This is a genomic window from Puniceibacterium confluentis (genome assembly GCF_007923445.1).
GTDB classification, from domain to species: Bacteria; Pseudomonadota; Alphaproteobacteria; order Rhodobacterales; family Rhodobacteraceae; genus Puniceibacterium; species Puniceibacterium confluentis.
Window position 1 is genome coordinate 1 of record NZ_VOJI01000019.1, and the last position, 52,145, is coordinate 52,145.

The following is a 52,145-nucleotide window of genomic DNA, read 5'->3' on the forward strand; positions in this document are numbered from 1 at the left end:
GCACCCCCTGGACCGGCGGGGGCGTGCCCGAGGCGGTGGCAATCCGGGGGTTCCACTCGACTGACATGGGGCTGCGGTTCGGCCTGCTTCGGCACCGGCGCCTGCAGCACCAGCCACAGTTCCTGCCCCGCAAGGGCAGTGGCGGCAAGCGCGGCCAGGGCGGCGAGAACGGCAAGCAGGCGCATCACGGTCGGATCCTCGGGTTTCAGAGTCGGCACAGCGCATGGTCGTACAGCGCCCGGTTCCTGTCCAGATACACTGTCCCGGCCGGGGCGCACGCTTTTGTAGACGCACACCCGCTTCCATGGTAAAATCGCAGTTACTCGCAAAACAATAAAAACCGAGAACGAGCAGGTCATGCAGAGATGTCACACCCTCCGGGCAGGGGTTCTTGCCCTCGCCGCGCTGATGCTTGTCAGTTGCGAACAGGGCGCGGGACCGGGTGATGCCGGGTTCCGGACCCAGTATTTCTCGGCCCGCGACGCGCTCGAAGAGGGCCGATATGACCGGGCCAGCCGCACCTATGCCCGCCTGCTGACCCGGGCCGGCCCGCTCGAGCCGCGGATCCGTCTCGAATACGCCCATTCCCTGCTGCGCGCCGGGGACTATGCCGCGGCCGCCCGCGAGGCGCGTCAGCTTGCCGGCAGCCAGTCGGGGACCGGCCGCCGCGCCGCGCTGTCGGTACAGGCCACGGCGGACCACGAACTGGGCCTGGTGGCGATCCAGTCCGGCGACACCGGCGCCGGCAGGCGTCTGCTGAGCCAGGCCGAACTGGCGATCTCCGAAGTGCTGGAACACGAGCCCGCGCTCGACCCGCTTGGCGCCCTGGCCGGGCGGCAGGCCAGCATCCGGGTCCGGCTCAGGACGCTGGGGTAGACCCCGCGGCGGCCTCTGCCGCAGATCGTTCACAGGGCACGGCGTCCACAGGGCACCGGAACCAGGCGCGCTGTCTGGCCGGATGTTGTCTGGCGGGGGGCCGTCTCAGTCCTGCGGCATCAGCCGCAGCTCTGCCGCCACCTCTCCGGCCGCGGTTGCGGCGCGCAGCCGGAAGGCGTCGATGTCATAGCCCCAGCCGGGGTCCTGCGCGCTCAGCCAGTGCATCAGATCGGCAAAGGCCACCGTCTCGAAGCGCAGTTCGATGCCGCCCCCGGTGCGGTTGGACAGCTCCGAGACGGCGCCGCGCAGTTCCGCGGAAATCAGGCTCTGCTCCACCGCCGAAAGCCCCACCGGCGCGCGGGGCCCGGTGGAGTCGCCCTGGTCAAGCGCGGCCAGTTCCCCGGCCCGGGCGCTGACCCAGCCCGCCAGCGCGCGCGCCTCGCGCAGCTCCGCCTCGGCCGCGACGCGCCGTGTCGCCAGCGGCTCCAGCACGGCAAACCAGAGCGCGGCGGGCAGCACGCCCAGCACCAGCACCGCCAGCAGCACCCGCTCGCGCGGGGCCAGCCGGGCCAGCAGGTCGATCAGCCGCGCGCTCATGGGTCCGCCCTCAGCCGCAGTTCGGCCCGCACGCCCGTGGCGCTGTCGCTGACCCGCAGATCGACAACCTCGACCCCCAGCCCGGCATCGCGCAGGGCGGTGACCAGCGCCTCGGCGGCGGCAAAATCCTCCAGCCGCAACACCGCCGTCAGGCTGTCGCGCTCATAGGTATATTCACCGGACACCGCGCCCGCCCCGCTCACCACCCGCGCCACCTGTCCGAACAGCGTCAGCGGCGACACCCGCCCCTGCCAGTCGCGCGCTGCATCCTGGCGTTCGGCCAGCGCGCGCGCGACCTGGGTGCGCACGTCCAGCACCGGCCCCGTTGGCACGAAATGACGGCGCACCAGTGCCAGGGTGGCGTCGCGCTCTGCCCGGGTCTCGGCCTCGAGGGCCTGCGTCGCCACAACCTGCGCCGCCGCCCACAGCCCGGAGGCCAGCAGCCCGATCAGCAGCGGCCAGCGCCAGGGCAGCACCCGGCGGCGCAGCGTCTCGCGGGCGGCGCGCGGATCGGCGCGCAGATCAAACGCCAGCTCGCCATGCGCCAGCGCTTCGGGGCGCGCCAGACCCAATGGGCTCAGTGCGGCGGCGTCCCGCACGACGGGAATGTCACGCGCCGCCATCAGCGCCGTGATCTCCGCGTCCTCGCCCTGCAGCAGCACGGCCCTGGGCGGGGCAATGTCACCGTCCTCAAGCGCTCTCGCCAGCATCAGCCGGGCCAGATCGGGATCGGCTGAAAACCCGTCCTCCAGCCCCAGCCGCGCCTGCACCGAGCCATTTTCGATCTGCACGGACCACAGGCCCGCTGCCACCGGCAGGGCAAGGTAGTCGGGCAGCACCGCCCGGCAGCCCGGGCCCGCCCCGGCGCGCCAGGCCGCCAGCCGTGCGCCGTCCGCCACCAGGGCGCGGTGCCAGTGCTCGCCGCGGCCGGGGGCAAAGAAGGGCCGCATCTCGACATGTTCGCCGGCCACGCCGATCCGGTCGCGCAGCTGGCGGCGGGCCACATCCTCGCGCGCCGGGCCGCGCAGCCGGGCCGGCAGGTCCAGCGCCAGCAGCGGCACCTCGGCGCCGGGCACCAGCGCCACATGCTGCCCCGTGCCCGGGGCCGCTCCCAGCGGGTGCATGGCGATCTGCTTTCTGCTGCTCACGGGGACCTCGTTCCTGTTGCCGCGCACCCGGGGTCAGGGCACCTGATCCAGACGATAGGCCACCCGGACGCCGCCGGGAAGCGGCAGCCGTTCGAAGACGGTCGTCCTGTGGCGCTCGCGGCCCTCCAGCGTCGCTGCGATCTCGGCGCCAAACCAGCGGCTGCCCACCCCGAAGCGCGGCAGATCCTCCTCGCTCAGACCGCTGGTGGCGCCGAACCCGACCATGCGGTCGACAAAATCCTCCATCGACACAAACGGCGCCAGGGTCCGGCTCTGCACCAGCCGGTCGGTCACCGCCGTCGCCAGCCCCGGGATCATCACCTGCAGCACCTCGGCCGGGGCGGTGTTGACGTTCAGCGTCGACTCCCCCGGCAGTGCCGCCAGAAAGGGCTGCAGGCGGTCGAAATCGCGCGGCTGCAGCGCCGGGATCCCGCGCAGCTGGTCAAGCAGCAGCACCGGTCCGCCCACCGGCCTGATTGCCGGGTTCTGGCGTGCATAGGGCGCCGTGTTCACCGGCCCGTCCGGGCTCAGGAAACCGGCGATCTCGTCCCCCAGGCTCGAGGGCAGCGCCAGCCGCTGCAGCAGCAGATGGAAGCTCTCCCAGGTGCGGGGGCTGTTCACATTGGCCAGCCAGTTGATGTTGAAGCGGCCCTGCAGGTCACGGATGCTGCCCGCGACCCGGCCCCGGTCCAGCGGCACGTCATATTCTGCCCGCGCCCAGGGTTCGCGCAGGTGATCCGCCGCCCCCCCGGCCCGGTCCGCGGCCAGCAGCGTCACCGCCAGCGCCTCGAAGGCATCGAGGTACAGCCCGATCTGCGCCGCGCCCTGGGTTTCGGCCAGCCGTGCGCGCGCGCCTTCGGCCCGGCCCAGCAGGAGCACCGCGATGCCCGCCAGCGCCGCCACCAGCACCAGCGCGTTGACCAGCACAAAGCCGCGGTTGCGGGGGCTCATTTCAGGCTCTCCAGCAGCACGATGCGGCCGAACCGTTCGGTGTCCAGCGTCAGCTCGACCGCTTCGGGCAGAACGCTGGAATAGCTCTCGGGCACGCTCGCGAGGCCCGCATCGCTGTCGCCGCCCGACGGCTCCGGCGCGCTGTCGAGCTCACCGCTGGCGACGCCGCCGACCCAGCCGATCTTGGCCCAGTGGCTGCGCAGACCCCAGCCGCGCACCCCCCGCAGCATCACCACGCCGGGCGCCACATCCCCCGCCGCCGCCGGATAGAGCGCGGGCCAGACCCGGCGGCTGAGCTGCCCCGCCTCGAGCCGCCATTCGGCGCGCTGCAACCCGGGTCCGGGCACCGGCGGCAGCGCCGGCTGCCCCGCCAGCGACAGGCCCAGCACCCGGCCTGTGGCGTCCAGGTCCAGCGCCGAGCGCGGCGGCGCGCCGGGGGCATGGAACAGCAGCGGCACCACAGCCCCCAGATCGGCGCGCAGCAGGCTGAGGGCAAGGCCGAGTTCCGCCGTGTCGGTGTCGATCTGTATCAGCCGGTCCCGCATCCGCATCGCCCCGGTCAGCGCCTGCAGGCCCATCACCGCCACCAGTGCAAAGATTGCCATCGCCACCACCAGCTCGATCAGGGTGAGGCCGCCGTCCCGGTCACCGTCCCGTCTCTCGTGCCGGCGGGCACCGCGCATCACTCTGCCCCCGGGCCGGGCAGCACCGCGACCAGCAGGGCGCCTTCGCCGCTCTGGGCGCGGGCGGTGATCCTGGCCTCGCTGAGGCCGGCGGCGGTGGGCGCAAGACGCACCTCCACCGCAAAGACCTGCCCGCCCAGGGTGACGCTGGCGGGCAGCCCGCCCGCGGCCACCGTGCCGTAAAGCCGCAGCTCTTCGGCGCGGTTCTCGGCGGCGACCTGCGCCAGCAGCCGCAGCGGCGCCCCGGCCAGCGCGCGGCGCGACTGGTCGGTGGCGCGCAGCGCCGCCAGGGTGCCGATCGCCAGCACCGCCACCGCGATCACCAGTTCCAGCAGCGTCAGGCCGCGCTCGCCGGTCAGCCTGCGTCGCATGTCAGACCTGTCCAGCCGTCGCTGCGGCACTGCACTGTCCCGGGGTCGCCGAAGCGGATGGAAAAGGCGGTGGTGCGGCCGTTGGGCAGGAACACGATCCCGGGGTCCTGCGTCTGCGGGCCGGTGACGGCAAAGGTCACCCGTCCGCGCCAGCGGTGCTCGCGTCCGGTCTGCTGCCAGCGCCCGTCTCTCCAGCGCGCGCCCTGATTGCCGCGCGGGGTGATCACGAGCCCCCGCCGCTCCTGGCCCTGCACCGCCAGTGCGCGCGCCATGGCATAGCTCCGCTCAAAGCGCTGCGCATCACTGTCCGCGCTGCTGCCCCGGGTTGCGGCAAGGCTGGCGCCGATGGCCAGGATGGCCAGCACGGCCACCACCACCAGCAGCTCGATCAGGGAGAATCCCGCCGTGTCCGAGACTATTCTGTCATCCATGACCCGATATCCGCATCCGGCCCCGCGCCGCCGGGCGTGGCGTCGGCGCCATAGGTGAAGATGTCGAAGTCCCCGTGCACGCCGGGGGCGAGATACTGGTAGGGCTGCCCCCAGGGATCCTGCGGCAGCCGGTCCATGTAGCCCGACCAGTTCGCGGCCTCGGGCGGAGAGGCGGGCGCGCTCACCAGCGCCGCCAGCCCCTGCTCGGTGGTCGGATAGCGGAAATTGTCCAGCCGGTAGAGGTTCACCGCCGACGAGATCGCCGCGATGTCGGACTGCGCCCGCGCCGCGCGGGCCTGATCGGGGCGGTCGATGACCCGGGGCACGATCACCAGCGCCAGGATCGACAGGATCACCACCACAACCATCAGTTCCAGCAGCGAGAACCCGGCGTCGCGGGGGTCTGTCGTCTTCCGGGAGGAGTGGCTGTCGTGCATCGTGCTGAAATCCTGATCGTTGCCCGCCGCATGATAGGCAGCCGACCGCGCCGGGGCAATCGCCAACCGGCAATGGACAGCACCGGCGCCGGCCCCTACAGCTTGCCGCCATGGCGGACGTTTTCCTTCCCGATGCGCGGACCCTTTCGATTCTGCTGGTGCTGGTGGCACCGGTGGTGGGTTCGTTCCTGGGGGTGGTGATCGACCGGCTGCCGCGGGGGCAAAGCGTGGTCTGGCCCGGCTCGGCCTGCCGCGCCTGTGGCACCCGGCTGCGTCCGTGCGATCTGGTGCCGGTGCTGTCCTTTGTGCGGACTCGCGGGCGCTGCCGCCACTGTGGGGCGGCGGTCCCGCCCTGGCTGCTGTATACCGAACTGGCCGCCACCGGCGCGGCGCTGCTTGCGGTGGCCCTGGCGGCGACACCGCTGGCGGCGGGGCTGATCGCGCTGGGGCTCTGGCTGCTCTGGACGCTGGCGCTGTGTGACCTGCTTCATTTCCGCCTGCCCGACCCGCTGACCCTTGCGCTGGCGCTGCTGGCGCTGGTCTGGGCGGTGCTGTTCGGCGATGTCGGATCGGCCCTCACCGGCGGGCTGATCGGGGCGGGCAGCTTTCTGGCGCTGCGGATCGGCTACCGCGCGCTGCGGGGCCGCGAAGGGCTGGGGCTCGGCGATGTAAAGCTGATGTTTGGCCTCGGCGCGCTCAGCGGGCCGCTGGACCTGCCGCTGCTGGTGCTGGTTTCGGCCCTGCTGGCGCTGGCGGTGGCGGCGGTGTCGCAGGGCGGTTGGCGGGCCGGCAGGGCGCTGCCGTTCGGGGCGGCGCTGGCGGCGGGCGGCGCGGCGGTCTGGCTGGTCCCGATGCTGGCGAATTGAGGCTCGCACGCCGCATGGATCCGCGTTACCCTTGGCCTGTTTTCCCGGGCCGCCGCGCGCCGGGGCGCATTTGAACCCACTCGATTTCGCCTGCAGAAAAGGTCCCGAATGCCCCGATTTCCCAAGCCGATTGCCGCCCTGCTGATCCTCGCCGCCTCTGCCCTGCCGGTCCTCGCCCAGGAGGCAACGGTGCAGGCCGGGCAGACCCCCGAAGCCCCGGGTTCACAAACCCAGGGCTCCGAAATCCAGGGCTCGGAAACCGAGACGGTCGAAACCCAGGACAAGGACCTGACGTCGATGGCGGTCATCGAACAGGCCTGGCAGCGCGGTGACTATGTGCTTGTGCGCGAAGGTCTCAGGCAACTGGCCGAAGAGACCGGCGCGCCGCTGGCGCAGTACCGCTATGGCCGGGTGCTGGCCGAGGGCCGCGGCGGGCCGCGTGATCTGCCGGGCGCCATGACCTGGCTGGAGCGCGCGGTGGCGCAGAGCCATGCCGAGGCCGCGACCCTGCTGGCCGAGATCCTGCTGGCCGCCGATCTGCCGGATGTGACCCGGGACGCGCCGCGCGCCGTGTCCCTTCTGACCGGGGCGGCGGCGCGCGGCCATGCCGCCGCCCAGTATGCGCTGGCGCGGCTGGCGCTGGCCGGGGATGGCATGGAACGCGATCCCGGGGCTGCCTTCACCTGGTTCCTGGCGGCGGCCGAGCAGGGCCACGCCGCGGCGCAGTTCGACCTGGCCCGCGCCTATATCGACGGCACCGGCACGGACAGGAATCCGCCCGAAGCGCTGCGCTGGCTCGAAGAGGCCGCCACGGTCGGCCACACCGAGGCGCAGGTGTTTCTGGCGCTGAGCTATGACGAGGGCCGCCTGCGCCCGGCCGATCCGGCACAGGCGCTGCGCTGGTACCGCCGCGCCGCCGAGGCCGGGCTGCCGCTGGCGCAGCGTCTCCTTGGCACCCATTACCTGAATGGCACCGGGGTGCCCGCCGATGCCACCGAAGCGCTGCGCTGGCTGGAAGAGGCCGCCGAGGCGGGCGATCCCGGCGCGATGAACAACCTCGGGCAGGCCTATGCCATGGGCGGGTTGCTGACGCAGGACGATGCCCGCGCCTATCACTGGTACGAGCGCGCCGCCAGGGTCGGGCTGCCCCAGTCGGTGACCGCGCTCGCCGCCCTGACCGAGGCCGGGCGCGGCACCGCCGCTGATCCCGACCGGGCCATCGCGCTCTATCGTCAGGCGGCGGAGGCCGGCCACAGGCCGGCGATGCAGCGGCTGGGCCGGATGGCCGGGGCCGGGGCGCTGGACGGCAGGCTTGCACCGCAGCGCGCCGTGCCCTGGGCGGCGGTGGCGGCGCTGGAGGGGGATGCGGCGGCGCTGGACTGGCTGACCGCCCGCGCCGGAGAGGACATGCCGGATGCGCAGGCCATGCTGGGGCGGGTTCTGCTGCAGGACAGCGCCGGGCAGCCCTCCCGGCAGGCAGAGGCGACCGGCTGGCTGATCCGCGCCGCCGGTGCCGGGGATGTGCCGGCGCAGGCGCTGCTCGGGCAGGCCTATGCCGGCGGCGACCACGGGCTTGCGCAGGATTACGTCGCCGCGCACAGCTGGCTCAACCTGGCTGCCGGGGCGGGGGACGAGCCCTCTGCCGAGACCCGCGAAGTGATCGCCGCGCTGATGACCCCGGAGCAGATTGCCGAGGCGCAGACCCGTGCCCGCAAGCTGCATGCGGATATCGCGGCCCGGGTGCCCGCGACCGTGCAGACCGTGACGGGGTCGCCATGAGGACGCAGGGGCTCGCCGTTCTGGCGCTCTTGCTGGCGCTGCTGCCCGCCGTGTCGGTGGCGCAGGATGCGGATATTTCCAGCCTGACCGGGGCGGCCGAGAGCGGCGACACCGCCGCCCAGATCACCCTGGCGCAGCGCTATCATGACGGCGACGGCGTGGTGCAGAACTTTGCCCGCGCCGCCGACTGGTTCGCCCGCGCGGCCGAGGCCGGTGTGGCCGAGGCGCAGAACCGGCTTGGCCGCTACTATCACAGCGGGCTCGGGGTGCAGGCCGACCGTGCCGCCGCCCTGCGCTGGCTCGGGGCCGCGGCGGATCAGGGCGCGCCGCAGCATCTTTACGACCTGGCCGGCGTGCTGGAAGAGGCGCGCGATGATCCGCAGACCCTGACCCGCGCCGCCGGGCTCTATGAACGGGCCGCCGGGGCGGGCCACACCGGGGCTGCCGTCAGCCTGGGGGTGATGTACCAGAACGGCACCGGGGTGGCGCAGGATCCTGACCGTGCCCGGGCGCTGTATGAACCCGCCGCCGCCGCCGGAGACGCCCGCGCGCTCAACAACCTTGGCCTGCTCTATGTGCGCGGCAGCGGTGTGCCGCAGGACTACACCCGCGCCGCGCAGCTGTTTGCCGCGGCTGCCGAACAGGGGCTGGCGCAGGCGATCACCAACCTCGGGGTGATGTATGACAACGGCTATGGCGTGCCCCAGGACGACGCCGAGGCGGCCCGGCTTTACCGGCTGGGCAGCGCCGGGGCACCGGTGGCCGAGACCGGCTTTGCCTATGATCCCCGCCTTGCCCCGCCCCCGTCCGAGCCCGCGGCGCGGGATGCGCTGCGCGCCGCCGCCCGGGCCGGTGACCCGGTGGCGGAATTCCAGCTTGGCTGGCTGCTGGTGCAGGGCACGGAGCCGACGCCAGAGGACTGGCAGCAGGCCGCCGCGCTGTTCGGGCGCGCCGCCGCCAAGGGCCATGCCGCCTCGATGGCCGGTCTGGGGCTGCTTTACATGCGGGGGCGCGGCGTGCCGCAGGACTATGTGCTGGCGCAGATGTGGCTGGTGCTGGCCGGCTCGGCGGGGCTGGACAGTGCGCCTGCCCTCAGCGCCGCACTGCAGGCCCGCATGACCAGCGGCCAGATCAACGAGGCCCAGGCCCTGGCCGAGGCCAGATGGGCCCAGGCCGTGCCGGGCGCTCCGGCCTCGGCCCCCACCCCTTCCCCCTGAGACCCCGCTCCGCAGCAGCGGACCTGAGAAAGACCCCGGCATGACCCTTGCTCCCGAAACGCCCGCCCTGTCTGACAGGGTCGTCTCCCGGCCCCGCCACCTGTTCCGCCCCGACCCGGTGGTCGGCTGGACGCTGGCGCCCGGCCACGGCCTGCGGGTCGGCTTTCGCCGCCACATCCTGCAGACCATCGGTGCCGACGGCTGGCGCCATGTGCCGGGGGCGGCCACCGCCACCGGGCCGCAGGTTGCGCTGTATGGCTGTTCCTTCACCTATGGCACCGGCCTGTCGGACGCGGAGACCTTTGCCGGCCGCCTGCAAAAGGCCCGGCCGCAGGTGCGGATCCGCAACCGCGGCATCGGCGGCCATGGCACCGTGCAGAACTACCTGCAGTTCCGCCGCGACATCACCGATGGCGCGGTCGACGTGGCGGTCTTTGCCATCATCAGCGACCACCGGTTCCGCAACATCGCCCATCCCCAGCGGATGCGGCAGTATCTCAGCCCCGACTGGTACCGGCTGGGGGTCGAACAGGTGCCGGTGGCGCGGATGGAGGCCTCGGGGCGGGCGCGCATCGTCTATCACCCGCTCTGGCAGCCGGTGATCCGCGATGCCGAGTTCGACATCTTCCTGCCCGACGACTACATGATCAATGCCGCCACCCTGGCGGTGCTTGACCGGGTGCGCGAGGCGGCGGCCGCGGCCGCCATCCCGCTGGCCTTCGTGCTGCTGGATTCGCTGGACCCCGACTTCAACGCCGCGGTGCAGGGCCGGTTTCCCGACACCCGCGACATCTCGACCCCCTATGACGCGGCGCACACCTTCATGCCGATGGACATCCATCCCAACGTGCCGGCCAACCGGATGTTCGCCGAACGGCTGTTGCCGGTCGTCACCGGCCTGTGCGCGGCGCTGCCCGCAGGAGGCGCCGCATGAGGATCCTCGGCATCTCGTCGCATTTTCACGATTCCGCCGCCGCACTGGTGCAGGACGGCCGCATCATCGCCGCCGCACAGGAGGAGCGCTTCAGCCGGGAAAAGGCCGACTGGCGGTTTCCCGAACAGGCCATCCGCTACTGCCTGTCGCAGCTTCCCGGCGGGCAGAGCCCCGACGCGGTGGCCTATTACGAGGATCCCGGCCTCAAGACCCGCCGTATCCTCGACACGGCCCGCAGCCTCGCGCCGCGCGGCGCGCCGCTCTGGCCGCAGATGCTGAGCACCCTGCGCAGCCTGACGCAGGAGCTGCCGCGCCAGCTGCTGGAGGTGGCGGGCGAGCCCGGAAAGCTGTTCTTTGTACCGCACCACCGCAGCCATGCGGCGGCGGCCTTCTACCCGGCGCCGTTCGAGCGGGCGGCGGTGCTGGTGCTGGACGGGGTCGGGGAATATTCGACGACAACCCTGTGGTCGGGCGAGGCCGGCGGGCTGACCGCCGTGGGCGAGATCCGCTTCCCGCATTCGCTCGGGCTGTTCTACAGCGCCTTCACGCAGTACTGCGGCTTCAAGGTGAACTCGGGGGAATACAAGCTGATGGGGCTGGCCTCGTTCGGCGCCCCGCTGATGCGCCGCCAGATCCTGGACAGGCTGATCGACCTGCGCGCCGACGGCTCTTTCGCGCTGAACATGGACTACTTCGGCTTTGACCGGTCCCTGAGCACGATCACCCCGCTGTTCGAGATGCTGTTCGGCCAGCCGGTGCGCCGCCCGGATGCGCCGGTCACACCATTTCACATGAACATGGCGGCCTCGGTGCAGGCGGTGCTGGAAGAGGCGGTGCTGGCGCTGGCCCGTACCGCGTTGCAGCGCACCGGCCAGCGCCATCTGTGCCTGGCCGGCGGGGTGGCGCTGAACTGTCTGGCCAACACCCGGCTGCTGCTCGACCTGCCCGGGCTTGACGGGCTGTGGATCCAGCCGGCCGCGGGGGATGCCGGCGGCGCACTTGGCGCGGCGCTCGAGCTTGGCCACAGCCGCGCCCCGGCGCCGCCCGCCCGCCGCAGGGGCCACGACGCCATGGCGGCCGGCCTGCTGGGACCCGCCTACCCCGCAGACGAGATCCGCGCCGCGCTGGAGGCCGCCGGTCTGGTCCATGACGAACCCGCCGACGCCGGAACCCTGGCGCGGCAGGTGGCCGCCGCGCTGGCCGACAAGCAGATCGTCGGCCATTTCGACGGCCGCATGGAGTTTGGTCCGCGCGCGCTCGGCAACCGCTCGATCCTGGCCGATCCGCGCGGCACGGAGACGCTGAGCCGGGTCAACCGCAGCATCAAGTTCCGCGAGGACTGGCGCCCCTTTGCCCCCATCGTGCTCGCCGACCAGGCGGCGGCGGTGTTCGAGGCGCCCAGCGACAGCCCCTACATGCTGCTGGTGACCAAACTGAAACCTGCCTTCCGCGGCGCGGATGATCTGGAGCAGGCGCGCGCCCGGGGCCTGAATGCGCCGATGGATCTGCAGGGCGCGGTCAGCAGCGACTTTGCCGCCGTGACCCATGTGGATTTCAGCGCCCGGCTGCAGACCGTCGATCCGGCGGGCGGCGCGCGGGCCGGGGCGATCCTGCAGGCGTTTCATGCCATGACGGGGTGTCCGATGCTGCTCAACACCTCGTTCAACGTCCGCGGAGAGCCGATTGTCTGCGCCCCCGGGGATGCCATCGACTGTTTTCTCAACACCCATCTCGACCTGCTGGCGATCGGGCCGTTTCTGGTCCACAAATCGGCCCAGCCGGACTGGGTGCAACAAAAGATCGGGAGGATGCGCTTTGCCGCAGACTGAGCCGCAGACTGATGACGCCGCCCTGTTCGAGCGCCTGCGGGTGCTGCTGACCGCCGCCGGGCCGGAAACCATGCCGGCGCCGCAGGCCCCCGCCGACGGGCAGAGCCTGCTGGCGCCGCCGATGGCGGCCCTGAACGCGCCGCCGCGGAGCTTTGCCGAGGTCTACGGGGCCGACGGGCAGCTGCTGGTGCAGTTGCAGGCCGAAGCCGGGGTGCAGGGCATGCCGGAGCTGGCGGCGCTGCTGGCGGCGCTGGACACGGGGCTGCGCGACGGCACGCTGTCCGCCGCGCCGGGGCCAACCGCGGCGCCGCGGTTGTCGCGCTACGTCTATCCGGTGGTCTGATGTCCGGTGGTCCGGGCCGCCGGGACCCGGGGCGCGCGGACAGAGGCTGCCCGCCCCGGTCCATGCAGGGGCCATCCGCTCCGGCGCGGGCTCAGGGCCGCGACGGGTAGGTCCCGACAGTGGCGATGCAGTAGCGGATGACCTGCGTCGGATCCAGCAAGCTCAGTGGAACTTCGCCGCCGGCGTCGGCGATCATGTCCGCCGACATCGTGACCGTGGGGCCCTGATCGGAATAGATCGTTTCCGTCCCGTTCCCACCCGGGGGCGCCGCCGCCAGAAGCTTGCCGGCCGGGCCGGGCTTGTCGCCATCCTCGTTGTTGGCCCTCACCTGATGGTTGTGGCCGGCCAGGTTGATGATGTTCAGGGTCGCCTCCTCCTGTCCGATCCGCGATCCCAGGGCACGCGGAAACAGCCCCGGGCCGGAGCCGACGCCGACCGGATTGCGGCCGCGCAGGTCGGGCAGACCGAAGGTGGAGCGCCCGTCGCCGCCAAAGGTGGTGCCGAGCAGTGAAAACAGCGCGGTGTTCGAAGCGATCGACAGCAACTGGCCGTCGGTGCTGGCCCAGCCGCGCGGGCAGAAGTTCACGATGCCCATCGGCGCGACCTCTCCCAAAAAGGGATCAGCATCGGCGGCGGCCCGGTCGGGGGTGACAAGGGCGGCCAGGGCGAGGGCCAGAACCGGCAGGGATGTGGGTATCACTTGTTTCAGATATGTCATGGAAATCTCCAGATGCGGGTCGAATGCACGGCGCCAGGGGCGCGGCGGGACTGAGGTGAGGCCGGGCACCGCCGTCAGTCCCGAGACGGATAGATCCCGAACAAGGCGATACAATGCGTGATCGCCAGGTTCGGGTCCTGGGTGCTGAAGGCGATGCTGCCGCCGGTCGCGCCGATCATCTGGTCGGACATCGTCTTGTTGTAGGGCTTCGTCGAATAGATCGTCTCGTTGCCGGTGCCCCCCGTCGGGGCCGCGGCCAGAAGCTTGCCGCCCGGCCCGGGCTTGTCGCCATCCTCGTTGTTGACATTGACCAGGTGATTGTGGGCCGGCATCGTTTCTTGGGTCATGGTCCGGGTCAGGACACCGCCGACCTGCCCCTGGCGGTGCGTGCTCAGCCCGGGACCGGTGCCCTGACCGATAGTGACCCGGCCGCGCAGGTCGGGCAGACCGAAGGTGTTGCGCCCGTCGCCGCCATAGGTGGTGCCGAGCAGGGAAAACAGCGCGTCGTACTGCGCGATCGGCAGCAGCTGGCCGTCGGCCCTGGCCCAGTCGCGCGGGCAGAAGTCAAAGCCGACGATCATGATGTCGCCGACATAGGGGGTGGTCCCGGCCTCGGCCCGGTGCGGGGTTCCGGCCAGACCCGTCGTCAGTGTCAGCACGCTCAGCGCCGTGACGGCGGCCTTTTTCAGATATGTCATCGGTTTCTCCGAAATTCCTGGTGGAAAATCCTGCGCCTCTGCCACGGGGCAGGACGCCGGTTCATGTCTCGCGGCGCCGGGCCGCTCAGTTCCGCGACGGGAAGATGCCTTGCAGCGCAATGCAGTAGCGCAGCGCCAGGTAGGGGTCCTGAATGCCCAGCGGCTGATTCCCTCCGACTGTCGAAATCATCTCTGTCGACATCTGCCGGTCATGGGGCTTGTCCGAATAGATCGTCTCGGACCCGGTGCCGCTCGGGGGCGCCGCCGCCAGAAGCTTGTCCCCAGGCCCCGCTTTGTCGCCATCCAGATTGTTGGCGTTGACCGCGTGGCTGTGGACCGGCATCTGGTTCACGGACAACACCCGCGTCTCGGCGCCGAATTTCTGCCCCTCATAGCGCGGGGACAGCCCCGGCCCGAAACCCTGGCCCATCGCGACGCGGCCGCGCAGGTCGGGCAGACCGAAGGTGGTGCGCCCGTCGCCGCCATAGGTGGTGCCCAGCAGGGAAAACAGCGCCTGGAACGAATTGATCGACAACAGCTGCCCTTCGGCGCTGGTCCAGCCGCGCGGGCAGAAAGTATAGCCCACCGCGATGATATCCCCCAGATACGGGTTTGCCCCGGCGGCGGCCCGGTCCGGAACCGCCGATATCGGTGCGGCCAGTGCCAGCAGAGACGCCGTGGCACAGAGGACCTTTTTCAAATACTTCATGGGGATCTCTCCGGTTAAATACATCTTAACGTAGATGAACCATCGGCCAGAACCGGATTCATTGCAAAAGATTTCGGCAGACAGAAGACCGCGCGGCTCTGCTGCCCGGTTCACGGCGCATCCCGGACAGGCCCGGGCCGGGCCGGGATCCGGCCTTCGGGCTGTTTGCAGATGATTGCCGGGCTGTCCTGCGCTATGCACGGGACAGTCGCCGTTCCGCCCTGGCGTCCGCCGACTCGCCGGGGGGCTGAACTCCGATGCAACTGTAAACCTGTGAAAGAGGTCCCGATGCCGTTCTCATCCTTCCGCCCCGCTGTCCGGCGCTGCTGCCTCGCCGCCGGGCTGAGCCTTGGCCTGGCCGCTGCCGCCGCTGCCGCCACCGACCCGGTCCAGCAGCACAACTCGAGCGCCGTCTGGTTCGAAAACTGGACCGGGCTGAGCAATGCCACCCTGGTGGTCGTCGCCCCCAACGGCAAGATCACCGAGATCTACGCCGCCTCGGGCACCCCGGTGTTCGAACTGGACCGCGCCGAGGCGCAGGACGGCGTCTACCGCTATGAACTGCGCGCCGCGACCGAAGAGCGCGAAGCCATCATCAACCCCAGCGATGACGGCCGCGGCGAGGCGCAGCGCGATTCGACCGCGGTGCCGTTTTATGCCACCGGGCATTTTGTCGTCGAGCGCGGCGCGATCATCACCCCCAAGGACGAACAGGAAGGCAGCAGCGACGGCTGAAGCCGCCCCGGGGAGGGGCGCAGGACGGACCGCCGGCGGCCGCCGGTTTCGTGTCAGCCCGGGTCAGATCCGAGAAAAATATTTCAAAAGAAACAGAAACCTGTCTATACTTTCTGCAATTGAACCGGACCCGTTTCCGCGGCCGCTGTTTTCGGGTGTGCGGAGAAAATGTCTTTGTAGCCATTATTAGGAGATTCCAGCATGTCATGCGCCTTTCCCCCAACCCGTATTTCGCTCCTTCTCGGTGCCACCGCCCTGATTGCCCTGACCGGCGGCGCCCGGGCTGATCAGGTGATCCCCGACGATCTGATCGTCCAGGGTTCGATCTGCGTCGGCTTTGACTGCGTCAACGGCGAGTCGTTCGGCTTCGACACCCTGCGGCTCAAGGAAAACAACCTGCGCATCCGGGCCTTCGACACCTCGAATTCGGCCTCGTTCCCGACCCGGGACTGGGAACTCACCTTCAACGAATCCTCCAATGGCGGCGCCGACAAGTTTTCCGTCACCGACGTCGACGGCGGCCGCATCCCGTTCACCATCGAAGGCAACACTCCCAGCAACACGCTGTATGTCGACAATGCCATGCGGATCGGCGTCGGCACCAGCACGCCGGTGGTGACCCTGCACACCAAGATGGGCAACACCCCGACCCTGCGGCTGGAACAGGACGGATCTTCGGGCTTTACCCCGCAGGTCTGGGACCTGGCCGGCAACGAGGCGAACTTCTTCGTCCGCGATACCACCAACGGCTCGAAACTGCCGTTCCGGATCTTCCCCAACGCGCCCAGCAACGCGCTGAACATCGAAGGGTCGACCGGCGACATCGGCGTTGGCATCACCGCCCCCACCGCCGCGCTGCACGTCAGCCGCACCAATGGCACCGGGCAGATGCTGGTGCAGGACACCGGCGGCACCGGCCCGCTGCAGATGCTGCGTCTGGAAAACGACGGCGCGGTGCAGCTTTACATGAACAACACCACCAATGCCGCAGCGCAGTGGATGTTCAGCGCCGGGGCCAACCTGCTGATCGTGCCGAATGAAACCGCCTCGAACGCGGTGTTCGATCTGGCCGCCAACGGCAACCTGACCATCGACGGCACCCTGACCGAACTGTCGGACAAGAACGCCAAGATGGCGATCGAGCCGGTCGACACCGGCGAGATCCTCGCCAAGGTCACCGCCCTGCCGGTCACCAGCTGGACCTATATCGACGAGGCCGAGACCGGCGTGCGCCACATCGGCCCGATGGCCCAGGATTTCTATGCCGCCTTCGGCACCGGCCACACCGACAAGGGCATCGCAACGCTGGACAGCACCGGCGTGGCCCTGGCCGCGATCCAGGCGCTGAGCGCCGAGAACGCCGATCTGCGCGCCCGGCTCGACCTGCTGGAACGCCGCGTTCTGGCCGACTGAGATCCTGCACCGATTTCCGGCATCAAGGCGGGCGCCCCGGGGCGCCCGTTTTTGCATCCCCTCCGGCCGGCATTTTTTTTCACTCCCCGGCTGACAGGGCCGCGCCGATCAGGCACACCCGCGGCATCCGGCAGCAGGGCGCGCATATGGACACCTTCGATTCCCCCACCGCCATCGGCGGGCTTGGCGGCTCGGGCACCCGGGTGTTTGCGGCGATGCTGCGCCATGCCGGGATCCATATCGGCGACACCCTGAACGAGCCGCTCGACAACCTGTGGTTCGCGGTGCTGTTCAAGCGCCGCGCCTGGACCGGCACCCGTCCGCCCCCCGAGGCGGTGGCCCAGGCCGCGGCCCTGTTTGTCCGCGCCATGACCTGTGGCCTGGCGGACGGGCTGGACCCGGCCGAGCGCGCGCTGATCGCCCGGCTGGGCGCTGACCTGCCGCCTGACGGCGGCTGGAAATGCGGCCCGCATACGTGCCATGCCCAGGCGCTGGCGGATTCGCTCCCGCCGCCGGCCGGACCCCGACCCTGGGGCTGGAAAGAGCCCAACACCCATGTCTTCCTGCCCGCGCTCGACCGCCAGATCCCCGGCCTGCGCTACATCCATGTGCTGCGCGACGGGCTGGACATGGCGTTCAGCGCCAACACCTGGCAGGCGCGGCACTGGGAACACCTCTATCCGCTGCCGCCCGGGGCGGGCACGCCGATGCCGCTGCGCCAGCTGCGCTTCTGGACCGCCGCCAACCGCGCCGCGCTGCTGTACGGCACGCAGCACATGCCCGGGCGGTTCCTTGTCGTGCGCTACGAGGCGTTCTGTGCCGACCCCGCGGCGCAATGGCCGCGCATCCGCCGCTTTCTCGGCGCCCCCGAGGGCCTTGAACTGCCCGCCGACCTGTTGCGGCCCACCAGCATCGGGCGCAGCAGCGACCGGCCCCTGTCCGGCTTTCCCGGCGCCGATCTGACCGCGGCGCGGGCGCTGCAATCGGACATGGATAAAGCCGCTGCCCTGGAGTAGCCTCTGACCATCCCATTGCAGCATATCGATTGATCCCATGTCCGAACCGTTTCTGCACAATCCGTCCCACCGGATGCGCTTTGCCCTCAGTCTGCTGATCCTCGCCGTGCTGGCCGCCCTGTTCTGGTCCGGCTCGCGGTATCCGGCGCTGAACGAAAAGGCGATGATGTCCGGCGCGATCCAGCTCGAAGACGTGCTGAGCTTTGAGGCCAGGTTCCCGATCACCCCGGACATGGCCCTGCCCGAGCATCTGTTCTGGTCGACGCTGAACTGGATCGACACCAACCGCAAGGGCATGACCTTTGGGGTGCTCTTCGCCGCCGCCTTCCTGACCGCCGCGGGCCATCTGCGCAGGCGCAGCTTCCGGGGGCGGTTCTCGAATTCGCTGCTCGGGCTTGTGATCGGCACCCCGCTCGGGGTCTGCGTCAACTGCGCCGCTCCGATCGCGCGCGGGATGTATTCCAGCGGCCTGCGCGCCGAAACCACGCTGTCGGCGATGATCGCCTCGCCGACGCTGAACGTGGTTGTGCTGACCATGCTGTTCTCGCTGTTGCCGCTCTATATGGCGCTGACCAAGATCGCGCTGTCGCTGGTGATCATCCTGCTGGTGATTCCGCTGATGGCACGGCTGCTGCCGCAGACCGAGATCGCCGAGGATCAGCGCATCCAGACCCCCTGGAGCGCGGCGGAACTGGCCCCCGGCGCCCCGGAGCGCGAAGGCCTGCACAGGGCCCTGTGGCAGGTCGCGCGCAGCTACCTGTGGAACCTGTGGTACATCGTCCGGATGACCGTGCCGCTGATGCTGCTGGCCGGGGTCCTGGGCACCCTGGCGGCGGTGCTGCTGCCGGCCGACATGGTGATGGGCCTGGGCTTCAGCCTCGGGGTGCTGGTGCTGGTCGCCGCCGTCGGGGTGTTCCTGCCGGTGCCGATCGGCTTTGACGTGGTGATGGCCGGAGTGCTGCTGGCCAGCGGCATGGCACAGGGATATGTCATGGCGCTGCTGTTCACCCTGGGCAGTTTCAGTATCTATTCCTACTTCATCGTTGCCCAGTCCCTGGGCCGTCGCGCGGCGGTGATGCTGGCGGGGGCGGTGCTGCTGATGGGGGTCGTCTCGGGCTGTGCCGCGCAGCTCTGGCATGACTACAAATCCGACCAGGCGCTGAAACTTCTCACCGGCGAGGCGACCCCGCCGCGGCTTTTGTGGGCCGCGCAGGCCGCCGGTGCCGCCCCCTGGAGCGTGACCGGCGCGGATGCGGCCCGGATCACCGTGACCGCCGCACCCTTTGCGCCGAAATCGCCCGCCGCCGCCACCGGGTTCACCCGCATGGAGGCGGCAGAGGCCGGGATCGACGCACCGCTGGAATTCTCCATGGCCGACATGTGGCCGCCCTTCTGGGAGGGGCGCAGCCTCGCCTCGGGGGACATCGACAATGACGGCGATCTCGACCTTGTGGTCGCCTCGACCGAGGCCGGTCTCTATCTCTATGCCAATGACGGCACCGGCCGATTCAGCCGGATCAGTGTCGATCCGGGCCCGCTGGCCGCCCTGCCGGTGTTCAACGCCGTGCTGGCCGATGTCGACAACGACGGCTGGCGCGATCTGCTGCTCGCCACCTACCGCCAGGGCAATTTCCTGTGGAAAAACGGCCCCCGGGGGTTCACCTCTGCGGCCACGCCGATCGCCAACCGCGATGGCGCCGTGCTCTCGCTGGCCCTCAGCCTCGCCGACGCCGACCGTGACGGCGACCTTGACCTCGCGCTTGGCAACTGGACCTCGGGCTGGTACCGCCGCGTGCCGGGAGAGGAGAGCCGCAACCGCGTGGTCTGGAACAGCGGCGAGAGCGGGGGCGGCCTGGACGGCGCGCGCTATACCGACCTGCCCGGCATCCCCGGCGAGACCCTGTCGATCCTGTTCTCGGACATCGACGGCAACGGCACCGCCGATCTGCTGGTCGGCAACGATTTCGAGATCCCCGACTATATCTACCGCGGCGATGGCGCCGGCGGCTTCACCGCCATCACCCACGCCGACGCCATGCTGCCGCACACCACCACCACCACCATGGCGATCAAGACCGCCGATCTGATGAACGACGGCGTGCCCGAGATCTATTTTGCCCAGATCGCCGGGCGCTCCTCGGGGGTGTCGGAAAAGCTCAAGATGCAGCCCCTGTCGCGCTACTGCGACACCATCATCAACCCCGCGGCAAAAGCCACCTGCGCCCAGAACATGGCGATCAAGACCTGGTACAAGTCGGGCAACAATTTTGACCCGACCTATGCGTCAAACTGCCAGGAGCTGAGCGGACGCCTGCAGGCGGAATGCCGGGCGATGCTGATCAAGGATCTCGCCATCCAGCGCAACGACCCGTCGATCTGCAAGCTGATCCCCGACACCCAGCCGCGCCCGCGCAGTTTCTGCGAACTGCACTTCCTGCCGGTCCGCGCCGTGACCGCGCAGGAGGCCGAAGCCTCGGTGCAGCAGATCCTGCGCTCGAACGTGCTGCTCGAACGGGACGGCGCGGCCTATGCCGACACCGCCGGGCGGCGCGGGCTCGAGGTCGGCGGCTGGTCCTGGGACACCAAGGTGGCGGATTTTGACAACGACGGCTGGCAGGATGTCTATATCGTCAACGGCACCTGGGTGCCGAACGAGGTCAGCCCGTCGAACCTGTTTTTCCACAACAGCGGCGGCACCTTCACCGAGGCCTCCGGCCCCTTCGGGCTCGAGGATTACCTGATGACCGCCGCCGCCACCGCCTTTGACATCGACAATGACGGTGATCTCGACATGGTGACCCATCCGGTCAACGGCCCGCTGCAACTGTTCCGCAACAATGCCGCAGGCGGCAACGCCATCGCGTTTCAGCTGGACGATCGTCTGGGCAACCGCGACGGCATCGGCGCGCTGCTGACCCTGACCGGCGTGGCGGGCGGCATCATGACGCGTGAAATCCAGCTGGGCGGCGGGTTCATGTCGTTCGATGCGCCCCGGGTGCATTTCGGCCTTGGGTCTGCAGATCAGGCGGCCAGCCTGTCCCTGCGCTGGGCCGATGGGCAGGTGACCCGGGTTGCCGGTCCGCTCGCGGCCGGTGCCCTCTACACCATCCGGCGGGGTGACTGAGCCGCTTCCGCCCGCCTCCGCCCGGAAACATCCCCGCGCCGCGCGGCACGGCGGCCCGGGTCTGCGGCGGGGACACCCCGGCCGCCGCGATCCGTTGGACACGCCCCGGCCTGCCCGGTATGACGGGCACACCAGCAGCCACAGGACGCCCCGCGAGATGACCCAGACCCCCGCCGATATCGCCCGCGGCGTGCTGCACACCGAGGCGGCCGCACTGACGCGGCTGGGCGATGAACTGCCCCGGGATTTCGAGGCGGTGGTGACCTGCCTGCTGCAGATTCCCGGCCGGGTGATCGTCTCGGGCATGGGCAAATCCGGCCATGTGGCGGGCAAGATGGCGGCGACGCTGGCCTCGACCGGCACCCCGGCGCAGACCGTGCATCCGGGCGAAGCGAGCCATGGCGACCTGGGCATGATCACCCCCGCCGATGCGGTCATCCTGATTTCCAACTCGGGCGAGACCCGCGAACTGGCGGACATCATCGCCCACTGCCGCCGCTTTGCCATCCCGCTGATTGCCGTCACCCGCAACCCGGGCAGCACCCTGGCGGCTCAGGCCGATTACGTGCTGACCCTGCCGGATGCCCCCGAGGCCTGCGCCATCGGCATGGCGCCGACCACCTCGACCACCATGACCATGGCCCTGGGGGATGCGCTGGCGGTGGCGCTGATGCAGCACCGCGGCTTTGACCGCGAGAATTTCCTGACCTTCCATCCCGGCGGCACCCTCGGCGCACAGCTGCTGCGGGTGCGCGCGGTGATGCACCGGGGGGATGCCCTGCCCACGGTCAGCCCCGAGACCGGCATGGGGGAAACCCTGCTGGTGATGAGCGCCAAGAGTTTCGGCGTGGCGGCGGTGGTCGAAGAGGGCCGCCTGACCGGGGTCATCACCGACGGTGACCTGCGGCGCAATCTTGACGGGCTGATGACGCGGCGGGCCGGTGACGTGGCCACCCCGCACCCGCACAGCATCTCGCCCGATATCCTGCTGATCGAAGCCCTGGGCGTGATGAATGCCGCCAAGATCAGCGCGCTTTTTGTGGTCGAGGAGGATCAGCTGGTGGGACTTGTGCATATCCATGATGCGTTGCGGGCCGGTGTCGCATGAGCGCGGTGATCTTCATTCCGGCGCGTTACGCCTCGACCCGCTATCCGGGCAAGCCGCTGGTGGAACTGACCGGGGCGAGCGGCGTGAAAAAGACCCTGATCCAGCGCAGCTGGGAAGCGGCGGTGTCGGTCAAGGGCGCGGAGGCGGTCTATGTGCTGACGGATGACAGCCGCATTGCGGCGGCCGCGCGCGGCTTTGGCGCCGAGGTGCTGATGACCAGCGAAGCGGCGCGCAACGGCACCGAGCGCTGTGCCGAAGCGCTGGCACAGCTTGCCCGCAGACCCGACATCGTGGTGAACCTGCAGGGCGATGCGCCGCTCACGCCGGGCTGGTTCGTCGAGGCGCTGATCGGGCGCATGGCATCCGACCTCTCGGTGCAGATGGCGACGCCGGTGCTGAAATGTGATGCCGAAACGCTGGAGAACTTTGTCACCGACCGCCGCAATGGCCGGGTCGGCGGCACCACGGCGGTGATGCGCGCCGATGGCAGCGCGCTGTATTTCTCCAAGGAAGTGCTGCCCTATGTCGGCACGCTGGAAGCCCCGCCCGAGGTCTGGCACCATGTCGGTGTCTACGGCTACCGCCCGGGCGCCCTGGACGCCTATGGCAGCTGGCCCGAGGGGCCGCTGGAACGGGCCGAGGGGCTGGAACAGCTGCGGTTTCTGGAAAACGGCATCCCCGTCACCTGCGTCGCGGTCGAGGGCCGCGGCAGGGTGTTCTGGGAACTCAACAACCCCATTGACGTGGCCCGCATCGAGGCGGTGCTGGCCCGGGAAGGACAGCCATGACCGCGCCCAAATCCGTCACCATCGGCTCTGTGAGGGTGGCAAACGACGCCCCCTTCGCGCTGATCGCCGGCCCCTGCCAGCTGGAAAGCCTGGAGCATGCCCGGATGCTGGCCGGCCGCATCGCCGAAGCCGCCGAGGCGGCGCGCACGCCCTGGATCTTCAAGGGCAGCTACGACAAGGCCAACCGGTCGTCGCTGGGCGGCAAGCGGGGCCTGGGCATGGACAAGGGGCTGGAGATCCTGGCCGCGATCAAGGCCGAATTCGGCTGTCCGGTGCTGACCGATGTGCATGCCCCCGAGCACTGCGCGCCGGTGGCGGCGGTGGTCGATGTGCTGCAGATCCCGGCCTTTCTCAGCCGGCAGACCGACCTGCTGCTGGCCGCGGGCGAAACCGGCGCGGCGATCAACGTCAAGAAGGGCCAGTTTCTGGCGCCCTGGGACATGGCGCATGTGGCCGACAAGATCGCCAGCACCGGCAACGGTCGGATCCTGCTGTGCGAGCGCGGCGCCAGCTTTGGCTACAACATGCTGGTGTCGGACATGCGGTCGCTGCCGATCATGGCCGAGACCGGCTATCCGGTGGTGATGGACGCCACCCATTCGGTGCAGCTGCCCGGGGGGCAGGGCACCTCTTCGGGCGGCCAGCGGCAGTATGTCGAACCGCTGGCGCGGGCGGCGCTGGCCGTCGGGGCCGCGGCGGTGTTCATCGAAACCCACGAGGCCCCCGACACCGCGCCCTCGGACGGGCCGAACATGGTGCCGGTCGACCGGCTGGGCGGGCTGCTGCAGGGCCTGCGCGCCATCGACGACCTGACCAAGCACCGGACCTGAGACCGGGCAGCGGCGGATCGCGCGGCGCCCGTCAGGCGGCGGCTGCAGCCTCTTCGCTGACCACCGCCTCAAGCTCGTCCGAGAGCCGCCGGTAAAAGCCGAGCCGCGCCTCGATCACGCCATCAAGGGCGCGGAACAGCCGGTGCAGCCGGGTCTGCGCCGCGACATAGGCGTCGAGAAAGTCGCTGTCCGGGCGCAGGCCGGTGATCCGCGCGGCGGCCTCTGGCGCCGACAGGCCGTGCAGGTTGACGAAGGCGCCTTCCGGCACGATCTCTGTCACCCGGTGCTGCCCGCTGGCCCAGTAGAGCGGCAGCCCCCGGCAGGCGAAGGCATCAAACAGCTTTTCCGAGACATAGTTGATCTGATTGGTGTTCTCGACCGCCGAGATCACGAAGGCGTTGTTCTGCAGCATCACGATCTTGTCGAGATGCCAGTCCGGCAGGCTCTGGCGGGTGGTCGCGGTGCCCCAGCCCTGCCCGACCCGCAGCGTGCCCTTGTCCGGCATGCCCTTGGCGACATCGCTGCGGTAGACCGACAGGCCGAAGGTTTCGATGTCCGGATGCGAGATGCTGTATTTCTTCACCAGGTCGCGGTTTTCGGCAAAGAAGGCATACCGGATCGGGGCGGCCTTCCAGAGGGCGGCATAGTCTGCGGCACCAAGCCGGGCATTGGCGGCAAACTCCCGGGCATAGCGCAGCGGGAACCTGTCATCGGTGGTCAGGAAATACGGCAGCCGGTCAAAGTGATAGGCCTGCGAGGTGTGGTGGTTGATCACCGCATAGGCAAAGCTGTGCGCGCCGGTGTTGCGGATGTTGTGGCGCTTGCGGAAATCGCCGCTGTTGGTGGTGTCCCACAGCGGCTCTTCCGAGACGACAACCAGCTTCAGCGTCGGCTTGCGGGCGATCAGCCGCGCCAGGGCCTCGGCGTTTTCATCGATGTTGAGCACATAGCCGAACAGGATGACATCGGCCTGTTCGGGGTCATCGACATAGTCGAAACGCTGCGAGAACAGCGTGCGGTAGGCAGGATAGGCAAACGGTGTGCGGTGGGCGTGGCGGCCCATGATGTGAATGCGCATCGCCTCACCTCCAGGCCTGGGTCAGGTTGCGCATGTCCAGCGCCCGGCGGAACAGCGCCTTCTGCGCCTCGCTCGCGGCCTCGTAGAGGGTTGTGACCGCACCGGCGTTGTCTCGCAGCAATGTGCCGGCCTCCTTCGGGCTGACCAGAATGGCCGAGGTCACCCCCACCAGACTGTGCAGCCCGCCCGGAAGCCGCGCCGGGACGGGTGCGGCTGCGGCTGCGGGTTCGGCGCGCGCCGCAGCGGTCTGCGCTCCGGCGCGCGCAGGCAGGCGGGCCTCTTGCAGCTTGCGCAGCATCAGCGCCTCGATGTCGCAGGTGAAGCTGTCGATGCCGTAAAGCTTCCAGATCTGCGCCATGGCATGACGCTTCCGGCGCAGCTGATCCTGGTTGCGGTTGATCTCGGCCAGCCGGGCCGGCAGGGCGCGGATGCTGTCGCGGTCCTCGGCGCAGAACACCGCAGCCTGATCCCAGAGCGCCGGATCGCCGGGCAGCGCCAGCGTGTCGGCCATGATCACCGGTATCGCCCCCAGGCCGATGGATTCCCACAGCCGGATCGAGTTTGGCCCGGTCCCCGAGGGACAGAGCGAAAACACGCTTTGCTTGAGGTTGATGCGGAAACTTTCCGAGGCGTCGGTGTCCACCAGGGTGTCGGGCTTGTCGGTGACGCCGCGGACCTGGAAGTCATAGACGATCTTGTTGTAGTGCCAGCTGTCCTTGCCCGCGACAAAGCCGCCGGCCACCTGCGCCAGATCATCGATGATGATGTTGCGGGTGTCTTTCAGATAGAACTGGTTGGCCCGGGCGCCGACAAAGGAAAACAGGTGCTGCTTGGACTGCGGCGGCACCTTGTCGCTGTCCTTGGCCTGCACCGGATAGAGCGGAAACGGATGCAGCGCGATGCCCGGGTGTTCGGGCAGCGCGGTCTGGCCCTTGGTGGCATGGGACCAGAAGATGTCGGTGACGCCGACCGAGTCAAACAGGCTCTGGAACCGCAGCATGTGGATGTGCTGGCAGGTGGTGACAATGCTGCGGGCACCCGCCAGGCGTGATTTCAGCGTGGCGAGCTTCTGCTGCAGAAAGGCGGTCTTGGCCGGGTTCTTCTTGTTGTGCAGCAGGTTGTCGATCAGCGTCGCCCAGGGAAAGGCGAGGTAGAGCACGCTGCCGTCGTGGCTGTCGACCTGCAGGCTTTCGCTCAGCCGTTCAAAGGCGTGCTGTTCGGTGATCGCCGGAAACTGCCAGTTGTGGTCATAGGCGACGATCAGCGGGCTTTTGCGCCGTGGCGTCCGGCCCAGCCCCTGGCGTTCCTTGACGGTGATCGTGTCGTTGACCTTGATCCGCTCGACCGCGGCCGGCTTCAGCGACCAGATGTCATAGACCAGCTGCGACGGGGTGGTCAGGGTTTCGCTGGGGTGCACCCAGGCGGTGCCGCCCAGGATGCGCTTGTCGACATGCATGTCGTAAGAGCGCACCTGGGTTTCATGCAGATGATAGCTGCGCACAAAATGGCAGGGGTTGAAGACGTCATAGCCATGCACCGAGAACACATAGCTGATCTTGTTGTCGCAGCGTGGCACGCCCAGGGCGATGTCCAGCTTCTGCCGCACCGCCTCGGGCACCGGCACGCTGCCGTCGACGGCCCAGAGGTCCTGTGACCAGCGCGGGTTCGGGTGCAGGCTGACCTCCTGGCCCGCGACCTCGTAGCGGCTGAGCGCCACCAGCGCCTGCGGGGCGCTGGCGAACAGTGCCCGCAGACCGGTGATGGTGTCGTCACAGTAGATGTCGGAATTGGCCAGTACCGAGATCGCATCGGGGCTGTGCTGCGCGGTCAGTTCCAGCCAGTCGCTGTAGCGGGGCCGGGAGGTGATCGGCACGATGGTGAGTTTTTCCGAACTGACCGGCGGGGTATGGCCGTCATCCACCAGCAGAAAGATCCGCGCGATCCCGGCCACGGCCAGGTTCTGTTCCAGACAGCGGTCAAGCTCGGCCTGGCGATCGTAGTCTTCGGACAGGTAATAAGGTGTGTAAAGGTGGATTTTCTTCATTCAAACACAGTCGCTCGGGTCAAAGGTCAGATCAGCAGGGCGGCACCCGCGGCACCGTCCACCGGCGCGATACAGCGGGGGCGTGCATGGCACGCGGAACCCTTGTGCCGCGCGGAACCGGGGCCATCCGTCAGTGCCTGCAGGCGCCCTGTGAAAGGCCGGAAGCCGACAGCGGACGTGCCCAGCCTATACATGCTGCAGGCGCGAGAACAAAGGTCTATCTGCCCCTGAGCGGCGCGGCGCTCCCGACCGGGCGCCCAGGCCCGGTTTCTGCCTGCGGATCAGGCAGACCGGCGGGCGCGGCCTGTGTCACCGCGGGCCGGAAAGCCGGTGATAGAGTGTGTTCAGCATCCGCAGCGGCGCTGTCAGCTTCCAGGAGCGTGACTGCACCAGCTTGTTGAATTCGGCCTCGAACGCCGTCAGCTCGGCACGCAGAGCCGCCTCCTGCGCGGCGGCCTCCTCGCGGGCGCGGCGGGCGCTGTCCTCGGCGGCCCTGAGCCTTGCGCCGAGGTCGGCGGCGCTCTTGTCCTGCCGGGCGGTTGTCCTGCGCGCCTCTGCCGCCTGCGTCTCGAGCGCGCGGCTGCTGTCGGCCAGCGCCGCGCGCAGCTGGTGCACGGTGGCGCTCAGCCGGTCGTGGTCCTGCTGCAGTTCGGCCATGTGGTCCAGCAACAGGCGCTGTTCCGAGTCGTGCTGCGCCCGGGCCTGCACCGCCTGCGCTGTCTGCTGCCGCAGCCGGTCCTCGAGTGCGGCCCGCGCGGCGGCGTCGCCGTCCTGCGGGGCGGCGGCCAGCTGCTCTGTCAGGCGGGCGATCTCGGCGCTCTGCATGTCGCGTTCGCCTTGCAGTGCCGCACAGTCCTGCGCCAGCGCCTGTTGCGCCGCGGCGCGGGCGCCCAGTTCGGCCTCGGCGCGGCGCAGGTGCCAGGCGGTCTCGGCAAGCTGGGTCTCCACCGCGCGGTGGGCGTCGCGCCGCGCGGCATGGGCCGCAAGGCTCTGGCCGATGGCGGCGGTCGCTGTGCCGGTCGTGCCCCCCAGAAGGCTTGCCCCCGACAGTTCGCTGTCCAGCGCCTGCAGCTGTGGCGACTGGCGCAGCATCTGCAATGCCAGAAGGCAGGGCACCGACAGTTCTTCGTCCCGGGGGGCGGGGTCGGCCAGCCCGAGCCCGCCTGCCCCCCGCTGCGCCAGGGCGGCGCCCAGCATCCCGGAGGGCGCGGTCAGAAACGTGGTCTCGTCGACCAGCACCATGTGACGGCGCGCCCGGCGCTGGACTGTCAGCAGCGCGCGGATCTCTGCGGCCCAGTGCTGCAGCGTCTCTTCCGGCGGCCTGCCCGCGTCGTGGCCCCGCTCGAGGCACAGCCCGAGCGGGCAATAGAGCACGATGTACAGCCGGTCCGCACCCTCGGCTGCCAGCAGGGCCTCTGCGGCCTCTGCGCTCCAGTCCGCCAGCGGCCGCCCGGGGCCGGACGACAGGCGGGCGGCACAGGCGGCGCGGTCGGCTTCGCCCAGGCAAAACACTTCGGGGATCAGGGCGGGGATCGTGGCGTCCCGTCTCATGTCGTCCATATCCGGAGTCGCTTTCGTCGCTGCCATGTGGCCGGGGGCGGCCCGCACCGGCCTAATCCGCCCGGTCCTTGCGTCTGGATTTCTTGCCGCGCCCCGGCCCCGGTTTACGCTCCGGTTTGCGCCCCGGTTTGCGCTCCGGGCCGCCTGCCGGATCCGCGGCCACCAGGTCGCCGATCTGCGCGGCCAGCCGGTCCAGCAGCGCCTCCTGGCTGGCCTTGCGGTCCTCGAGAGCGCGGTAGCGGGCGCGCAGCTCCTCAAGATCGGCCCGGGCCTGCGCCAGGGACTCGCGCGCGGCGGCCGTCTCCTGCCGGGCCTCGGCCAGCCGGCTGTCGGCATCACCGCGGGCGCTGTCGGCCTCCGAGAGCCTGCCGGCCTGAGCGTCGCAGGTCTGGCGGCAGGCCGACAGCGCGGCCTCAAGCTCGGCCAGCCGGGCGGTCAGGACCCTGTTGTGCAGCCGCACCGGGTCGCGGTGCAGCCAGTGTTCCGGAAAGTCGGGGTCGTCGGTCAGGTTGCTCTGGCGGGTCTCGTAGCCGGCCTGCTGCAGCGCCGGGGCGGTGTCGTCAAACGCGGCCACACCGTCATAAAGCCCGTCGGCGCAGCCGCGCACGAACACATGTTCGAAGGCCGGCTCTGCGCTCAGCACAGCCGCCTCCTGCACCAGGACCGCCTCTGATCCCGGGGTTTCGATGCGCAGCACATGGCTGCCCTGTTCGGGCAGGATCAGCATGTCGAGCAGCCCGGCCAGCGTCACAGCGGGGACCTGCGCCTGCTCGATCTGCTGCAGGCCGTGAAACAGCGCCTGCACCTCGCGCGGGGGGCAGAAGCTGGACAGATGCGGCAGGCTCAGGGCGTGGAACGGCACCTGGCCGGACCGGCCCGCCAGCACCACCGGCAGGACCACGACCCGGGGATCGCTGTCGGCGAGGCTTTGCAGGGCGCTGTGCTGGGCGGGGTGGGCGCTGACCAGATAGATCAGCCCGGCGCGGGTGGCGAGCAGCTGATCCAGCGCCTCTCCGGTCACCGTGCCGACATGCACCAGGGCGCCGATCCGGTTGCTCTGATCAAGCCCCCGCAGCCAGGATGTCCAGGATGCCATTCTACTTGTCCTTCGGTTTTGCCGCCAGGCGCAGCCGCCTCAGAGGTTCCATGAGCCGGTAGGAGCGCGACCCCATGATGCCGTGAATCCATTGCTCGACCTCGGCCAGCTTCTGCTGCACGGCGTCCCGTTCCTGCCGGGTCCGGTCGAGGTCGCTGCGCAGTTGCGCCAGTTCCGAGGTCAGGGCGGATTTTTCCGACGCCAGGGCGGTCTTGCTGTCCTCGGCCTTGCGGTTGCGGGTATATTGCGTCTCGAGCGCGGCCTGACCGGCGCGCAACTGCGACATCAGCAGCTCCTGCTGCTGGCTCAGCTCGGTGGCGTCCTTTGTCACCCGGACCAGTTCGGCGCCCTGCGCGCTGCTCTGGGCCTGCGCAGCCTGCAGCGCCGCCTCGCGCTCTTCCAGCAGGGCCTGCAGTGCGCGGATCTGGTCGGCATAGAGCGCGATCTCCGCGTCGCGGGCTGCGGGGTCCGTGCCCGCGTCCGGCGCGGTCTCGAGGCGGGTGCGCAGTTCGGCCAGCGCCGCGGTCTTTTCCGCCTGCGCGGCCGAGGCCTGGCGCAGCTGTTCATAAAGCGACAGGATCTCGTCCTGCATCCGGGCCTGCTGCCCGCTGTCGGCGTCCCGGGTCCGGGCGTTGCGGGCCGCGCTGCGCTGCTGGCGGCCATGCTGCACCGCCGCTGCGGCCACATCCACCGGATCGGGGGCCGCGTCCGGTGTCAGGGCCTGGCAGGCCGCGGAAAATTCATCGCGCAGGGCGCGCGCCTTGGCCGACTGGCTCAGCGCCACCTCGGCCAGACAGGCACAGACCGGATCGGGGCCGGGCGCGGCGAGGCTGGCGATATCGCGGGCCAGGGCCGCGTCCAGACCAAGGCTGGCGGCAAGGGCATCGGGGTGCGCCAGCGCCGCGCCGGTCTGCAGCAGGATCACCTGGCGCCGGTTCAGGCGCCGCAGCGCCAGCAGCGCCACCGCTTCGGCCATCCACTGCGCCAGGGCCTGTTCCGGCGAGGCGCCAGCCGCAAGCGCCAGCGCCACCGCCCTGCGCGGGCTGCGGGTCAGCACCACCAGCAGGCGGTCGGACGCCTGGTCCAGCGCGCCGCGGGCCTGGGACAGGCTCAGCACCGGCCCGGCCAGCACCTCTTCCCGGTCCAGCAGGCCGACCAGGGCGGTCTGCACCGCATCGGGACTGCTCTGACAGATCAGAAAGGGCGCAGAGGTCAGGGCCCGGGGGGTAGCGCGCCCGGCCTGGGGAAGGGAGGCATCCATCATGTCTCGTCTCTTGCTTTCGCGTGTCTGCTTTGGCGCGTCCGGGGGCAACCGGATCACAACCAGTGCGTCTGAACCCGGTTTCCAATACAGTGCCGCCAGGACGAATGTCCATAAGCCATGCACCCGCGGCCCCTCCGCAGGCCGGGTCCTGCGGCCTCAGAGCCGCCCCAGCAGCGCCGAAACCCACAGCGCGATGGTGCTGGCATTGCTCTGCCGGTAAAGCCGCAGCCGCGCGAGGCCGGAGAGCCGCCCCCAGAGCCCGGCGTCGTGGATCTCGGCAAAACGCTCCAGCCGGGCGCGGTTCTGCGGTGTCAGCCGGTGCGCCGAGGCGGTCAGCGCCGCGATGTTGATCCGGTTCCATTTGCGGAAATCGCCGCGCAGCAGCTGGCGAACCCGCCGGATCCGGGCCAGCGTGGTGTCATTGGCGCCGATCTGGTTCACCCCGTGCTGGCGGTAAAGCAGCGTGGGCGCGTCGTCATGCGCGATCCAGCCGCCCGCGCCGGTGACGATCTGGTACAGCCACCAGTCATGCACCACCACCTCGGCGACCTCATCCGCGGCGGCGCGGATCAGCCGCGCGGCGGCGGGGTTGAGCAGGATGGTGTTGCCCGAAGCGATGTTCTGCACCAGCGCGTTGCGGAACCCGGTGGGGCGCGGCCGCGGCATCGACAGCCGCCGGGTGCTCAGCGTCTCGTCGGTGATCCAGGTGCGGCTGCAATAGAGCCCCGGCCGCCCCTCGGGCAGATCCTGCAGCGCCACCACCCCGCGCGACAGCTTGTCAGGCAGCCAGATGTCATCCTGATCACAGAACGAGATCCAGGCGTCGTCGGGCAGATGCTGTCCCGAGCGGCGGATCATCGACAGGAAGTTGTCGGCGGAATTGCCCCGGCGCGGGCCGTCAAGCCGGGTCAGCCGATGCGCCGCGGCAAAGCGGTCAAGTTCAGAGGCGCTGGAATCGGTCGAGCCGTCGTCGCTGGCCAGCACCTGCCAGTCCGAGTGATCCTGCCGGGCGATGCTGTCCAGCTGTTCGCGCAGATGGCTGCCGCCGTTGTAGACGGCCAGCAGGATGCCGATATGTGGCTCTGTTCCGGCCTTGGATCCTGTGCCTGTCATCTGCGCTCAGCGCCGCCGACGGCTTTGCGCGGGCAGGCCGGCGAGGTAGCGGCCATAGTCATTCTTGGCGAACAGCGCCGCCCGTTCCAGCAGCGCCGCCTCGTCGATCCAGCCCTGGGCAAAGGCGATCTCCTCCAGACAGCCGACCTGCTGGCCCTGCCGGGTCTGCAGCGTGCGCACAAAGTTGCCGGCATCCAGCAGGCTGCCGTGGGTGCCGGTGTCCAGCCAGGCATAGCCCCGCCCCATCAGCTCCACCGACAGGGTGCCGTCGTGCAGATACATTTCCAGCAGGGTGGTGATCTCAAGCTCTCCGCGGGCCGAAGGCGCGACCTGCCGCGCCCGCGCCGGGGCCTCTGCGTCCAGGAAGTACAGCCCCGTCACCGCATAGTTCGAGGCTGGCACCGCGGGTTTTTCCACAATTGACACGGCGCGGCCCTGGGCGTCGAAATCCACCACGCCGTAGCGTTCGGGATCGGCCACGCGGTAACCAAAGACCGTGCCCCCCACCGTCTTGGCATCGGCCGCCGCCAGCTGGTCCGGCAGCCCGTGACCGTAAAAGATGTTGTCCCCCAGCACCAGCGCCGAGGGGGCGCCGTCAAGGAATTCCTCGGCCAGCAGATAGGCCTGGGCGAGGCCGTCAGGCGAAGGCTGCACCACATAGGTGAACCCGACGCCCCATTGGGTGCCGTCCCCCAGCACGCGGCGGAACTGGTCCTGATCCTGCGGTGTGGTGATGACGCAGATCTCGCGGATGCCCGCCAGCATCAGCGCCGAGATCGGGTAGTGGATCATCGGCTTGTCATAGACCGGCAGCAGCTGTTTCGACAGGCCCATGGTCACCGGGTAGAGCCGGGTGCCCGAGCCGCCGGCCAGGATGATGCCCTTGCGGGGTCTGGTCATGTGCGTGTCTCCAGGTCCTGCAGCACCCGGTCGAGCCCGGCCTGCCAGTCGGGTGCGGGAATGCCGAAAGCCGCGGTGATGGCGCCGCAGTCCAGCCGGGAATTGAGCGGCCGCCGCGCCGGTGTCGGATACTCGGCGGTGGGAATGCCGCGCACCGTTACCGCCCGCCCGGCGCGCTCGAAGATCGCCCGGGCGAAATCCGCCCAGCTGACCGCGGGCTGGCCGCCAAAGTGATAGAGACCCGATTTCGCCGCGTCGCGCTCGAGCTGCGGCGCGATCGTCAGGGCGGCCGCGGCGATGGCGGCGGCAGGAGTCGGCCCGCCGATCTGGTCGTCGACCACGTTCAGCGCGTCGCGGGTTTCCGACAGCCGCAGCATGGTTTTCACAAAGTTCGCACCATGGGCCGAAAACACCCAGGAGGTGCGCAGGATGGCGTATCGCCCGCCCGCCGCCGCCACCGCCTCTTCGCCCGCCAGCTTGGTGCGGCCATAGGCATTCTGCGGGGCGACAGGGTCTGTTTCGCGCCAGGGCGCCGTGCCGGAGCCGTCAAAGACGTAATCCGTCGAGATCTGCACGAAGGGAATGTCCAGATCGGCACAGGCCCGCGCCATGGCCGCCGGAGCCCCGGCATTCACCACATGGGCTGCGGCCTCGGCGTCCTCTGCATGATCGACCGCCGTCCAGGCGGCGGCGTTGATCACCGCGCCGGGGCGGTGCGCGGCAATCGCCGCGGCGCAGGCCGCCGGGTCGGACAGGTCCGCCAGGGCACGTCCCAGCGCCGTCACCCCGGCCTGGCGCTGCACCTCGCAGGCCACCTGCCCGCTCTGGCCGAACATCAGGATCTTCATGCCGTGCCCAGCCGTCTGCCGACCCCGTCGCGGTCCTGCAGGGCGCGCCACCAGGATTCGTGGCGCAGATACCATTCGACGGTGCGCTCCAGCCCCTCTTCCACCGTCACCGAAGGCCGCCATCCGAGCTCATCGCGGATGCGGGAGGGGTCGATGGCATAGCGGGCATCATGTCCCGGACGGTCGGTGACAAAGGTGATGAGATCGGCATAAGAGCCGGTCTGGCGCGGTCGCTTGGCGTCCAGCAGGGTGCAGATCGTGCGCACCAGGTCCAGATTGCTGCGCTCGTTCTCGCCGCCGATGTTGTAGCTCTCGCCAAGGACACCCTTTTCCAGCACCAGCAGCAGCGCATCGGCGTGGTCCTCGACATACAGCCAGTCGCGCACGTTCAGCCCGGCGCCGTAGATCGGGATCGGGCGGCCTGCCAGCGCGTTCAGGATCACCACCGGCACCAGCTTTTCGGGGAAATGATAGGGGCCGTAGTTGTTGGAGCAGTTGGTCAGCACCACCGGCAGGCCGTAGGTTTCCCCCCAGGCGCGCACCAGATGGTCGGAACTGGCCTTGGAGGCGGAATAGGGCGAGCGCGGGTCGTAGGGTGTGTTTTCGCTGAACTGCCCGGTGGGCCCAAGGCTGCCGAACACCTCGTCGGTCGAGATGTGGTGGAAGCGAAAGCCCTGCGGGCGGCCCCGGGCCTGCCAGTAGGCGCGCGCCGCCTCGAGCAGGTGAAAGGTGCCCAGCACGTTGGTTTCGATGAAGGTGCCCGGCGCGTCGATCGACCGGTCGACATGGGATTCCGCCGCCAGATGCATCACCGCATCGGGCTGATGCTCGGCCAGGACCCGGTCCAGCGCGGCGCGGTCGCGGATGTCGGCCTGCACGAAGGCATAGTTCGGATCGCCCGCCACCGAGGCGACATTGTCAAGACAGGCGGCATAGGTCAGCGCGTCGAGGTTGACGACCCGGTGGCCGCGCGCAATGGCGAGCCGCACCACCGCCGATCCGATGAACCCGGCGCCGCCGGTGACCAGAAGCTTCATCGCTCAGCCCTCCCAGGCAAAGGGCGAGACAAAGTCCGCCAGCGCGGGCGCGGCTTCGTCCTTGGCCGACAACAGCGGTGTGCCGTCAAAGCCCCAGTCCACGCCGCAGCTGTCCCAGCGCACCGCGCCGTCGCAGTCGGGCGCGTAGTAATCGGTGCATTTGTAGATGATCTCGGTCTCCGGAGCCCGGGTGACAAAGCCGTGCAGGAACCCCGCCGGGATCAGCAGCTGGCGGCCGTTCTCGAAACTCAGCTCGACCCCGACCGACTGCCCGTAGGTCGGCGAGCCGCGCCGGATGTCCACCGCCACGTCCAGCAGCGCACCGCGCCCGCAGCGCACAAGTTTGGCCTGGGCATGGGGGGGCGCCTGAAAGTGCAGCCCGCGCACCGTGCCGGCCTGCGCCGAGAGCGAATGGTTGTCCTGCACAAAGGCATGGTCCAGCCCTGCCTCCGCCATCCGCCGGGCATTCCAGCTTTCGCAGAAGAAGCCGCGCGCATCGCCGTGGCGGGCGGGGGTCAGGATGACGACACCGGGAAGGGCGGTCTGTTCGATCTGCATCGGAGCCTCTTGTTGCCTGCTTGGGGGACTTTTGCCAAAAGCCGCCCGGCGCCGCCAGTGTGAAAGGCCAAAGACCATGCAGGTGTTACCCGGACAGCACCTGTTCCAGTTCCTGCACCAGCGCGGCGCGCAGCCGCGCGTGTTCCGCCAGCAGGGCCGCGGGGGTGGCAAACAGCGCCGCCAGCCGCGCCTGTGCGGCGCCATAGGCCTCGATCTGCGCGGCATCCGGGACAAACCCTGCGATCCGTTCGGCGGCGGCTTCCGCGGACAGACGGTAAAGGTTGAGAAAGGATGCCCCGGGCACCAGGTCATGCACCCGGTGCCCGGGGCCGGCGACATAAAGCGGCACGGCGCCCACGGCGTAGGCATCGAAGATCTTTTCCGAGACATAGTTGTTCTGGTGGGTGTTCTCGATCGCCGACAGCAGACGGCACTGGCCGTCAAGATCCAGGAATTTTTCCAGATGCCAGTCCGGCAGGTCCTGGCGCCGCGGCAGGGTGTTCCAGCCCGCCCCGGTGCGCAGCACCCGGCCCTGGTTGCAGGCCAGCGCGATCCGGGTGCGCGCGGCCCCGAGACCGAACAGGTCGCGGCCGGGCCAGTCGACGTCGAACACTGCCTCCTGGCGCAGCTCGGCCATAAAGGCCACGTCCCAGCGCGCCGCCCCGAGGCGCGCACGCCAGTCGGCGGCGCTCAGGGTGGCATTGCGGGCGAACCAGCGGGCATAGCGGGCAAAGAACGCGCTGTCCGTCAGCAGGAAATACGGAATCCGCGCGAAATCATACACCGTCGAGGTGGCATGGTTGAGCACCGTGAACGGCACCGGTCCCGCCGGAGTGTCGAGGCTTTGCCGGCGCCGCAGCGGATCGGCGGACCAGACCGTGTCCCAGAGCGGCTCTTCCGAAAGCAGCACCAGCCTCTGGCCGGACTGCAGCGCCGCCGCCGCCGCGGGCAGATCACGACTGTGCGCCACGGCCAGCAGATCCGCCTGCGCCGCCGCCTCGGTCACGCAGATCGCCGGGCGGCACATCTCGCGCAGCGGCGCATAGGCCAGCGGCAGGCGGTGGGCATAGCGCCCAAGGGGAAAGACGCGGATCATGGCGGCCGTTGCTCCTGTCAGGGGGCGGTCCTGCCCGGCCTGTGCCCCCGATATGGAACAGAAACCGGGCGGCTGACAATGAACCCGCCGGTGCGGCGGCATGCAATATGGACAATTCGCCGGACAAGAGGGTAAGTCAGACGAAGTTTTGCGCCCGTCCGTCAGGCGGCGGGGATCAGGAAAATTGAAGAGAACCGATATATGGACGTCTCTGCGAACAAACAGTCTGCCGCCGAGCCAGAGGTTGCAGCCGGATCCGATGCCCCGTTGCTGATCTGCGGCGCCGGGCTGTCGGATCAGGCCGCCCTGGCCACCCTGCTGGAACAGGCGGCGCCGCAAAATGCCGGCCTGAGGCTGGATCAGGCCGCTGCCGCGATGGCGGCGCAGCCCGAAAGCCGCCTGCTGCTGATCTTCAGCCCGCCACAGGCCCAGCTCGCCCAGGCGATGATGCAGCGCACGGCCCCCGGGGCGGCGCTGGACGACTGGATCGCCTCTGCCACCGTCCTGCTGGAGGTGCTGCGCCGCAACCGCCGCCGCACCACCCTGGTCGAAGGCCGGGTGGCGCAGGTCTATGCCGATGTGTTCACCGCCCGTCTGGGGCTGGCGCAGGAGACGGCGGCGGCCCTGGCCGCCCTGCCCCGCCCACGGCCCGACCCGGTGCTGCTGGCGATGGCCGACGCCTGCGTGCTGCGCAGCCCCCGGGCCCGCGTTCTGAGCGAGGAACTGGCCGCCAGCGCGCTGGACCTGTCCAACGGCGATCCGGCCCCGCCGCAGGATCTGGACGCCGCGTTTCAGCACTATGCCAAGACCCGCTCGGAACTGGCCGAGATCCAGTGCCACCTCGAGCAGCAGTACCTTGCCGATCAGGCGCGCGGCGCCGAAATGCAACAGATCGCCGACCAGCTGACCCGACAGGACGCGGCCCTGGCCGAACGCGCCGCCGCCGTCGACGGGCTCGAGAACAGGCTGCAGGCCGCCGGGCAGCACAGCGCCGCGCTGCAGACCGAGCTCGAGCAGATGCGCGCCCGTCTCGGCAGCGCCGACACCCGCAACGCGGCGCTGGCCGCCGAACTGGAGCGCAGCCGCGCCGAACTGAGCGGCGAACGCGACACCATCCGGGATGTGCTCACGGCCCTGCAGCAGGAAGCAGAGCAGGAACAGGGCCGCCTGACCGCCGATCTGGCCATGCTGCAGGACCACGCCGCCGGGCTTGAGAGCGCGCTGGCACAGTCGCGCAGCCGCCTGAGCAGCGTCATCGAGGAGCAGGGCTCGCTGATGGTGCAGCTGCACCGGGCCCAGGCCGATCTTGCCGGCCAGTCCGACGAGCACCGCAATATCGTTGCCGATCTCGAGGCCAACCGGAACGCCAAGAAGTCGCTCAATCTGCGGGTCCGGCAGCTGGCGGCCGAAAAAGCCGCGCTGGAAGGCAAGCTGGCCGAGGTCGAGGACTGGATTCACGGCATCATGGCCTCGCGCTCCTACCGGATCATGGAACCCCTGCGTCGCCTGCGCGCGATCCGCAGACAAAAAGAGTAGGCCGCATGAACGGAGGAGGCCGCATGAACGCTTGGACCGACTGGCTGGCGGCAACGGACCAGCGCCAGAAGATCGACACCCTCGTGCTGGTCAGCGCCGCCGGGCCGGACGTGCTCGGGCCGGTGCTGAGCAGCCGCGCCGCGCGCATCGCCCTGGTTGACGCCAATCCCGGTCAGAGGGACGCCCTGCAGCAGGAGATGGCACGCGACCCGCGGCTGAGCCTGACGCCGGTGGCGGTTGCCGGCACCGAGGGGACCGCGCCGTTCCACAGCCTCAGCCTTGCCGGACTGTCCGGCCTCTGCCCGCCCCGCGACCTGCTGCAGCTGTTCCCGGGCCTGCGCCAGACCGGGGCGACCGAGGTGCCGACGGCGCCGCTGGAGCAGGTGCTGCGCCGGATCGGCCTGCCGACCGGGGGCTGCCATGTGCTGCGTCTCGACATGCCGGGCGACAGCGCCACGGCGGCGCGCCAGATTGCCGATCTGCCACAGGACCTGGCGGTCGAACATGTGTTCCTGCGCACCGCCCTGTCCGGTCTTTACGGCGATGCCGGCGCCGCCGAGCCGGTGCTGGCAGCCCTTGAGGCCCGGGGCTACAGCCTCGAGGCCACCCTGACCGACGATCCGGATTTCCCCGAATACTGGCTGCACCGCGATCCGGCCCGGCTGCGCTGCATCCTGCTCGAAGGGGAACTGGCCGGACTGCGCCAGCGGCTGGCGGACAGCGAGGCAGAGCAGCGGCGCGCACAGGAGGCGCTGGAGGCGAAACAGAGCCGCATAGAGGACCAGGCCAGAGCGCTCAGCGATTCCGAAGAGCGCCTGACGGCGCTCGACGCGCAGGCGCGCACCGCCGAGGCCGCGCTGGAGCAGGCCCGCGCCGCGCTGGCCCCGCTCGAGGCCCAGGTCGCCGCCCTGACCACCGAACGCGACAGCGCCCGCACCGAGGCGGCCAAGCTGCCCGACCTGGCGGCCAAGATGCGCGAATCAGAGGTCGAGCGTCAGCGCCGCGGCGCCCGCATAAACGACATGACCGCCGCGCAGGAAAAGGCCGAAGCCGAGGCCCGCAGCCAGAAGGACCGCATCGCCGCGCTGGAGACCCGCCTGCGCGACACCGACGCCCGGACCGACCGCGGCGAAGCCCGGGTCAGCGAACTGGAACAAAGCCTGTCCTCGGTGCGCAGCCAGGCCGAAAGCGCCGAGAAGACCGCCACCGGGGTGACGGCGGAACGCGACGCGGCCCGGATTGCCGTGGCCAGGGCGCAGGAAAAGATCAGCGCGCTGGAAGACCGCGTTTCCCAGGCCGAGAAGCTGCGCGAGCAGAAACAGGGTCTGATCACACAGATGGAACAGACCCAGCAGAAGCTGCGCAGCGACAGTGCCGAGATCCATACCCGGGCGCAGCAGGAGGTGAGCATGGCGGTCCGCCTGCAGACCCTGGACCGCGAGGACCTGCTGGACCTGCGCCGCCGCCACAACCAGCTTCTGGCGGACAAGGCCGCCCAGGACAGCCTGCTGCGCAGTGTCACCGCACGGCTGCAGCAGGCGGCCCGCTATCTGCAGCAGCTGGACCCGGCCGAGGCCCTGCCCGGGGAAGCACCTGATCCGCTTGCCGCGCCTGCGGTGCCTGCCGCCGCCCCCGAGGAGACCGGACCGCAGACGGCGGGTCCAGCGGACGCGGCGACACCCGGGGCGGGCACGACCGAGGCGGCCCCCACCCGGCCCAGACGCCGGGCCGCCGCCAAGACAGCCGGCACCGGCAAGGCCCCCGCGCCGCGCCGCAGCCCGGCGGGCGGCAAGAAAAAGGCCCCGAAATGACCGAAGAGCCCACGGCCCGGGCAGAGCTTCTTGCGGCTCTTGAGGGGACACTGGAACTGCTGCAGCGCGACGGCGGCATTCAGGCGGACGAATCTGCGGATGAGCCCGGCCTGCCGCTGCCCAGTCTGCTGGCGCAATGCGCCGACCGGGTTGCCGCGCTTGAGGCCGCCCCTGCCCGGCCGGTGCGCACGCTGCACCACATGGCCTGCACCGGCGGAACCCTGATCGCCAAGGCGCTGGCGGCGATGCCCAACACCGTGATGATGAGCGAGATCGATCCGCTCAGCACCCTGCACCTGCGCGCGCCAAGACCGCCGTTCCTGCCCACCGACCTGATTGCCGGCCTGCGCTACAGCCCGCGCGGCATCGGCGAGGAGACGATCCAGCGGATGTTCGGGGCGGCGCTGAGCGCGCTGCACGACGACCTTGGCGCGCGCGGTCTGACACTGGTGCTGCGCGATCATGCCCATTCGCAGTTCTGCACCCATCAGAACCGCCACGCCCGCCCCACCCTGTACCGCATGGTGGCCGATATCCTGCCGGTGCGGGCCGTGGTGACCGTGCGCCACCCGCTCGACAGCTTCCTGTCGCTGCGCAACAACAAGTGGCTGCATTTCGAGCCCGCCACCTTCGAGGAATACTGCCTGCGCTACAGCGATTTCCTGGACGCCCATGCCGGCCTGCCGCTTTGGCAGTACGAGGCCTTTGTCGCCGATCCCGCCGGGGTGCTGCAGGAGATCTGCGCCGCGCTGGATCTGTCCTTCAGCCCCGGCTTCGAAGCGCTGCTGCCACTGATGGCGCTGTCGGGCGACAGCGGCCGCAGCGGCACCATGATCAGTTCCCGGCCACGCCGCGCGGTGCCGGGGGATCTGCAGGACAGCCTCACGACCAGTGCGGCCTATGCGCGCCTGTGCGAGCGGCTGGAATATCCGGCCTGAGGCCCCTGCCGTCTGCCGGTCTCGGGGGCGTCAGTAGCCGTCCCAGAAGGTGAGCGAGGACATGGCGATGCGGCAGGGCGTGCCGCCGACTGCGGTTTCGTGCGGCGAGGCAACGCTGGTTTCGGCCTGCTCTGCCACATGCAGCACCTTTGACGCCCTGAAGCCGTTTGCCACCGGAATGAAGAACGCCAGCATCCTGTCCGGATCCGCGGTATAGCGCAGCGACTGCACATGTGGCTGGTCCTCTCCGGACAGAACCAGATAGCCGTTGCTGTCGCAGGCGTCGATCTGAAAGCCGATCAGGGTTCCAAGACCTTCGACGGGCACGCTGCTCCCGGGTTTCAGCCGGACAAAATCCTGTTTCATGAAGCGGTTCTCGCGGCTCACCAGCTCGGCATCGGTCAGGGTGGCAAGATGCCGGGTCCGGAACCGCGGGGCAAAGGAGTGCGCCCGCACGTCGCCGCCCTGGAACTTGTCCAGCCTGGCAACCAGATCCCGGCCAAAGGCCTGGGCATGGTTCAGCGAGATATGCGCGCCGTCCCGGAAGATCGGCGAGGGCAGCACCCGCGCATAATCGATCACGCTGTGGAACTCTGCGCCGATCTCTTTCGAGAGTCTGGCATAGCAGCGGTACATGTCGCTGCGGTTCTGGGCAAAGCGCTGGTTGCAAAAGCCGAGAACCGTCAGCCGGGTCTGGCTGGCGATGGTCGACAGGATCTCGCGCAGCAGGGTGGTGTAATAGCCGAAGGTGCCAAGATGGCCCTGCTGCATCATGTTCTCGTCGTTCACCACCGCATCAAAGATGATGTGATCGTAGACCGACAGGTCCTCGTGGCACCAGGCCGCGAACTGCGCCCCGGGCGAGCCGCCAACCGACTTGTTGATGATCTCGACATTGTCCGGGCAGGCCTCGGTGAATCCCCGGACCCAGCCATCGCGCAGGATCGAGTTCGAGGTGCCCAGGATCAGCAGCTTCCGGCGCGGTGCCCCCGGGGCCGCCGGGGGCTGGGTCACCGGCGCCGGGCCCACAAGCCGCGCGGCCTCTGCGTCCAGACCGTTGCGTTTCAGATAGGCCTGATAGGCCGGGCGCAGCTTGGCCCGTCCGCCCAGGGTGTCCAGCGCCCGCAGCGCGGCATCGGGGTCGGTCGCGGCCAGCGCCTTGCCATAAAGCGGGGTCAGTTGCTTGAGCAGGTCGAGAACCCCGGCATCCGCCGGCGTCAGGATCGTGGCGACATCTCCGGTCCAGCTGCCTTCGGCGGATTTCCAGTCGACCTGCGGAATCAGGCAGGACTCGGCCATCTTCAGATCCGGAAAGATCTTCTCGATGCTGTCGATATGGGCCTGGTTGCCCGCGGCGATGCAGGCCCGCACTTCGGGCAGCAGCTGCGGCCGCGTCCCCACGACACCGCCGTTTGCGGTGTTCATGCTGTTGAAAAAGTCGATGAGCCAGTTCGACCGGGGGCTGAACACCCCCTGTTTCCTGGCCAGGAAATCGTGCCGCACGTTCTGCAGCAGGATCATCTGTTCGACCGAGAGCGAAGAGTTCTCGGTGACGTCCGGCAGGTCGATGTCGCCCAGGCCGGTGATGGCGCGCAACAGCGTCGCAAATTCCGCCACCACCGAGCCGCCGGTCAGCGCCGCCCGGTCGAACAGCCGTGCATGCAGGCTCTTGCACTGCGCCATTGGCCCCCAGCGCCGGAACGGGCCGGTCATGTCGCGGGTAAAGCTGCGCGGGTCCGAAAACACGTGATCGGCCTTGAGCTGCTGCTGCACCGAGGACAGGAACAGGCCGACCGGGTGGCGCAGGAAAGCGATGATGTGCACCTGCGGTTCGGTGCCGGTGATCTCGCATATCAGCGGATAGAGCACCTCGGGCTTGATGTTGAACAGGTTCTCGGCCGACAGCAGCAGATAGTCGGGACTGTGCTGCCGGATCAGGGCCTGGGTTTCCTCGACATTCTTGCGCGCCAGCTGGGTCTGGGTGGCGTCGTTGCCACGGGTGCGGCCCTTGAGCAGGGTGATATAGCTGTAGTGCCCGTTGGCGGCGGTGGCCGGGTGATAGAGAATCCCCTGCCGCAACAGGGTCTCACGCGTGTCATAGAGACTGGCCTGGACCGAAGTGCTGCCGCATTTGGCATCGCCGATATGGATTAAGACCTGCACGCAAACGCCCCGCCGAATTTCCCTCCGGGACTTCTATGAAAACTCGCAGGTCAGGTAAAGAGCAGCCGGAAGAGGCCCCGCCCGGCAGGGGTCCCGGCCCTTCCGGGGCGGGGAAGAGGCCGCGCCTAGCGCGCGGCCCTGGCCTGCCGGAGATTCGCCTCGATCGCGATCTGGGCAAGGCCGAACCCCGGCTTGTCGAAACTGTCGAACACCTTCGGCGCGCCGGGGCCGCGACGCCCCGGGGCGCGCGCCAGCAGATCGGCGAACAGCGCCTCGTAGCCATGCGCCTGCTTCATGAACGACAGGGTCTCAAGCGCGTGCCGACGACAGTTTTCCCGCAGGGATGGCCCGGTGAGCACCGTCTTTATCCCCTCGGCAAGTCCGGCCACGTCGCCGATCTCGGCACAATAGCCGGTCTTGCCGGCAATCGCGAGGTCGGGGATCGCCCCGGTGCGGAACCCGACCACCGGCACGCCGCAGGCAATCGCCTCGGCGGTGGTGTTGGAAAAGGTCTCTTCGAGCGAGGGCACCACCACCACATCGGCGCAGGAGTAGGCCCGCGCCAGTTTCGCATTGTCGGCGATATATCCCAGCGCCTTCTTGTCCTGGGTGATCGCCTCGGTGGCGGCGATGTCATTGCCCACCAGCATCACGAAGGGATCGAACCCAAGCTCCTTGGGATCCAGCAACTTCAGTGCCGCCATGAATTCGCGGTAGCCCTTGATCTCGCTCGAGAAGCTCGGGACATAGCCGATGATCTTGCGGTCGGTCGGCAGGCCGAATTCGCGCCGCCGCGACATCCGGTCATAGGGATAGAACACATCCGTCTCGATCGAGTTGGGGATGGTCTCGATCCGGCAGTCGCGGAACATCGGGCTGCGCTCGAGAATGCCGCGGGTGTGGTGGCTGATCGTCACCAGGGTGAGGTTGTCAAAGTTGTAGTGCGCGCGTTTCGCCGCCAGCACCTCGGCCGGGAACCCGGTCTGATCCGAGGGAATCTGCGGGCAGTCGCTGCAGTCGGTCATCCACTTGTCGCAGCCGTGAAAGAAATGACAGCCGCCGGTGATCGGCATCATGTCGCGGATCGTCATCACCACCGGCTTGCCGCAATGGGTCAGCGTGGCGATGTTTTCCACCGACAGGAAGCGGGCGTGGAAATGCAGGTTGATCACGTCATAGGGTTCGACCATCCGCAGCAGATCCGCAGAGGGAATATGGGTCTGGTTCACGGTGAAGATGGTGTTGCCGGGTTTGGGCGCGGGCTGCAGCGTGCGCCAGCGGGTGCCGTCCGTGCTGGGGTGCTGCACGAATTGCACCCCCGGTTCCTTCTCGTGATGCCGGATCGAGGTGAACATGGTCGGCGCCACCCCCGGCAGGCCCAGCAGCCCGCGGTGCACCCGGTAGGCGGCATATCCCGCCCCCTGCAGGGTCGAAGCCGAGAACAGCGCCACCCGGACGGGGTCGGTGACCTTGGAAATCAGCGCGTCCAGCCGCTCGGCCTGGCGGGTGCCGGAAAACACCTGCAGCCGCTCTTCGGCATAGGCGCGGTTGTCGCCAAAGGTGGCGGGGCTGGCATACATGTCGGACAGGGCCTCGAACAGCGCCCCGGCATCGCCATGTGCGGCGATGCGGGCGTGCGGCGTGTCGGGGCCGATCACCTCGGGCAGCCCGCCGGCATCGGTGGTCAGCACCGGCAGGCCCGCGGCGATCGCCTCGAGCACGGCCACGCCGAAGGTCTCGGACTTGCGGCTGCTGTCCGTTGTGTAGGTCGAGGGGTGGACGTAAAGATCGAACCGGCCGAGATAGCCGGGGTCCTTGCTGAAATCGACAAAGGGCTGGAACACCACATGGTCGCTCAGACCCAGCCCGGCGGCCTGCGCCGTCAGGTTCCCGAGTTCTTCGTCGCCATTGCCATAGACGATGGTCAGCCGCACATCGCCCGTGACCTCGGCACGGAAACGCGCCAGCGCCTCGAGCAGGAAGCGATGCCCCTTCCAGGCGATCAGCCGCCCGATCGACAGCAGTTCCAGCCTCCGGGAGCGGTCAAAGAAACCCTCTGACCTGCGGTGCTCGAAGAACCGCGGATTGACGCTGTTGGGCAGTACGAAGACCTTTTCCGGGGCCACGCCGGCGCCGGTCAGCTCGTCCCGCAGATAGTTGGAAACGGCGGTAAAGCAGACATCGGTGCGCAGCGCCAGGTCGCGGCACACATAGTCGGTATAGGCCGAGGGTTTCTTGAGCTGGAAGACGTCGATGCCATGGGTCATCACAACGGTCGGCAGGCGGATGCCGGTCTCGGCGATGCGGTCGTGCAGGCGGTGTTCGTTGATGGCAAAATGCGCCACCATCACGTCGATGCCGCAGGTTTCGATCAGATATTCATAGATCGCCCGCCCCACCGCACCCCGGTACTTTTCCCAGGACAGGTGCAGCGCCTTGTCATAGGGGCGTTCCTCGCGCAGCTGGCCGTGCTGGTACAGGACGATGTTGTCGTGATCTGTCTCGGTCTCGAGCCGCTGCACCAGATCGTAGATGAAGGTCTCGGACGGGGCGGAAAAGACGGTGGCGTAGTGCAGGATGCGCCTGGCCCCGGGTTTGCGGGGCTTGAGCCGCATGTTGGCGATGCGGGCCAGCTGCTGTGACAGGCAGCCGCTGCTGGTCTCGATCCGGATGTGGCGGCGGTCGACGCCCAGCTCGGCGGCAATGCGCCAGTACATGGTGAACCGCTCTTCCTGGTCATAGGCCAGGGCAAAGGCGCCGCGGTCGCGAAAGCAGTGTTCGACATAGGCGGCAAGGGCGGCGGCAAAGCGCGGCTGCTGCGGCCCGTGGCGGCGGCCGATCGCGGCGGCGGCCTCGAGCCGGGAATCGCCGAAGCGCAAGAGATACAGCGTCTCGGCCTCGTCCTGGGTCAGGAAGGGGAATTCCACCCGGTAACACTGGCCGTTCTCGAAGATGATCTTGCGCCGCCGCTCGGGGGAGTTCCCCGAGGACGCGCCCCCCGGGGTAAAGCGGAAATGCGCCTCGCTCAGCAGGTGGTAACGCTCGCCGGTGGTATAGGCGCGCCGGATCCACACCATGTCCGAGACGATACCGAGGTTTTCGGCATAGGGTCCGACACGGTTATAGCAGTCGCGGTGCACCAGAAAGGTGCAGTGATTGACGTTGAGGTTGCCCAGCAGGATGCCGTCGTTCAGCGGCTGCGCGGGCAGCAGGTTGTCGCCGTCCCAGAAATCGGAATAGACGATGTCGACGGCACCCACCGGCCCCTGTTCCAGTGCGGCGCGGACCGCCCGGGTCACATGCTCGGGGCCGTGCCGGTCGTCGGAATTGAGCAGGCAGACATAATCGCCCCGCGCCAGGCGGATGCCCTTGTTCATCGCCGAATAGATGCCCCGGTCCGGTTCCGAGATATAATAGTCGATGAGGTCGTCATTGGCGCGGATGATGTCGACGGTGCTTTGCGGACTGCCGCCGTCGACCACGATGTATTCGATATTGGCATAGGTCTGCGCCCGGATCGACTCGATGCAGCGCTGGAAGGTGGTGTCGTTGTCGTAGACGGCGGTGACGATGCTGACCAGCGGCAGGTCGGGCTGCGAGGATTTCAACTGCCCGCGCATCCGCGCGCCGCCCTCGGCCTGGCGCCGGCCGGTCAGGTCCGGATAGCGGTCGTATTTCCCGGCAAAGCCGTCGCGCGCCTGGATGCCGTCAAGATCGGCAAGCTTGCCTTCGATCCAGGTGGCGTCGGGGTGCAGCGCCAGCGCCTTTGCATAGGCGGCCCGGGCCGTGCGGTCGTCGCCTTCCTGGCGGGCGATCTCGGCCAGGCGTTCGTGATAGAGGAAGAAGTCCGGCTGCGCGTCCAGCGCCGCGTGCAGGATCTTGCGGGCCGCTGAAAGATCGCCGTCCTGAAGATGGGCGTTGACCGACGGCAGAATCGCCTGCGCATTCATGAACAATAACCTTCTCTCAAGTGCCGCGCGGTCTGAAACGGGCCGCACAACCGGAATATACGTTTTTCCGCAGCGCAGAAATACTGTTTGTCCGCTGACAGTCCGGACCGCAGGATTTTGCCTAAATTTGCGTCAGGACAGGCCAGGCGTGGCGGCCACGCCCCGGGCACACCCCTGCGCAGGGCGGCACCGGAGCGCAGGGTGCAGGTCTCAGCTGCGGGCGTAGACATCTTCGTAGCGGATGATGTCGTCCTCGCCGAAATAGGTGCCGGTCTGCACCTCGATCAGCACCATCGGCACCTTGCCGGGGTTCTCCATCCGGTGCACGGCCCCCAGCGGGATGTAGACCGACTGGTTTTCCGTCACCAGTTTCACCGTCTCGTCCACCGTCACCCTTGCGGTGCCCTCGACCACGATCCAGTGTTCCGAACGGTGATGGTGGCTTTGCAGGGACAGCGCCGCGCCGGGATGCACGACGATGCGCTTGACCTGAAAGCGCGTGCCGATCACCAGGCTTTCGTACCAGCCCCAGGGGCGATAGTCGCGCGGCAGCTGCACCGCCTGGCTCGCGCCCTTCGCCTTGAGCGCCGCGACCGCCTCCTTGACCCGCTGGGCTTCGGATTTGTGCGCCACCAGAACCGCATCGTCCATCGCCACCGCGATGATGTCCTTGAGGCCGATGCCCACAAGCTGCAGCCGCTCGGATTCAGAGCGCAGCAGGCTGTCGGAACAATCAATCGCCGTGGCCCGCTCCGAGGCGACATTGCCGGCCGCGTCGGGGCCGGATTCGCGCCAGACCGCATCCCAGCCACCCAGGTCCGACCAGCCGGCGCCATAGGGCATGACAGCCAGGTTGTCGGCCTTTTCCATGATCGCGTAATCGACCGAGATATCCTCGATCTGGCCCCAGGGTTCGGGCGCAAGGCGGGTAAAGCCCAGGTCGGTCTGGGCGCCGTCAAGCGCGGCCTGCACCCCCTTGATCAGGGCGGGGGCGTGTTTTTCATAGGCGGCGCGGATGGTTGCGGCGGTGAACAGGAAAATCCCGGCGTTCCACAGGAAATTGCCCAGGCTCAGCATTTCGGCCGCCCGCGCCGCGTCGGGTTTCTCGACAAAGCGGGCCAGCTTCTGCGGCGTCGAGGCCTGCGGCTGCGCGCCCGGAGCCAGTTCGAGATAGCCATAGCCGGTTTCCGGGTGGTCCGGGCTGATGCCAAAGGTGATCAGATCCCCGGCTTCGGCACGCGGCACAGCCGCCTGCACCGCAGTGCGGAAGGCGGCGGCGTCGGGGATGACGTGATCCGAGGGCGCCACCAGCATCAGCGCCTGCGAATCCTCGCGTTCGAGAAACAGCGCGGCGGCAAGGATCGCCGGGGCGGTGTTGCGCCCCTCGGGTTCGATCAGGATCGCCGAGGGCGCCTGTTCGATGGCCGCCAGCTGTTCGGTGACGATAAAGCGGAACGGATCGCCGGTCAGCACCATCGGCGCGGCAAAGCCCGCGCCCGTCAGCCGCTTGGCCGAGGCCTGGAACAGGCTTTCGGACCCCATCAGCCGGGCGAACTGCTTGGGATAGGATTTGCGCGACAGCGGCCAGAGCCGGGTGCCGGAGCCGCCACAGAGCAGGATGGGAGTAATTTGAGCCGACATTATAACCTCGTCATTGATGTGCTGCGCCGCTCAGGCCCGGTCGGAGCCGGGGACGGCGGTTTCATATAGAATATGGGTGATCCCGCCGGCGCGGGGACCGTGGTCCTTGTCGCCCTTGAGCAGTTCCTCCGGCGGCAGGGCGCTGTCCTGAAAGATCGTGATCCGGTCCGACACCGTCGGCTTCAGGGGTTTGCCGCCGACACGTTCATAATAGCAGTGGCGGTCGTAGCAGTGCATCCTGTCCCCGACCTCGCCCATGCGGATCAGGAAGGTGCCGCTGGTCGGCCCCATCAGCATGATCAGCCCGGTGATGCTGACCCTGTCGGGCAGCTGGATCTCGGCGGTTCCGCCCTCGGGGATCGACAGCATCTTTTCCCGGAACCCGGCCCGGGAAAAATCCCGGTAGACGCCGCCCGGCACCGAGACATCGCTGATCGCATAGGCACCGAACTGCCGCCGTGATTTCAGGGCCGAAAAATCCGGCGGAGTGGCGGCCACCTCCTCGATCAGGTCAAACAGCGCGGCGGCGTACATGTCCTTGCCCGCGTCATTGGGGTGGACGTTGTCGCGCAGGGTGCCTTCGGTCAGCGGCACCACCCGGTGCGGCACCCGGTAGCGTGCCGACAGTCCGGCGTCAGTCGCCGCCATCCAGTCGCGGTCCGGCTGCACGCCGGTCAGCGGCAGGTCAAGGATGCCGCAGTGCATGCCGCGGCGGCGGCAGATCTCGAACAGGGCCTCCATGCCGGCCGTGTGGTCGGCGATCTGTGCCGGGTTTTCAGGACGCAGCCGATAGACGGCGGTGGCGATTTCGATGATCAGCGCATCCGGTTTGTGCTTGCTGACGATGTCCTCGACCAGGTGGCGGGCATGGTCGGGCTGCAGGCCGCCGATCGCCACCTTCGTCACTTCGTGGTCGGGGTGTGCGCTGGCACACAGCGCCGCGCAACGCTCTACGTATCCGTCGGATTCGGCGGTGACACTGAACCCAAAGACCAGAAACTTCATCGCGACATTCCTTCCTCAAATTTCCTTAGCGCTCTATGAAGACATGGCCAAGCGCACCAACCCGGCTGTCGGTGTTTTTTGTGCCTTTCAGCAGCTCTGTCTCCGGCAGGTCCGGCAACTGCTCGATTCTGAGCACCCTGCAGGTCCTTGCGCCGCCTGCGTTCTGGCCCCCGAACAGAAAGGCGCCGACACGGTCATAGTAGCAAAACTTGTCATAGCTCATCTGGCGAAGCGTGCTGCCGTCCATGTCCAGCCCGAGCAGCCCGGTGCGCGGCCCCATCCGGGCGGTCAGGCCGCAGACCCTGACCGGGTCGGCAAACTCCAGCCGGATGTCGGCCCCGGCCGCAAGTTCGACAAGGGTGACCACAAAGTTCCCCCGGTCGATCACCTGACGCGCAAAGGCGGGACCGGCCATCTGCGTGACGGTGATGGCGTCATACCGTGGCAGAGCGCTGACCAGCCCGGGCGCGACGGCAACCGGGGCGGCCTGCGGGATCAGCGACAGCAGCGCGTCGGCATAGGTCTCGAGACCCTGCGCGGTGGGGTGGACCTCGTCCCGCAGCAGCCCCTCGGTCAGGGGCACACGGTGATAGGGCAGGTTCAGCGCCGCACACAGCTCCGCGTTCTCGCGACTGACCCAGTCATCCGCGTAATCGACATCGTTTCTGGGCAGGTCCAGCACCGCAAGGCGGATGCCGCGTTCGGTGCACGCGCGCAGGATGCTCAGGAACGCGTTCCGGTAGGGGTCGTGCGACACCGAGAAATTGCGGAACGCCGGGGTCGCATGGTCCAGCACGATGGCATCGGGGGCGTGTTCGGCGATGATGCCGGGAAACAGGTAGCGTGCATGATAGGGCTGCATGCCCCCGAAACCGGCCTTGACGATCTGCAGGTCGGTGCCCGCGGGCAGCCGGGCGATGGCGGTTTCCACATAGCCCTGCTTTTCCGCGGTGACACTGAATCCCAGAACCAGGATCTTCATGGATCTGCGCCTTTCTCCGGCCTGCCTTCGGCGGTGTCTCTGTTCCGGCCCGAGCCCGGCAGGATCACCGGCAGACCCGGCCCTTGCCGCTGTCGCGTTTCACGCCCGCAGCGGCAAGGGCCGCAGGTTTCCGGGGCATACTGCCCTGTGGCGGGGGACTTTTATGCCTTGCCGTAGATCAGGCCGAAAGGCTGGGTGTCGGGGCGGCCTTTCCTGAACAGGGTCTGATCAAAGATCGTCAGCCCCAGTTCGCGGCACAGCGCATCGTAGTCATGGCCGAAGACATGGGTCGAAGGGGTCCGCTCGGCCTCGGTCTTGGCCCGGGTGTCGACATTGGCATCAAACACGATGACCCGGTGGGAGACGCGCGCCATCTCGAGCAGGGTCTTGCGGATATATTCGAACGGCACGTGCAGCAGCACGAAGGACGACACCGTGACGTCAAAGGCGTTGTCCTCGAAGGGATAGGGATCATCGGCATTGATGATGTGGTTCTGGTCCACCGTCAGCCCGTGGGCGGCGGCGGCGGCGTCCAGCGTCGCGCGGTGCTGCTCGGTCAGGTCGACAGTGGAAAATCTGGCATTCTGCGCCCCGGCATACAGCGGGAAAAGACGGCCGATGCCCGGCCCCATCTCAAGGATGCGGGATCCGTCGGCAACATGCTTTCTGAAGAACTCCGCGTGCGGCTGGCTGACGGTGGGATTGGCCTGGGTGTTGGGCTGGTCCCGGGTGTTCCAGTATTCAGCGGGCTCATAGCGTTCGGGGACAAAACTCTTTTTTTCGGACATCTCGGAAAACCTTTGGCTGAACGGGGTAAAGGGCGTTGCGCGAACGGTATGGTCCGCGCCACAGAGGGTCAATAGTCACATCGGCGCGGGAAATCAGACCTCCCGCAGCGCATCGCTTGAGCGGAACCAGTCATAGGTCTGTGCGATGCCTTCCTGCAGGCCGACACGTGCGGTCCAGCCCATCCCGGCCAGACGTCCGACATCCATCAGCTTCTGCAGGGTGCCGTCGGGCTTGCTGGTGTCCTGGGTGATCGTGCCGTTGAAGCCGGTCACCCTGGCGACCATCTCGGCCAGTTCGCGGATCGACACGTCGCTGCCGGTGCCGACGTTGATATGGCTCAGCATCGGCTGGGTGTTGGCGGCATAGACGTCGCGCGGCAGGTCGAGCACAAACAGCGACGCCTCGGCCATGTCGTCCACGTGCAGGAATTCGCGGCGCGGGCGGCCGGAGCCCCAGATCACCACCTCGGGAACGCCGTCCCGCGCCGCCTCGTGGAAGCGGCGGATCAGGGCGGGCAGGACATGGGAGTTCTCGGGGTGGAAATTGTCGCCCGGCCCGTACAGGTTGGTGGGCATGACCGAGCGGTAATCGACCCCGTGCTGGCGGTTGTAGCTTTCACAGAGCTTGATGCCGGCGATCTTGGCCACCGCATAGGGTTCGTTGGTGGGTTCCAGCACGCCGGTCAGCAGCGCATCCTCGCGCATCGGCTGGGCCACGGCGCGGGGATAGATGCAGGAGCTGCCCAGCTGCAGCAGCTGTGTCACCCCCGCGGCAAAGGCCTGATGGATCACGTTGCATTCGATCATCAGGTTTTCGTAGATGAAATCGGCCGGATAGGTGTTGTTGGCATGGATGCCACCGACCCGGGCGGCGGCCAGGATCACCGTGTCGGGCTTTTCGCCTGCCATGAAGGCCTGCACGTCGGCCTGGCTGGTCAGGTCGAGTTCGGCGTGGGTGCGGGTCACCAGCTCCAGCGCCTCGCCGGCCGCCTTGCGGTCCTGCAGGCGGCGCAGGATGGCGCCCCCCACCATGCCGCGATGGCCTGCCACATAGATCTTGCGCATGTCGCTCACCCGTTTTCCAGAGAGACCGGCAGGGCAAAGCCGTGCTCTTTGAGCAGGGCGTGGCGCTGTGC

45 protein-coding genes and 1 pseudogene are annotated in these 52,145 nt (G+C 68.8%); 18 read left to right on the forward strand and 28 right to left on the reverse strand.

What is annotated here, in order from left to right:
• Both FOY53_RS17600 and FOY53_RS17605 read left to right on the forward strand, forming a co-directional pair.
• Positions 1 to 311: pseudogene (locus FOY53_RS17600) on the forward strand (hypothetical protein); the annotation flags it as partial.
• Between the two features lie 46 nt (positions 312 to 357).
• The gene (locus FOY53_RS17605) at positions 358 to 876 is read left to right on the forward strand and encodes an outer membrane protein assembly factor BamD (RefSeq protein WP_146591302.1); all 519 of its coding nucleotides are present in this window, start codon (positions 358 to 360) and stop codon (positions 874 to 876) included.
• Positions 877 to 981: 105 nt separating this feature from the next.
• Here FOY53_RS17605 and FOY53_RS17610 read toward each other — a convergent pair whose 3' ends face one another.
• From FOY53_RS17610 to gspG, 7 genes are read right to left on the reverse strand one after another with little or no spacing between them, the layout of a single operon-like run.
• Positions 982 to 1,473: a type II secretion system protein M gene (locus tag FOY53_RS17610; RefSeq protein ID WP_146591305.1), complete on the reverse strand. Its 492-nt coding sequence runs from the start codon at positions 1,471 to 1,473 to the stop codon at positions 982 to 984.
• Positions 1,470 to 2,621: a type II secretion system protein GspL gene (gene gspL / locus FOY53_RS17615; RefSeq protein ID WP_146591307.1), complete on the reverse strand. Its 1,152-nt coding sequence runs from the start codon at positions 2,619 to 2,621 to the stop codon at positions 1,470 to 1,472. The genes FOY53_RS17610 and gspL overlap by 4 nt, the downstream gene beginning before the upstream one ends.
• Positions 2,622 to 2,654: 33 nt before the next feature.
• The gene (gspK, locus tag FOY53_RS17620; RefSeq protein ID WP_146591309.1) at positions 2,655 to 3,572 is read right to left on the reverse strand and encodes a type II secretion system minor pseudopilin GspK; all 918 of its coding nucleotides are present in this window, start codon (positions 3,570 to 3,572) and stop codon (positions 2,655 to 2,657) included.
• Entirely contained in the window at positions 3,569 to 4,255 is a 687-nt protein-coding gene (locus FOY53_RS17625) for a type II secretion system protein GspJ (RefSeq protein ID WP_146591311.1), read from the reverse strand. Before FOY53_RS17625 ends, gspK begins: the two co-directional genes overlap by 4 nt.
• Positions 4,255 to 4,626 (reverse strand): type IV pilus modification PilV family protein, encoded by a 372-nt coding sequence (locus FOY53_RS17630; RefSeq protein ID WP_146591313.1) that lies wholly within the window; start codon positions 4,624 to 4,626, stop codon positions 4,255 to 4,257. The genes FOY53_RS17625 and FOY53_RS17630 overlap by 1 nt, the downstream gene beginning before the upstream one ends.
• Positions 4,611 to 5,057 carry a prepilin-type N-terminal cleavage/methylation domain-containing protein gene (locus FOY53_RS17635; RefSeq protein WP_146591314.1) on the reverse strand — a complete coding sequence of 149 codons (447 nt, stop codon included), beginning with the start codon at positions 5,055 to 5,057 and terminating at the stop codon, positions 4,611 to 4,613. Before FOY53_RS17635 ends, FOY53_RS17630 begins: the two co-directional genes overlap by 16 nt.
• Positions 5,042 to 5,560, reverse strand: a complete 519-nt coding sequence (gene gspG, locus FOY53_RS17640; protein WP_342784267.1) for a type II secretion system major pseudopilin GspG — start codon at positions 5,558 to 5,560, stop codon at positions 5,042 to 5,044. Before gspG ends, FOY53_RS17635 begins: the two co-directional genes overlap by 16 nt.
• A gap of 44 nt (positions 5,561 to 5,604) precedes the next feature.
• Between gspG and FOY53_RS17645 the strand changes: the two genes are divergently transcribed.
• The 6 genes from FOY53_RS17645 to FOY53_RS23180 all read left to right on the forward strand — a co-directional run bounded on the left by FOY53_RS17645 (position 5,605) and on the right by FOY53_RS23180 (position 12,462).
• On the forward strand, positions 5,605 to 6,360 hold the full coding sequence (locus tag FOY53_RS17645) for a prepilin peptidase (protein WP_146591316.1): 756 nt from the start codon (positions 5,605 to 5,607) through the stop codon (positions 6,358 to 6,360).
• Positions 6,361 to 6,468: 108 nt separating this feature from the next.
• Positions 6,469 to 8,139, forward strand: a complete 1,671-nt coding sequence (locus tag FOY53_RS17650) for an SEL1-like repeat protein (protein WP_146591319.1) — start codon at positions 6,469 to 6,471, stop codon at positions 8,137 to 8,139.
• Positions 8,136 to 9,356, forward strand: a complete 1,221-nt coding sequence (locus FOY53_RS17655; protein WP_146591321.1) for an SEL1-like repeat protein — start codon at positions 8,136 to 8,138, stop codon at positions 9,354 to 9,356. Before FOY53_RS17650 ends, FOY53_RS17655 begins: the two co-directional genes overlap by 4 nt.
• A 40-nt stretch (positions 9,357 to 9,396) precedes the next feature.
• Positions 9,397 to 10,290: an SGNH/GDSL hydrolase family protein gene (locus FOY53_RS17660; protein ID WP_146591323.1), complete on the forward strand. Its 894-nt coding sequence runs from the start codon at positions 9,397 to 9,399 to the stop codon at positions 10,288 to 10,290.
• Positions 10,287 to 12,119: a carbamoyltransferase family protein gene (locus tag FOY53_RS17665; RefSeq protein WP_146591325.1), complete on the forward strand. Its 1,833-nt coding sequence runs from the start codon at positions 10,287 to 10,289 to the stop codon at positions 12,117 to 12,119. Before FOY53_RS17660 ends, FOY53_RS17665 begins: the two co-directional genes overlap by 4 nt.
• Positions 12,106 to 12,462 carry a hypothetical protein gene (locus FOY53_RS23180; RefSeq protein WP_186766653.1) on the forward strand — a complete coding sequence of 119 codons (357 nt, stop codon included), beginning with the start codon at positions 12,106 to 12,108 and terminating at the stop codon, positions 12,460 to 12,462. Before FOY53_RS17665 ends, FOY53_RS23180 begins: the two co-directional genes overlap by 14 nt.
• Positions 12,463 to 12,553: 91 nt before the next feature.
• On the opposite strand, the gene FOY53_RS17675 is transcribed toward FOY53_RS23180, so the two are convergent.
• The 3 genes from FOY53_RS17675 to FOY53_RS17685 form a co-directional block, all read right to left on the reverse strand.
• Positions 12,554 to 13,180, reverse strand: coding sequence for a phage tail protein (locus FOY53_RS17675; protein WP_146591328.1), 627 nt, complete (start codon positions 13,178 to 13,180; stop codon positions 12,554 to 12,556).
• Between the two features lie 74 nt (positions 13,181 to 13,254).
• Complete coding sequence (locus FOY53_RS17680; RefSeq protein WP_146591330.1) at positions 13,255 to 13,878, reverse strand: phage tail protein; 624 nt, start codon at positions 13,876 to 13,878, stop codon at positions 13,255 to 13,257.
• A gap of 85 nt (positions 13,879 to 13,963) precedes the next feature.
• Entirely contained in the window at positions 13,964 to 14,587 is a 624-nt protein-coding gene (locus FOY53_RS17685; protein WP_146591332.1) for a phage tail protein, read from the reverse strand.
• Between the two features lie 288 nt (positions 14,588 to 14,875).
• Here FOY53_RS17685 and FOY53_RS17690 point away from each other — a divergent pair, with 288 nt between their 5' ends.
• From FOY53_RS17690 to kdsA, 7 genes are all read left to right on the forward strand, one after another.
• Positions 14,876 to 15,322 (forward strand): hypothetical protein, encoded by a 447-nt coding sequence (locus FOY53_RS17690; protein WP_146591334.1) that lies wholly within the window; start codon positions 14,876 to 14,878, stop codon positions 15,320 to 15,322.
• A 201-nt stretch (positions 15,323 to 15,523) separates the two neighbouring features.
• Positions 15,524 to 16,735, forward strand: coding sequence for a tail fiber domain-containing protein (locus tag FOY53_RS17695; RefSeq protein ID WP_146591335.1), 1,212 nt, complete (start codon positions 15,524 to 15,526; stop codon positions 16,733 to 16,735).
• Between the two features lie 146 nt (positions 16,736 to 16,881).
• Positions 16,882 to 17,751 (forward strand): sulfotransferase, encoded by an 870-nt coding sequence (locus FOY53_RS17700; protein ID WP_146591337.1) that lies wholly within the window; start codon positions 16,882 to 16,884, stop codon positions 17,749 to 17,751.
• A 37-nt stretch (positions 17,752 to 17,788) separates the two neighbouring features.
• Positions 17,789 to 20,875, forward strand: coding sequence for an FG-GAP-like repeat-containing protein (locus FOY53_RS17705; RefSeq protein ID WP_146591339.1), 3,087 nt, complete (start codon positions 17,789 to 17,791; stop codon positions 20,873 to 20,875).
• A gap of 157 nt (positions 20,876 to 21,032) precedes the next feature.
• On the forward strand, positions 21,033 to 21,983 hold the full coding sequence (locus FOY53_RS17710; RefSeq protein WP_146591341.1) for a KpsF/GutQ family sugar-phosphate isomerase: 951 nt from the start codon (positions 21,033 to 21,035) through the stop codon (positions 21,981 to 21,983).
• Complete coding sequence (locus FOY53_RS17715) at positions 21,980 to 22,771, forward strand: 3-deoxy-manno-octulosonate cytidylyltransferase (RefSeq protein ID WP_146591343.1); 792 nt, start codon at positions 21,980 to 21,982, stop codon at positions 22,769 to 22,771. The genes FOY53_RS17710 and FOY53_RS17715 overlap by 4 nt, the downstream gene beginning before the upstream one ends.
• Positions 22,768 to 23,601, forward strand: coding sequence for a 3-deoxy-8-phosphooctulonate synthase (kdsA, locus tag FOY53_RS17720; RefSeq protein ID WP_146591345.1), 834 nt, complete (start codon positions 22,768 to 22,770; stop codon positions 23,599 to 23,601). Before FOY53_RS17715 ends, kdsA begins: the two co-directional genes overlap by 4 nt.
• A 31-nt stretch (positions 23,602 to 23,632) precedes the next feature.
• Here the strand turns inward: kdsA and FOY53_RS17725 are convergent, their stop codons facing one another.
• From FOY53_RS17725 to FOY53_RS17775, 11 genes are all read right to left on the reverse strand, one after another.
• Positions 23,633 to 24,679: a glycosyltransferase family 10 domain-containing protein gene (locus FOY53_RS17725; RefSeq protein WP_146591347.1), complete on the reverse strand. Its 1,047-nt coding sequence runs from the start codon at positions 24,677 to 24,679 to the stop codon at positions 23,633 to 23,635.
• Positions 24,680 to 24,683: 4 nt separating this feature from the next.
• Positions 24,684 to 26,723 (reverse strand): exostosin domain-containing protein, encoded by a 2,040-nt coding sequence (locus FOY53_RS17730; RefSeq protein ID WP_146591349.1) that lies wholly within the window; start codon positions 26,721 to 26,723, stop codon positions 24,684 to 24,686.
• Positions 26,724 to 27,032: 309 nt separating this feature from the next.
• Positions 27,033 to 28,283, reverse strand: a complete 1,251-nt coding sequence (locus FOY53_RS17735; RefSeq protein WP_146591351.1) for a hypothetical protein — start codon at positions 28,281 to 28,283, stop codon at positions 27,033 to 27,035.
• A gap of 52 nt (positions 28,284 to 28,335) precedes the next feature.
• Complete coding sequence (locus FOY53_RS17740; protein ID WP_146591353.1) at positions 28,336 to 29,379, reverse strand: hypothetical protein; 1,044 nt, start codon at positions 29,377 to 29,379, stop codon at positions 28,336 to 28,338.
• Position 29,380: 1 nt separating this feature from the next.
• Positions 29,381 to 30,643, reverse strand: a complete 1,263-nt coding sequence (locus FOY53_RS17745; RefSeq protein WP_146591355.1) for a coiled-coil domain-containing protein — start codon at positions 30,641 to 30,643, stop codon at positions 29,381 to 29,383.
• 156 nt (positions 30,644 to 30,799) lie between these two features.
• Positions 30,800 to 31,756 carry a glycosyltransferase gene (locus tag FOY53_RS17750; protein WP_146591357.1) on the reverse strand — a complete coding sequence of 319 codons (957 nt, stop codon included), beginning with the start codon at positions 31,754 to 31,756 and terminating at the stop codon, positions 30,800 to 30,802.
• A 6-nt stretch (positions 31,757 to 31,762) separates the two neighbouring features.
• Positions 31,763 to 32,656, reverse strand: a complete 894-nt coding sequence (gene rfbA / locus FOY53_RS17755; protein WP_146591359.1) for a glucose-1-phosphate thymidylyltransferase RfbA — start codon at positions 32,654 to 32,656, stop codon at positions 31,763 to 31,765.
• Entirely contained in the window at positions 32,653 to 33,504 is an 852-nt protein-coding gene (rfbD, locus tag FOY53_RS17760) for a dTDP-4-dehydrorhamnose reductase (RefSeq protein WP_146591363.1), read from the reverse strand. Before rfbD ends, rfbA begins: the two co-directional genes overlap by 4 nt.
• A complete protein-coding gene (gene rfbB / locus FOY53_RS17765; RefSeq protein WP_146591366.1) occupies positions 33,501 to 34,541 on the reverse strand; it encodes a dTDP-glucose 4,6-dehydratase in 1,041 nt (346 codons plus the stop codon). Before rfbB ends, rfbD begins: the two co-directional genes overlap by 4 nt.
• Before the next feature lie 3 nt (positions 34,542 to 34,544).
• Positions 34,545 to 35,099 carry a dTDP-4-dehydrorhamnose 3,5-epimerase gene (gene rfbC / locus FOY53_RS17770; protein ID WP_146591368.1) on the reverse strand — a complete coding sequence of 185 codons (555 nt, stop codon included), beginning with the start codon at positions 35,097 to 35,099 and terminating at the stop codon, positions 34,545 to 34,547.
• 85 nt (positions 35,100 to 35,184) lie between these two features.
• Positions 35,185 to 36,195, reverse strand: a complete 1,011-nt coding sequence (locus FOY53_RS17775; RefSeq protein WP_146591370.1) for a glycosyltransferase family 10 domain-containing protein — start codon at positions 36,193 to 36,195, stop codon at positions 35,185 to 35,187.
• 201 nt (positions 36,196 to 36,396) lie between these two features.
• Between FOY53_RS17775 and FOY53_RS17780 the strand changes: the two genes are divergently transcribed.
• Genes FOY53_RS17780 through FOY53_RS17790 form a run of 3 tightly spaced genes read left to right on the forward strand, consistent with a single transcriptional unit; the run spans position 36,397 to position 40,480 of the window.
• Positions 36,397 to 37,731, forward strand: coding sequence for a hypothetical protein (locus tag FOY53_RS17780; RefSeq protein WP_146591372.1), 1,335 nt, complete (start codon positions 36,397 to 36,399; stop codon positions 37,729 to 37,731).
• Between the two features lie 23 nt (positions 37,732 to 37,754).
• Entirely contained in the window at positions 37,755 to 39,542 is a 1,788-nt protein-coding gene (locus tag FOY53_RS17785; protein WP_146591374.1) for a coiled-coil domain-containing protein, read from the forward strand.
• Positions 39,539 to 40,480: a sulfotransferase family protein gene (locus FOY53_RS17790; RefSeq protein WP_146591376.1), complete on the forward strand. Its 942-nt coding sequence runs from the start codon at positions 39,539 to 39,541 to the stop codon at positions 40,478 to 40,480. The genes FOY53_RS17785 and FOY53_RS17790 overlap by 4 nt, the downstream gene beginning before the upstream one ends.
• Positions 40,481 to 40,510: 30 nt before the next feature.
• Here FOY53_RS17790 and FOY53_RS17795 read toward each other — a convergent pair whose 3' ends face one another.
• The 7 genes from FOY53_RS17795 to fcl all read right to left on the reverse strand — a co-directional run bounded on the left by FOY53_RS17795 (position 40,511) and on the right by fcl (position 52,074).
• On the reverse strand, positions 40,511 to 42,643 hold the full coding sequence (locus FOY53_RS17795; RefSeq protein WP_146591378.1) for a hypothetical protein: 2,133 nt from the start codon (positions 42,641 to 42,643) through the stop codon (positions 40,511 to 40,513).
• A 125-nt stretch (positions 42,644 to 42,768) separates the two neighbouring features.
• A complete protein-coding gene (locus FOY53_RS17800; protein WP_146591379.1) occupies positions 42,769 to 46,593 on the reverse strand; it encodes a glycosyltransferase in 3,825 nt (1,274 codons plus the stop codon).
• A 210-nt stretch (positions 46,594 to 46,803) separates the two neighbouring features.
• Positions 46,804 to 48,234, reverse strand: a complete 1,431-nt coding sequence (locus FOY53_RS17805; RefSeq protein WP_146591381.1) for a mannose-1-phosphate guanylyltransferase/mannose-6-phosphate isomerase — start codon at positions 48,232 to 48,234, stop codon at positions 46,804 to 46,806.
• Between the two features lie 30 nt (positions 48,235 to 48,264).
• The gene (locus FOY53_RS17810; RefSeq protein ID WP_146591383.1) at positions 48,265 to 49,239 is read right to left on the reverse strand and encodes an SGNH/GDSL hydrolase family protein; all 975 of its coding nucleotides are present in this window, start codon (positions 49,237 to 49,239) and stop codon (positions 48,265 to 48,267) included.
• 25 nt (positions 49,240 to 49,264) lie between these two features.
• Complete coding sequence (locus FOY53_RS17815) at positions 49,265 to 50,221, reverse strand: SGNH/GDSL hydrolase family protein (protein ID WP_146591385.1); 957 nt, start codon at positions 50,219 to 50,221, stop codon at positions 49,265 to 49,267.
• A 161-nt stretch (positions 50,222 to 50,382) separates the two neighbouring features.
• A complete protein-coding gene (locus FOY53_RS17820) occupies positions 50,383 to 51,009 on the reverse strand; it encodes a class I SAM-dependent methyltransferase (protein WP_146591387.1) in 627 nt (208 codons plus the stop codon).
• Between the two features lie 93 nt (positions 51,010 to 51,102).
• A complete protein-coding gene (gene fcl, locus FOY53_RS17825) occupies positions 51,103 to 52,074 on the reverse strand; it encodes a GDP-L-fucose synthase (RefSeq protein WP_146591389.1) in 972 nt (323 codons plus the stop codon).
• Positions 52,075 to 52,145: the final 71 nt, after the last annotated feature.

Coding starts and splice junctions, on each gene's coding strand:
- FOY53_RS17605 (WP_146591302.1), top strand. CDS start 358: ATGCAGAGATGTCACACCCTCCGGGCAGGGGTTCTTGCCCTCGCCGCG.
- FOY53_RS17610 (WP_146591305.1), bottom strand. CDS start 1,473: ATGAGCGCGCGGCTGATCGACCTGCTGGCCCGGCTGGCCCCGCGCGAG.
- gspK (WP_146591309.1), bottom strand. CDS start 3,572: ATGAGCCCCCGCAACCGCGGCTTTGTGCTGGTCAACGCGCTGGTGCTG.
- FOY53_RS17625 (WP_146591311.1), bottom strand. CDS start 4,255: ATGCGCGGTGCCCGCCGGCACGAGAGACGGGACGGTGACCGGGACGGC.
- FOY53_RS17630 (WP_146591313.1), bottom strand. CDS start 4,626: ATGCGACGCAGGCTGACCGGCGAGCGCGGCCTGACGCTGCTGGAACTG.
- FOY53_RS17635 (WP_146591314.1), bottom strand. CDS start 5,057: ATGGATGACAGAATAGTCTCGGACACGGCGGGATTCTCCCTGATCGAG.
- FOY53_RS17645 (WP_146591316.1), top strand. CDS start 5,605: ATGGCGGACGTTTTCCTTCCCGATGCGCGGACCCTTTCGATTCTGCTG.
- FOY53_RS17650 (WP_146591319.1), top strand. CDS start 6,469: ATGCCCCGATTTCCCAAGCCGATTGCCGCCCTGCTGATCCTCGCCGCC.
- FOY53_RS17655 (WP_146591321.1), top strand. CDS start 8,136: ATGAGGACGCAGGGGCTCGCCGTTCTGGCGCTCTTGCTGGCGCTGCTG.
- FOY53_RS17660 (WP_146591323.1), top strand. CDS start 9,397: ATGACCCTTGCTCCCGAAACGCCCGCCCTGTCTGACAGGGTCGTCTCC.
- FOY53_RS17665 (WP_146591325.1), top strand. CDS start 10,287: ATGAGGATCCTCGGCATCTCGTCGCATTTTCACGATTCCGCCGCCGCA.
- FOY53_RS17675 (WP_146591328.1), bottom strand. CDS start 13,180: ATGACATATCTGAAACAAGTGATACCCACATCCCTGCCGGTTCTGGCC.
- FOY53_RS17680 (WP_146591330.1), bottom strand. CDS start 13,878: ATGACATATCTGAAAAAGGCCGCCGTCACGGCGCTGAGCGTGCTGACA.
- FOY53_RS17685 (WP_146591332.1), bottom strand. CDS start 14,587: ATGAAGTATTTGAAAAAGGTCCTCTGTGCCACGGCGTCTCTGCTGGCA.
- FOY53_RS17690 (WP_146591334.1), top strand. CDS start 14,876: ATGCCGTTCTCATCCTTCCGCCCCGCTGTCCGGCGCTGCTGCCTCGCC.
- FOY53_RS17695 (WP_146591335.1), top strand. CDS start 15,524: ATGTCATGCGCCTTTCCCCCAACCCGTATTTCGCTCCTTCTCGGTGCC.
- FOY53_RS17700 (WP_146591337.1), top strand. CDS start 16,882: ATGGACACCTTCGATTCCCCCACCGCCATCGGCGGGCTTGGCGGCTCG.
- FOY53_RS17705 (WP_146591339.1), top strand. CDS start 17,789: ATGTCCGAACCGTTTCTGCACAATCCGTCCCACCGGATGCGCTTTGCC.
- FOY53_RS17710 (WP_146591341.1), top strand. CDS start 21,033: ATGACCCAGACCCCCGCCGATATCGCCCGCGGCGTGCTGCACACCGAG.
- FOY53_RS17715 (WP_146591343.1), top strand. CDS start 21,980: ATGAGCGCGGTGATCTTCATTCCGGCGCGTTACGCCTCGACCCGCTAT.
- kdsA (WP_146591345.1), top strand. CDS start 22,768: ATGACCGCGCCCAAATCCGTCACCATCGGCTCTGTGAGGGTGGCAAAC.
- FOY53_RS17725 (WP_146591347.1), bottom strand. CDS start 24,679: ATGCGCATTCACATCATGGGCCGCCACGCCCACCGCACACCGTTTGCC.
- FOY53_RS17730 (WP_146591349.1), bottom strand. CDS start 26,723: ATGAAGAAAATCCACCTTTACACACCTTATTACCTGTCCGAAGACTAC.
- FOY53_RS17735 (WP_146591351.1), bottom strand. CDS start 28,283: ATGGACGACATGAGACGGGACGCCACGATCCCCGCCCTGATCCCCGAA.
- FOY53_RS17740 (WP_146591353.1), bottom strand. CDS start 29,379: ATGGCATCCTGGACATCCTGGCTGCGGGGGCTTGATCAGAGCAACCGG.
- FOY53_RS17745 (WP_146591355.1), bottom strand. CDS start 30,643: ATGATGGATGCCTCCCTTCCCCAGGCCGGGCGCGCTACCCCCCGGGCC.
- FOY53_RS17750 (WP_146591357.1), bottom strand. CDS start 31,756: ATGACAGGCACAGGATCCAAGGCCGGAACAGAGCCACATATCGGCATC.
- rfbA (WP_146591359.1), bottom strand. CDS start 32,656: ATGACCAGACCCCGCAAGGGCATCATCCTGGCCGGCGGCTCGGGCACC.
- rfbD (WP_146591363.1), bottom strand. CDS start 33,504: ATGAAGATCCTGATGTTCGGCCAGAGCGGGCAGGTGGCCTGCGAGGTG.
- rfbB (WP_146591366.1), bottom strand. CDS start 34,541: ATGAAGCTTCTGGTCACCGGCGGCGCCGGGTTCATCGGATCGGCGGTG.
- rfbC (WP_146591368.1), bottom strand. CDS start 35,099: ATGCAGATCGAACAGACCGCCCTTCCCGGTGTCGTCATCCTGACCCCC.
- FOY53_RS17775 (WP_146591370.1), bottom strand. CDS start 36,195: ATGATCCGCGTCTTTCCCCTTGGGCGCTATGCCCACCGCCTGCCGCTG.
- FOY53_RS17780 (WP_146591372.1), top strand. CDS start 36,397: ATGGACGTCTCTGCGAACAAACAGTCTGCCGCCGAGCCAGAGGTTGCA.
- FOY53_RS17785 (WP_146591374.1), top strand. CDS start 37,755: ATGAACGCTTGGACCGACTGGCTGGCGGCAACGGACCAGCGCCAGAAG.
- FOY53_RS17790 (WP_146591376.1), top strand. CDS start 39,539: ATGACCGAAGAGCCCACGGCCCGGGCAGAGCTTCTTGCGGCTCTTGAG.
- FOY53_RS17800 (WP_146591379.1), bottom strand. CDS start 46,593: ATGAATGCGCAGGCGATTCTGCCGTCGGTCAACGCCCATCTTCAGGAC.
- FOY53_RS17805 (WP_146591381.1), bottom strand. CDS start 48,234: ATGTCGGCTCAAATTACTCCCATCCTGCTCTGTGGCGGCTCCGGCACC.
- FOY53_RS17810 (WP_146591383.1), bottom strand. CDS start 49,239: ATGAAGTTTCTGGTCTTTGGGTTCAGTGTCACCGCCGAATCCGACGGA.
- FOY53_RS17815 (WP_146591385.1), bottom strand. CDS start 50,221: ATGAAGATCCTGGTTCTGGGATTCAGTGTCACCGCGGAAAAGCAGGGC.
- FOY53_RS17820 (WP_146591387.1), bottom strand. CDS start 51,009: ATGTCCGAAAAAAAGAGTTTTGTCCCCGAACGCTATGAGCCCGCTGAA.
- fcl (WP_146591389.1), bottom strand. CDS start 52,074: ATGCGCAAGATCTATGTGGCAGGCCATCGCGGCATGGTGGGGGGCGCC.